General features: G+C 48.8%; 58 protein-coding genes, 1 tRNA gene and 1 riboswitch (2 of these 60 cut by a window edge). Of the genes, 50 read left to right on the plus strand and 9 right to left on the minus strand.

Going from position 1 to position 57,671, the window contains the following annotated elements:
- Positions 1-180: the end of a dephospho-CoA kinase gene (coaE, locus tag AC50Y3_RS00270; protein WP_494817762.1), read on the plus strand. 420 nt of this gene lie to the left of the window's left edge; only the last 180 of its 600 coding nucleotides appear in the window; its start codon lies beyond the left edge, outside the window; its stop codon occupies positions 178-180.
- Positions 177-755, plus strand: coding sequence for a lytic transglycosylase domain-containing protein (locus tag AC50Y3_RS00275; RefSeq protein WP_494816781.1), 579 nt, complete (start codon positions 177-179; stop codon positions 753-755). Before coaE ends, AC50Y3_RS00275 begins: the two co-directional genes overlap by 4 nt.
- A 61-nt stretch (positions 756-816) precedes the next feature.
- Here the strand turns inward: AC50Y3_RS00275 and AC50Y3_RS00280 are convergent, their stop codons facing one another.
- Complete coding sequence (locus tag AC50Y3_RS00280) at positions 817-1,026, minus strand: alpha/beta-type small acid-soluble spore protein (protein WP_090981608.1); 210 nt, start codon at positions 1,024-1,026, stop codon at positions 817-819.
- A gap of 135 nt (positions 1,027-1,161) precedes the next feature.
- On the opposite strand from AC50Y3_RS00280, the gene nrdR reads away from it, so the two are divergent.
- The 7 genes from nrdR to AC50Y3_RS00315 all read left to right on the plus strand — a co-directional run bounded on the left by nrdR (position 1,162) and on the right by AC50Y3_RS00315 (position 5,949).
- Complete coding sequence (nrdR, locus tag AC50Y3_RS00285; protein ID WP_494816782.1) at positions 1,162-1,626, plus strand: transcriptional regulator NrdR; 465 nt, start codon at positions 1,162-1,164, stop codon at positions 1,624-1,626.
- 208 nt (positions 1,627-1,834) lie between these two features.
- Positions 1,835-2,524, plus strand: a complete 690-nt coding sequence (locus AC50Y3_RS00290) for a GOLPH3/VPS74 family protein (RefSeq protein WP_494816783.1) — start codon at positions 1,835-1,837, stop codon at positions 2,522-2,524.
- Positions 2,525-2,534: 10 nt separating this feature from the next.
- Entirely contained in the window at positions 2,535-2,798 is a 264-nt protein-coding gene (locus tag AC50Y3_RS00295) for a MerR family transcriptional regulator (RefSeq protein ID WP_494816784.1), read from the plus strand.
- A 246-nt stretch (positions 2,799-3,044) separates the two neighbouring features.
- On the plus strand, positions 3,045-4,058 hold the full coding sequence (locus tag AC50Y3_RS00300) for a glycoside hydrolase family 130 protein (protein WP_494816785.1): 1,014 nt from the start codon (positions 3,045-3,047) through the stop codon (positions 4,056-4,058).
- Positions 4,059-4,260: 202 nt separating this feature from the next.
- Complete coding sequence (locus AC50Y3_RS00305) at positions 4,261-4,893, plus strand: hypothetical protein (protein WP_494816786.1); 633 nt, start codon at positions 4,261-4,263, stop codon at positions 4,891-4,893.
- A gap of 99 nt (positions 4,894-4,992) precedes the next feature.
- Positions 4,993-5,068, plus strand: a tRNA-Ala gene (locus AC50Y3_RS00310).
- 167 nt (positions 5,069-5,235) lie between these two features.
- Positions 5,236-5,949 (plus strand): hypothetical protein, encoded by a 714-nt coding sequence (locus AC50Y3_RS00315; RefSeq protein ID WP_494816787.1) that lies wholly within the window; start codon positions 5,236-5,238, stop codon positions 5,947-5,949.
- A 141-nt stretch (positions 5,950-6,090) separates the two neighbouring features.
- On the opposite strand, the gene AC50Y3_RS00320 is transcribed toward AC50Y3_RS00315, so the two are convergent.
- The 3 genes from AC50Y3_RS00320 to AC50Y3_RS00330 form a co-directional block, all read right to left on the minus strand.
- The gene (locus AC50Y3_RS00320; RefSeq protein ID WP_494816788.1) at positions 6,091-6,945 is read right to left on the minus strand and encodes a carbohydrate ABC transporter permease; all 855 of its coding nucleotides are present in this window, start codon (positions 6,943-6,945) and stop codon (positions 6,091-6,093) included.
- Complete coding sequence (locus AC50Y3_RS00325; RefSeq protein ID WP_494816789.1) at positions 6,945-7,826, minus strand: carbohydrate ABC transporter permease; 882 nt, start codon at positions 7,824-7,826, stop codon at positions 6,945-6,947. Before AC50Y3_RS00325 ends, AC50Y3_RS00320 begins: the two co-directional genes overlap by 1 nt.
- A gap of 97 nt (positions 7,827-7,923) precedes the next feature.
- Positions 7,924-9,240 (minus strand): extracellular solute-binding protein, encoded by a 1,317-nt coding sequence (locus AC50Y3_RS00330; protein ID WP_494816790.1) that lies wholly within the window; start codon positions 9,238-9,240, stop codon positions 7,924-7,926.
- Positions 9,241-9,629: 389 nt separating this feature from the next.
- Here AC50Y3_RS00330 and AC50Y3_RS00335 point away from each other — a divergent pair, with 389 nt between their 5' ends.
- The 11 genes from AC50Y3_RS00335 (at position 9,630) to AC50Y3_RS00385 (ending at position 19,572) form a co-directional block, all read left to right on the plus strand.
- Positions 9,630-10,025 carry a VOC family protein gene (locus AC50Y3_RS00335; RefSeq protein ID WP_494816791.1) on the plus strand — a complete coding sequence of 132 codons (396 nt, stop codon included), beginning with the start codon at positions 9,630-9,632 and terminating at the stop codon, positions 10,023-10,025.
- Between the two features lie 158 nt (positions 10,026-10,183).
- Entirely contained in the window at positions 10,184-11,056 is an 873-nt protein-coding gene (locus AC50Y3_RS00340) for a sigma-70 family RNA polymerase sigma factor (protein ID WP_494816792.1), read from the plus strand.
- A gap of 73 nt (positions 11,057-11,129) precedes the next feature.
- On the plus strand, positions 11,130-11,585 hold the full coding sequence (locus AC50Y3_RS00345; protein ID WP_494816793.1) for a VOC family protein: 456 nt from the start codon (positions 11,130-11,132) through the stop codon (positions 11,583-11,585).
- A gap of 168 nt (positions 11,586-11,753) precedes the next feature.
- Positions 11,754-12,122, plus strand: a complete 369-nt coding sequence (locus tag AC50Y3_RS00350) for a DoxX family protein (RefSeq protein ID WP_494816794.1) — start codon at positions 11,754-11,756, stop codon at positions 12,120-12,122.
- A gap of 151 nt (positions 12,123-12,273) precedes the next feature.
- Positions 12,274-13,083 (plus strand): NAD-dependent epimerase/dehydratase family protein, encoded by an 810-nt coding sequence (locus AC50Y3_RS00355; RefSeq protein ID WP_494816795.1) that lies wholly within the window; start codon positions 12,274-12,276, stop codon positions 13,081-13,083.
- Between the two features lie 38 nt (positions 13,084-13,121).
- Positions 13,122-14,027, plus strand: coding sequence for an aldo/keto reductase (locus AC50Y3_RS00360; RefSeq protein ID WP_494816796.1), 906 nt, complete (start codon positions 13,122-13,124; stop codon positions 14,025-14,027).
- A 372-nt stretch (positions 14,028-14,399) separates the two neighbouring features.
- A complete protein-coding gene (locus tag AC50Y3_RS00365) occupies positions 14,400-15,740 on the plus strand; it encodes an ABC transporter substrate-binding protein (RefSeq protein WP_494816797.1) in 1,341 nt (446 codons plus the stop codon).
- 112 nt (positions 15,741-15,852) lie between these two features.
- Positions 15,853-16,728 (plus strand): carbohydrate ABC transporter permease, encoded by an 876-nt coding sequence (locus AC50Y3_RS00370; protein WP_494816798.1) that lies wholly within the window; start codon positions 15,853-15,855, stop codon positions 16,726-16,728.
- Between the two features lie 20 nt (positions 16,729-16,748).
- Positions 16,749-17,588 carry a carbohydrate ABC transporter permease gene (locus tag AC50Y3_RS00375; RefSeq protein WP_494816799.1) on the plus strand — a complete coding sequence of 280 codons (840 nt, stop codon included), beginning with the start codon at positions 16,749-16,751 and terminating at the stop codon, positions 17,586-17,588.
- 50 nt (positions 17,589-17,638) lie between these two features.
- Positions 17,639-18,655 (plus strand): LacI family DNA-binding transcriptional regulator, encoded by a 1,017-nt coding sequence (locus AC50Y3_RS00380; RefSeq protein WP_494816800.1) that lies wholly within the window; start codon positions 17,639-17,641, stop codon positions 18,653-18,655.
- An 80-nt stretch (positions 18,656-18,735) separates the two neighbouring features.
- Complete coding sequence (locus tag AC50Y3_RS00385) at positions 18,736-19,572, plus strand: phytanoyl-CoA dioxygenase family protein (RefSeq protein ID WP_494816801.1); 837 nt, start codon at positions 18,736-18,738, stop codon at positions 19,570-19,572.
- 99 nt (positions 19,573-19,671) lie between these two features.
- Here the strand turns inward: AC50Y3_RS00385 and AC50Y3_RS00390 are convergent, their stop codons facing one another.
- Entirely contained in the window at positions 19,672-20,595 is a 924-nt protein-coding gene (locus AC50Y3_RS00390) for an aminoglycoside phosphotransferase family protein (RefSeq protein WP_494816802.1), read from the minus strand.
- Between the two features lie 226 nt (positions 20,596-20,821).
- Between AC50Y3_RS00390 and AC50Y3_RS00395 the strand changes: the two genes are divergently transcribed.
- The 13 genes from AC50Y3_RS00395 to AC50Y3_RS00455 all read left to right on the plus strand — a co-directional run bounded on the left by AC50Y3_RS00395 (position 20,822) and on the right by AC50Y3_RS00455 (position 31,643).
- The gene (locus AC50Y3_RS00395) at positions 20,822-22,048 is read left to right on the plus strand and encodes a multidrug effflux MFS transporter (protein ID WP_494816803.1); all 1,227 of its coding nucleotides are present in this window, start codon (positions 20,822-20,824) and stop codon (positions 22,046-22,048) included.
- A 56-nt stretch (positions 22,049-22,104) separates the two neighbouring features.
- A riboswitch (TPP riboswitch) is annotated at positions 22,105-22,215 on the plus strand.
- A 72-nt stretch (positions 22,216-22,287) separates the two neighbouring features.
- Complete coding sequence (locus AC50Y3_RS00400; protein WP_494816804.1) at positions 22,288-23,577, plus strand: acetylornithine deacetylase; 1,290 nt, start codon at positions 22,288-22,290, stop codon at positions 23,575-23,577.
- A 30-nt stretch (positions 23,578-23,607) separates the two neighbouring features.
- Positions 23,608-24,279, plus strand: a complete 672-nt coding sequence (gene tenA / locus AC50Y3_RS00405) for a thiaminase II (protein WP_494816805.1) — start codon at positions 23,608-23,610, stop codon at positions 24,277-24,279.
- Positions 24,276-25,091: an ABC transporter ATP-binding protein gene (locus tag AC50Y3_RS00410; RefSeq protein WP_494816806.1), complete on the plus strand. Its 816-nt coding sequence runs from the start codon at positions 24,276-24,278 to the stop codon at positions 25,089-25,091. Before tenA ends, AC50Y3_RS00410 begins: the two co-directional genes overlap by 4 nt.
- Positions 25,091-25,843 (plus strand): ABC transporter permease, encoded by a 753-nt coding sequence (locus tag AC50Y3_RS00415; RefSeq protein ID WP_494816807.1) that lies wholly within the window; start codon positions 25,091-25,093, stop codon positions 25,841-25,843. The genes AC50Y3_RS00410 and AC50Y3_RS00415 overlap by 1 nt, the downstream gene beginning before the upstream one ends.
- Before the next feature lie 13 nt (positions 25,844-25,856).
- Complete coding sequence (locus AC50Y3_RS00420; RefSeq protein WP_494816808.1) at positions 25,857-26,864, plus strand: ABC transporter substrate-binding protein; 1,008 nt, start codon at positions 25,857-25,859, stop codon at positions 26,862-26,864.
- A 19-nt stretch (positions 26,865-26,883) separates the two neighbouring features.
- Entirely contained in the window at positions 26,884-27,897 is a 1,014-nt protein-coding gene (locus AC50Y3_RS00425; RefSeq protein WP_494816809.1) for a ThiF family adenylyltransferase, read from the plus strand.
- A gap of 24 nt (positions 27,898-27,921) precedes the next feature.
- On the plus strand, positions 27,922-28,539 hold the full coding sequence (thiE, locus tag AC50Y3_RS00430) for a thiamine phosphate synthase (RefSeq protein ID WP_494816810.1): 618 nt from the start codon (positions 27,922-27,924) through the stop codon (positions 28,537-28,539).
- Positions 28,540-28,551: 12 nt separating this feature from the next.
- Positions 28,552-28,749: a sulfur carrier protein ThiS gene (gene thiS / locus AC50Y3_RS00435; protein ID WP_494816811.1), complete on the plus strand. Its 198-nt coding sequence runs from the start codon at positions 28,552-28,554 to the stop codon at positions 28,747-28,749.
- A gap of 8 nt (positions 28,750-28,757) precedes the next feature.
- On the plus strand, positions 28,758-29,537 hold the full coding sequence (locus tag AC50Y3_RS00440) for a thiazole synthase (RefSeq protein ID WP_494816812.1): 780 nt from the start codon (positions 28,758-28,760) through the stop codon (positions 29,535-29,537).
- A gap of 45 nt (positions 29,538-29,582) precedes the next feature.
- Positions 29,583-30,695, plus strand: coding sequence for a glycine oxidase ThiO (gene thiO, locus AC50Y3_RS00445; RefSeq protein WP_494816813.1), 1,113 nt, complete (start codon positions 29,583-29,585; stop codon positions 30,693-30,695).
- Between the two features lie 375 nt (positions 30,696-31,070).
- Complete coding sequence (locus AC50Y3_RS00450; protein WP_494816814.1) at positions 31,071-31,250, plus strand: uracil-DNA glycosylase; 180 nt, start codon at positions 31,071-31,073, stop codon at positions 31,248-31,250.
- 78 nt (positions 31,251-31,328) lie between these two features.
- Positions 31,329-31,643, plus strand: coding sequence for a hypothetical protein (locus tag AC50Y3_RS00455; protein WP_494816815.1), 315 nt, complete (start codon positions 31,329-31,331; stop codon positions 31,641-31,643).
- Between the two features lie 53 nt (positions 31,644-31,696).
- Here AC50Y3_RS00455 and AC50Y3_RS00460 read toward each other — a convergent pair whose 3' ends face one another.
- Positions 31,697-32,989, minus strand: a complete 1,293-nt coding sequence (locus AC50Y3_RS00460) for a homocysteine synthase (RefSeq protein ID WP_494816816.1) — start codon at positions 32,987-32,989, stop codon at positions 31,697-31,699.
- A 210-nt stretch (positions 32,990-33,199) separates the two neighbouring features.
- Here AC50Y3_RS00460 and AC50Y3_RS00465 point away from each other — a divergent pair, with 210 nt between their 5' ends.
- From AC50Y3_RS00465 to AC50Y3_RS00500, 8 genes are all read left to right on the plus strand, one after another.
- On the plus strand, positions 33,200-34,006 hold the full coding sequence (locus AC50Y3_RS00465) for a GNAT family N-acetyltransferase (protein ID WP_494816817.1): 807 nt from the start codon (positions 33,200-33,202) through the stop codon (positions 34,004-34,006).
- A gap of 79 nt (positions 34,007-34,085) precedes the next feature.
- Positions 34,086-35,078 (plus strand): helix-turn-helix domain-containing protein, encoded by a 993-nt coding sequence (locus tag AC50Y3_RS00470; RefSeq protein WP_494816818.1) that lies wholly within the window; start codon positions 34,086-34,088, stop codon positions 35,076-35,078.
- Positions 35,079-35,212: 134 nt separating this feature from the next.
- A complete protein-coding gene (locus tag AC50Y3_RS00475; protein WP_494816819.1) occupies positions 35,213-36,007 on the plus strand; it encodes a phytanoyl-CoA dioxygenase family protein in 795 nt (264 codons plus the stop codon).
- 22 nt (positions 36,008-36,029) lie between these two features.
- Complete coding sequence (locus AC50Y3_RS00480; protein ID WP_494816820.1) at positions 36,030-36,497, plus strand: P-loop nucleotide/nucleoside kinase family protein; 468 nt, start codon at positions 36,030-36,032, stop codon at positions 36,495-36,497.
- Between the two features lie 31 nt (positions 36,498-36,528).
- Entirely contained in the window at positions 36,529-37,368 is an 840-nt protein-coding gene (locus AC50Y3_RS00485; protein WP_494816821.1) for an MBL fold metallo-hydrolase, read from the plus strand.
- 56 nt (positions 37,369-37,424) lie between these two features.
- Positions 37,425-38,462, plus strand: coding sequence for a zinc-binding dehydrogenase (locus tag AC50Y3_RS00490; RefSeq protein ID WP_494816822.1), 1,038 nt, complete (start codon positions 37,425-37,427; stop codon positions 38,460-38,462).
- A 23-nt stretch (positions 38,463-38,485) separates the two neighbouring features.
- Positions 38,486-39,172: an orotidine 5'-phosphate decarboxylase / HUMPS family protein gene (locus tag AC50Y3_RS00495; RefSeq protein WP_494816823.1), complete on the plus strand. Its 687-nt coding sequence runs from the start codon at positions 38,486-38,488 to the stop codon at positions 39,170-39,172.
- Positions 39,173-39,176: 4 nt separating this feature from the next.
- Positions 39,177-41,195, plus strand: a complete 2,019-nt coding sequence (locus tag AC50Y3_RS00500) for a TIM barrel protein (protein WP_494816824.1) — start codon at positions 39,177-39,179, stop codon at positions 41,193-41,195.
- Positions 41,196-41,215: 20 nt separating this feature from the next.
- Here the strand turns inward: AC50Y3_RS00500 and AC50Y3_RS00505 are convergent, their stop codons facing one another.
- Positions 41,216-42,121 (minus strand): helix-turn-helix transcriptional regulator, encoded by a 906-nt coding sequence (locus tag AC50Y3_RS00505; RefSeq protein WP_494816825.1) that lies wholly within the window; start codon positions 42,119-42,121, stop codon positions 41,216-41,218.
- Positions 42,122-42,272: 151 nt separating this feature from the next.
- On the opposite strand from AC50Y3_RS00505, the gene AC50Y3_RS00510 reads away from it, so the two are divergent.
- The gene (locus AC50Y3_RS00510; RefSeq protein ID WP_494816826.1) at positions 42,273-43,415 is read left to right on the plus strand and encodes a Gfo/Idh/MocA family protein; all 1,143 of its coding nucleotides are present in this window, start codon (positions 42,273-42,275) and stop codon (positions 43,413-43,415) included.
- Positions 43,416-43,475: 60 nt separating this feature from the next.
- On the opposite strand, the gene AC50Y3_RS00515 is transcribed toward AC50Y3_RS00510, so the two are convergent.
- Entirely contained in the window at positions 43,476-45,731 is a 2,256-nt protein-coding gene (locus AC50Y3_RS00515; protein ID WP_494816827.1) for a helix-turn-helix domain-containing protein, read from the minus strand.
- 183 nt (positions 45,732-45,914) lie between these two features.
- Here AC50Y3_RS00515 and AC50Y3_RS00520 point away from each other — a divergent pair, with 183 nt between their 5' ends.
- From AC50Y3_RS00520 to AC50Y3_RS00550, 7 genes are all read left to right on the plus strand, one after another.
- On the plus strand, positions 45,915-46,883 hold the full coding sequence (locus AC50Y3_RS00520; protein WP_494816828.1) for an ABC transporter permease: 969 nt from the start codon (positions 45,915-45,917) through the stop codon (positions 46,881-46,883).
- A 15-nt stretch (positions 46,884-46,898) separates the two neighbouring features.
- Complete coding sequence (locus AC50Y3_RS00525) at positions 46,899-47,783, plus strand: carbohydrate ABC transporter permease (RefSeq protein WP_494816829.1); 885 nt, start codon at positions 46,899-46,901, stop codon at positions 47,781-47,783.
- 55 nt (positions 47,784-47,838) lie between these two features.
- The gene (locus tag AC50Y3_RS00530) at positions 47,839-49,455 is read left to right on the plus strand and encodes an extracellular solute-binding protein (RefSeq protein WP_494816830.1); all 1,617 of its coding nucleotides are present in this window, start codon (positions 47,839-47,841) and stop codon (positions 49,453-49,455) included.
- Between the two features lie 74 nt (positions 49,456-49,529).
- The gene (locus AC50Y3_RS00535; protein ID WP_494816831.1) at positions 49,530-51,278 is read left to right on the plus strand and encodes a glycoside hydrolase family 35 protein; all 1,749 of its coding nucleotides are present in this window, start codon (positions 49,530-49,532) and stop codon (positions 51,276-51,278) included.
- A 50-nt stretch (positions 51,279-51,328) separates the two neighbouring features.
- Positions 51,329-52,597, plus strand: a complete 1,269-nt coding sequence (locus AC50Y3_RS00540; protein ID WP_494816832.1) for a Gfo/Idh/MocA family oxidoreductase — start codon at positions 51,329-51,331, stop codon at positions 52,595-52,597.
- Between the two features lie 160 nt (positions 52,598-52,757).
- Positions 52,758-54,035 carry an L-cysteine desulfidase family protein gene (locus tag AC50Y3_RS00545; RefSeq protein ID WP_494816833.1) on the plus strand — a complete coding sequence of 426 codons (1,278 nt, stop codon included), beginning with the start codon at positions 52,758-52,760 and terminating at the stop codon, positions 54,033-54,035.
- Positions 54,036-54,385: 350 nt separating this feature from the next.
- Entirely contained in the window at positions 54,386-55,717 is a 1,332-nt protein-coding gene (locus tag AC50Y3_RS00550) for a GGDEF domain-containing protein (RefSeq protein ID WP_494816834.1), read from the plus strand.
- A gap of 61 nt (positions 55,718-55,778) precedes the next feature.
- Here the strand turns inward: AC50Y3_RS00550 and AC50Y3_RS00555 are convergent, their stop codons facing one another.
- Positions 55,779-56,528, minus strand: coding sequence for an SDR family oxidoreductase (locus AC50Y3_RS00555; RefSeq protein WP_494816835.1), 750 nt, complete (start codon positions 56,526-56,528; stop codon positions 55,779-55,781).
- Positions 56,529-56,786: 258 nt separating this feature from the next.
- Between AC50Y3_RS00555 and AC50Y3_RS00560 the strand changes: the two genes are divergently transcribed.
- A protein-coding gene (locus AC50Y3_RS00560) for an NAD-dependent epimerase/dehydratase family protein (RefSeq protein WP_494816836.1) crosses the window boundary here: on the plus strand, positions 56,787-57,671 show its 5' portion. It continues 132 nt past the right edge of the window; only the first 885 of its 1,017 coding nucleotides appear in the window; it begins with the start codon at positions 56,787-56,789; the stop codon falls past the right edge of the window.

Genomic DNA, 57,671 nt, shown 5'->3' on the forward strand with positions numbered 1-57,671 from the left:
GAGCGGCTGATGCAGCGGAATTCGCTGACGCGGGAGCAGGCTGAGGAACGTACAGCGCTGCAAATGGATATCGAAGAGAAACGGCGTCTGGCGGATTTCGTCATTGACAACAGGGGAACAATTGCCGAAACCGCACAGCAGGTGGAACAGTTTTGGCGTGGGCAGGGATTGCAGCTATGACGATGAAAAAACTTCGAAGAAGAGTCATTCTCATTATTACATTAGCTTTTGTCGTACTGCTATTCGTTCGGTCGGAGTGGATGAGCCACTGGATGTATCCGGTCCACTTCCGAGAGGATATCGTAATCAGTGCGGATAATTATAAGCTTGAACCACATCTCGTGGCCGCCATCATAAGAGTAGAAACCAATTATAAGACCGGTGTTGTATCGCGTAAAGGCGCTATTGGCGTGATGCAGCTGATGCCGGACACTGCAAACTGGATTATTCAGAAAGGCGGCTTTGGGAAGATTTCGACGGAAGCGATTTCGAATCGAGCAGATGTGAGCATTGAAATCGGGGCTTGGTACCTGAATGCATTAAATCAGCAGTTCGATGGCAATATGTATACTGTGATCGCTGCATACAATGCAGGGCCTGGCAATGTAAGCCGATGGCTTGCCGACGGTACTTGGGATGGCAGGCTGGAGACCGTGGATCAGGTGCCTTTCGGAGAAACAAGACACTATATACAGCGGGTCATTTATTATTATAATAAGTACAAGACCCTTTATCCGAATTTGTTGGAAAGCTAAAAATAACTTTGGCCGGCTGCCCACAGGCAACCAGCCAAAGCTTGGAGATTAGAATCTTCGATTATCGACCTGCAAGAGATTGTTCGGCGATTTGCACGAGTTTACGGGTAATGCTACCCCCGATAGAACCGGCATCCTTCGTTGTGATGTTACCGTAGTATCCATCGGATGGAAGGGAGATACCCAATTCCTGTGCGACCTCATATTTCATTTGGTCTAATGCAGCGCCTGCCTGTGGTACAACCAGTTGACTGCTACCGTTGTTGGCCATTGTCGTTCACCTCCTTGCGGTTGGTAACTGTATTATGTGCGTTAGATCTTTTTTCATTACAGGTAACGATTGGGAAACGATAAATAGCGTGCTATTTCGTATTCACTATGGATGTAGACGGAGGAGCTTTAGACGATGAAATGTCCGTATTGCGATTATGCTGGGACGAAAGTGCTCGATTCCAGACCCGCTAACGAAAATAAATCGATACGCCGTCGCCGTGAATGTGAGAAATGCACGCGGCGGTTCACGACCTTTGAGATGGTGGAAGAAACGCCATTGATCGTCATCAAGAAAGACGGTAGTCGGGAAGAGTTTAGCCGCGACAAAATATTGCGTGGTCTTATCCGTGCATGCGAGAAACGTCCCGTATCCGTGGATCAGCTGGAAATTATCGTATCCGAAGCGGAGAAAGAACTTCGTACGACGGCACAAGCTGAGGTGGAGAGTCGTGAAATTGGCGAGCTCGTCATGTCGCAGTTGTATCCGGTCGATGAAGTGGCTTATGTCCGATTTGCGTCGGTATATCGCCAGTTCAAGGATATCGACATGTTTATGAAGGAATTGAACAGCTTGTTGAACAAGCATCCTTTGAGTTAAGTTGTTATGGGACGAGCATTAGTAACCTGCAGCCGCGATCGTCGTGGTTTGCAGGTTTTTTTGTATTTTGTTATGTCCAACAGGGAGAGGGGGATATTCGGCGTTATGGTTCATGTGGTATATTTTATATAGTAAGTGGTAAGTGGTAAGTGGTAAGTGGTAAGTGGTAAGTAATAAGTAGTAAGTAAACTTTGAGGAGGCGATTCCCATGAATCATGACTATGGACTTGTTGAGCAATTTGCGATCGTTTCCTCAACCCTCCCGGCACATCGGCATTATTCATTTAAACGCAGCTATTTGGAGGTCTATGTGATAGGTGCAGCCCTTATTGAGCTGATGCTGGAAGAGCGGCTGCTCGTGGACGCTAAAGGGTATCTTCGCTTAGTGGATAGCGGCGGAGCACGTTTCAATCCTAACTTCATCCCGCTGGAGGATGGAATATCGAATGCCCGCAGGCCTAAGAAGATGAAGGGCTGGATTGGGTACTTCTACACGTGGTTCAAACCACGCCAAACGATGTTTGGGTCATTGACGAAATCGCTGTTTGACGAAGGGGCGCTTGCAATCGAGAAACGGAAGTTCCTTTACATTTTCCCTTATCATCAATATGTCACTACAGCTGAGCATAAGGATCGTGTGATTCAGCGCTTGCGAGCGGAATTACTGGAGCCTGGTCCCGTTACCAAAGAAACAGCGGTGCTGGCTTTGTTGCTGGAGACCTCGAAGCAGCTCAAGTATTATTTCTCAAGTTATGAGCAAGCTGAGCTAAAGAGAAAGCTCGCTGAGCTGCATGAAACGCAGCGCGAGGAATGGAAAAACATCAAGATGATCCGCAGAGCAATCGAAGAGATGGAAGCTTCTTCATCCACCGGCGCAATTGCCGCTGCCGTGACGTGAGGAGATTGCCATGTCCAGACGCAGAAGCTTAGAGAAAATTATGGCATCCGAACTCGTCACGATCAGCGAGCTTGTCCAGCTGTCCGGTATGCGTTACAGTACGCTGAAATATTATGCGGAAATCGGCTTGCTGCCGTTCGAGCAGTTGGATGTTGGCCTTGTTAGACGATACCCGAGGAAGCCGTCGCTGCAGCGGCTTGAGGAAATTGTCTTATGCAAGGAGCGGGACGGGATGACGATTCAGGAAATTATAGAACACTATCGCGTTCAGTGAGCGTGGCATTGCGGGTGAAAATCGCTGCAGTGTCTTTTTTATAGCTGATTTTGATTGTGAAAGTAGTCAGCTATGATCGTTCGGGCACGTGACAGGGGGAAAAATGTTTGAATAGGGTTTGTTTTGGTTTGAACTTGCCCGAAATCGGTTCACACGGTGGGTTCGGCGTGATATAGTGGGGTGACATTTGCGGTAGGTGGAAGAAGCTATCCGCATTCAGCTCATCATGAAAGAGGTTGATCGAGGATGAAGATTACGCGCTGCGCAGCAAACCCGATCGTCACGCCCGGTCTGTACGACTGGCGCAAAGCGACGGTATTTAACCCGGCTGTTATTATCGAAGGCGATAAATTCTATATGATTGAGCGGACGGCGGGCAGTCTGGACCCGTTTCAATGTTTCTTAGGTTTACTCGAAAGCGATGATGGCATCAACTTCCGACACGTGCAGGAAACGCCGGTTATTCACCCGGAGCAGTTCGGCTTCCCGTATGGCAGTATTCAAGATCCGCGCGTCGTGAAGTTTGACGACACGTACTATATGAATTATGCGCTTCGTCCATGCTCGATGAGCTATTATCCTACAGGTGTAGGTCTTCCAAACAACTCGAAGCCTGATTACCCGAACGGCTGGGGCAAGCCGGAGGATTGGCTGACTCGTTCGTCCATTGCAACCTCGAAGGACCTGATTAACTGGGAGTTCCTATGCGATACAACGCCGCTTGAAATCAATGATCGCGATAATATTTTGTTCCCTGAGAAAATCGGCGGTAAATACGCGCTCCTTCGTCGCCCTGAAGAGTACATCGGCGAAGAGTATGGCACAGAGAAACCCGCCATGTGGATTTCCTATTCCGAGGATATGATCCACTGGGAAGATCCGATCTTGATTGCGCAAGCGGAGCAGGAATGGGAGTTCAAGAAAATCGGAGGTTCCACACCGCCGATTAAAACCGATAAAGGCTGGCTGACGCTCTATCATGGCGTAGATCCGGACCATATTTACCGTGTCGGCGCTATGCTGCTTGATGTGGAGCATCCGGAGAAAGTGGTCGCTCGCGCACCGGGCTTTATTATGGAACCGGAAGAGTATTACGAGAAATTCGGTCTGTTTATCCCGAATGTCGTATTCCCAACTGCAAATGTAGTGAAGGATGGTCTGCTCTATATCTATTATGGCTGCACAGATACCGCGATTGGTCTAGCGACTGTTCCGCTGGATGAGCTGGTAGCGTATATCATTACGGAAAGTAATAAGTAGTTAAAAGAAGTTTCGGGTGACCGGAGCTTCTTATTTTCACTTATTCGATCGTTTTCGTCTATAATTCGTCTATCCAATTGAAAAGAATGTTACAAGCGCTTCACCCTCTGTGGGTGGGCGTTTTTTGTAATAGCGATTTACAAATAGTACGGCTAAATAGGATAATAATTACAGTTGAGTATGATTTGGGGGAAGACTATAAATGAAGAAACTTAAAATGAGTCAAATCATTGAGCTTATCGTGATATCTGCCGTATTGGTTAGCATTACTGTTTTTATAAGTTCTGCCGTGTACGGTGTTGATTACAGCAGGGTCGTTGATTACGGCAGAGTATTTAAGACAGGGAATAGCGCGGATACCGACCAACACACGTTTTACGGCGGACCATTTAACGCAAAGGGCGAGCAACCTATTGATACGCAAAGCGCGATACCCGCCGTTAAGCGAGCTCTTTACAAAACAACCGTAAACGACACGATAACGGAAGTACACGAGGTACTGTTTTCATTATTGGGGTATGGCAAGGATAAGGAGTTTGACTTCTCCGCTAACCGCGAAGACCTGCAGGCCTTGGTTGTAAAGCTCTCGCAGCTGCGCACGCTAAGGAACGACCCGATTAGCGACGATCTAAAAAGCGATTTGGGCAACGTGCAAAGCTTGATAAGCATCGGCATGCGGGACAAAGACATAGCTGCCCTGTTATATGCCCACCGTGTAAGCCACGACCTTAACATCGAGCACAATGGCGCTGCGGACGAGGCCTGGGGCTACGCAGAGGATACGGACGGTTCTAAAGCAGAAGCGATAGAAGTGTACATTAGAAGCCACAAGTAACGACTAAAAGGTATATTTAAACTAGTTAATCACTTGATTATCTCATAAATTCCATGCTATACTGCCTATTGTAGTAACGTTATCGAGCAACATTGACGAGGGGCCTTAGCTCAGCTGGGAGAGCGCATCGCTGGCAGCGATGAGGTCAGGGGTTCGATCCCCCTAGGCTCCACCAAATAATAAACTTCAACGCAACCTATTATAGGTTGCGTTTTTTATTTTGTGAAATGTTAAGCGACAAAAGAACAACCATTTCCGCACGATATCTCGACATACTATTTTTAAAAAGTTTAATAGAATAGGTTCTGTGGCTTAAATACCAACGTCAAAGGAGGAACGTGTTTGGAAAATGATTTAGATCTGAGAAAGATTGCTACACAGATAAGGATAGGTTCCAAGCAAACCTTTTGTGGGTTTACCGATGTCGGTGAGTTTTATCAGCGTAACGTGATACCGACCAAGGTGGAATTTATTAAAAAATGGGATTGGGCAGGGGAATTATTTGAAATTGATTCTCTGAAGATTGAAGTTGAATATCCGGGAAACACAGACGGAGTAGCTCTCAAGGCAACACTGCCGTTTAATCTCAAAGGCGCGCTACCCCGGAAGTACATACTAAGCAGACGTCAAAAAGGCGGATTCATGATTTTCAATGACTGGCATCCGGAAACGCCCATCACGACACTTACCTACCGTTTTTACGCAAACACGGCCAGGTTCAACAAAGGCATGCGTATAAAAGATTATTTAATTCACGTCAGTGCATTTAACCCCAAGTGTCTGGAGGTTGCCAAAAAAAGCATAGGAGTGGAGCCCATTGTATATTTCGTGGTGGACAGAGGATGGTTAGATATACAAAGGCACGAGGAAAGAATGCAGCACTACTACAACCGCAAACGCACACATCCCCTTTGGACGTATGAGCCACCTAATCCAGAACCGGTACCAGAGCCGTCGATCTACATATGCAAGCATGGATGCTCCTACCATTCGAAGCACCGTGGAGCAATGAATTTGCATGAACATAAGCATTGCAAAATGAAAAATAATATATAGTGATTATAAAAGGAGCGAGTCATTCGCTCTTTTTTTGTTGCCAAAAAACTATTGAATTCGATTTTTTCCCTATCAGACAAAAGAAAAGGCATCTGCGGACGTCCGCCCTTTAGGGGAGACGGTCCGCAGACGCCGGACTAATCAGCCTTTAACACCACCAGCGGTTAAACCTTCAATAATTTGTTTTTGCAGGACGGCATAAATAATCATGACCGGCACGATGCTGTATACGATTCCCGCTGACATTTGAGCATAATTCGTGTTATAGATATCGCGGAAACCGACCATCCCGACTGGGAGCGTGCGCAATTCATCTGTGGAGATGAAGAAATTCGCCATTAGAAACTCGTTCCAGTTTCCGATGAAGTTTATGATAAATACGGTTACCAATGCCGGGATTGTAATCGGTAAAATGATTTTAGCGAAAATTCCCTTGGCACTCAAACCATCCATGACGGAGGCTTCTTCGATTTCACTAGGAATAGAGCGCATAAACGCCGACAAAATGATAACCGTAAATGGGATTGCCCCGGCGGTGTAAGGAAGGATTAGTGCCATATGGGTTCCCAAGATGGGTTGACCAAATATCACTAACTTATTCAATAAGATGAAAATCGGCAGAAGTAAGGCGCCGCTCGGAATGAGTAGGCCGATGAGTACGAATTGGTACACCCCTTTGCTCATTTTCGAATATCGCATCCGCGTAATTGCAAATGCGCCCATGGCCGAGAAAATAATCGTCGCGATCGAACATAGCGTTGCGATATACAAACTATTGAAAAAGTAAACGCTGATTTTCGCATTCACCCAAGCTTCATAATAATTTTCAAAATGAAACGTTGAGGGGAAGCCGAATGGATTGCTTGCAATCGCCTGATTATCCGACTTAATGGACGAGAAGAGGACGAACAGAAACGGGTATAGAGTCACGACTAAATAACCTAATAGAATAATATGGGGGATGCTTCTTTTTACGGATCTTAGTGTCATCGTCATTAGTATTCGACCCTTTCGACTCTTCTGGCAATTACAAATTGGTACAATGCTGTAAGAATGAGAGAGAAAATGAAAATCAACACCCCAATGGAGTTGCCGTACCCATATTTCGCATTCGTAATCCCGTATTTAATTAAATAGGTTGCCATTACATCCGTTACGCCGCCCGGGCCGCCATCTGTCATAACGATGATAATATCGGCCGCTTTCATGGCACCGGAGATGGAAAGCATAATGACAACGGAAATGATCGGCATAATAAGCGGCACCGTAATGCGGGTTGCGCGTGTAAAAGCGCTAGCCCCATCGACGATCGCAGCTTCATCTATTTCTCTAGGGATGGACAATATGGCAGCAAGCACCATCACGACATAGAATCCCGTCCACTGCCACGCATTGGTTATCAAGATCGAAAACATGGCCCAGCTGGTGTCGGATAACCACATGACAGGTTGTAATCCCAATTTAGTCAAAACTTGATTGAACAAGCCGATGTCCGGTTCGTAGATGAAACTCCACAAGATGCCGATTACCGCAGTTGACATGACGGATGGGACGAATACAGCCGTTTTATATAAACCCTTTAGTTTCTTTACGTTGCTGATTAAGAGTGAGAAGAAGATAATGACCGGAACTTGCACGAATACCGAGAACAGAATGAATTTACCGTTATTTAAAACGGAGTCCCAAAATAAAACGTCCGCAAAAGCATGCTTAAAGTTTGTCAAACCGTTAAACTTGGCTTCGGTAAGACCGTTCCACTTCATAAAGCCTGTGGTGAAGGCGGAAATCATCGGATAGATGAAAAACATGAGATAGAGGATAAGGAGAGGCAGTAAAAACAGGACATACGTCCATGGATTTCTTAATGTTTTATTCATCGGTTCCTCCGCGATAATCAGACATTGGCTGTGTGAATCGTTCTTATAAAAAAGTACCACCCACTCTGAGGCGGGTGGTACTCTTCTCAATTATCAATTAGAAATCGTCGTTGTTTGCGGCATTCTGCGCTTTTTGAACTGCGTCCAGCATGGCCTTAGGCGTAATTTTCAAGCCAATTAGTTTTTGAATGCCTTCGCTAATCGCGGTATTTACATCCGGTTGTACCAGTGAATCGAATGCCGGGAAAGCGCCGCTTGCTTTGTTCCCCACTTCAATGATTTCTTTCACAAGATTAGAAGCTTTGGCGTTAGCCAATTTGGTGCTGTTTACTTTCATGGAAGGCAAGACGCCGTCTGCTTCCAGTCCGCGAATTTGCATTTCGTCATTGTACATGTTCTTAATGAACGATTTAACAAACGCATATTGTTTTTTGTCATTTTTCACTTTTGCCGAGAACCCGTAACCGTTGGAGAAACCGCCGTTTACTGCAGTTTGGCTGCCTTTGCCGCCAGCAACCGAAGGCACTGGGAAGTAACCGACTTTGTTCGTTAAATCCCCGGCTTGTTTAGGATCCGCGAATACGCTGGAAGCCCATGATCCGTCATACATCATGATCGCTTCACCGCGAACGAGTTGGTTGCGCTGTTCGGCATAATCCAAACCGAGCTCGCCTTGTTTAAAGTAGCCTTTTTTCACCCAATCTTGGTACTTTGTGAAAGCGGCTACCATTGGAGCGCTATTCCATTTGGTTTTACCGGTTGTGAAGCCATTCGTAATATCCGGACCTGCATAACGGGACCACAACGTATTAGCTGTCATTAACGGTACCCATGCGGCTTTGGAAGCTTGAGCAAAAGGCGTTTTCCCGTCTTTTTTGATCGTATCCGCTAATTTCTCAAGCTCGGCCAATGTTTTCGGAACTTTCAAACCATGGGCTTTAAAGTATTCCTTATTATAGAAGTAACCTTCTTGGTAGCCGCCGATAGGCAAGCCGTACACTTTTCCGTTCACTTTAAATTCGTCCAACGAAATGAACTTATTCGACAAGCCAAGCTCTTTCAGAATCGGCGTAAGATCAAGAAGTCTATTTGCTTCAACATACAACTGAGTATCGGCTCCACCGAATAGATCGAAGATCGCAGGAGCTTTGTTGACTACCATTTCAGAGCGTAATTTCTCCTTGCGGTTTACGTCCGAATCTACGCCGTCTAGTTTGTATTTGACGCCTGGCACTTCTTTTGAAACCCTACTCAAGACATCTTTTAGGATATTGAAACGTTGTTGTTTCGCCTCGCCTAATTGCGTATGTCTGATTACGATGGTGTCGGTTTTTGCTGCTGCACCAGCCGTACTTAAGACAGTTGTCGCCCCAAGGACCAAGCTAAGGGATGAGACTAGAAGACGTTTCTTCATGATCGTGGAACCTCCCAATATGATTTATGTACTACTCAAGCATAGGATTATTAGTAAATTCTGGGTAGGGCTACATTTCTATTATTTGAGGATAAATTTGTATAAAGTTGAAAGTCTATAAGGCAATAGGATTGTATGTGTGACTAAGATTCGGTGAAGTTCCGACTAAAGGGCCAAAAATTGTGAACAATCGGAGTCTTTGTATTAATAGAAGGGAATAGTTGCATAACGAAGAAAGGCCTAGTAACCTAGGCAGGCCAATTTCGGACGATGTGACTCCAAAAATCTAACGGCGCGGTAAAAGGTTAAGCTTGTCATTGACAATGGAACGGGCAATTCGTATGATCCAAATAGAATTGCAAAATAATTGCAAATGGGGTCGAATGCGAATGGGGACTGCGGATTGGTCGAAGAAAATTACCGAAATCACATTGTTTGTGGAAGATTTGCATCGGTCGAAGGCATTCTACCGGGAGACGTTTGATCTCGCGATCCTATATGAAGATGATAATTGCGTGGTGTTCGATTATGGCAATACATGCATCAATCTGCTAGAGCAATCGAGTGCCCATGAGTTGATCGAGCCGGCGCAGGTTGGGCATGGCGGAGACGGTGCGCGGTTTCAGTTTACAATCCAAGTATCGGATGTTGACGCGGTATGCGATGAACTGATGGCACGGGGCGTTAAGCTATTGAACGGACCGATAACGCGCCCTTGGGGACGGCGGACGGCATGTTTTGCAGATCCGGACGGGCATTTGTGGGAGATTGCGCAGGTGCTGTAACGGAGCGTAATGATGATTCGAAAACGGCAGAAATGCCGTTTTTTTGTTATTGTTAATAGAACTACGATCATGTCGGTGAGCCAGGAGGGATTTATATCGTAAACGATGAAGAACTTGTCGCGGCCACTATTGATGGGGATGTCCAGGCTTTTGCTATATTGGTTGAGAAATATTCCAATGCGCTTTGTTCCGTTGCTTATGGAGTCATCGGTGATTTTCATATGGCCCAAGATATTGTTCAAGAATCGTTTGTTAAGGCTTACTTCAATCTGCATACGTTAAAAGACGCCGCAAAGGTGGGGAGTTGGCTGTATGCCATTGCTTATCGGCAAAGCGTGGATGTGAAGAGAAAAGCGCAAAAAGCTCAACATGTAGTAGAAGGTACTGCAGGATTAGACCTTCCACCTTCATTCGAAGAGATTGTGGAGAAAAGGGAGATCCAAACGGAAGTGTGGAAAGCGTTAAATGGTCTGGATGAGCGTAATCGGATTATTATGGTTTTATTTCATATAAGCGGTTTCTCTATGGAGAGTATTGGCCAGTTTCTTAATATGTCGATCAGTGCAGTTGAAAGCTGCCATCGAAGAACGCGGAAGCTGTTGAAGCAGGAACTGATGGATGTTTATTTCGATGGAGTAAGAAATCAATATCCGGCTCAAGCCATGAAGTCGAAAGTAACCGCTCGTGTCATAAAAAGGGCGGGCCATTTTTACATACCTGTATCGGACAAAACTCGGGCATCGGCATGGTTTGTTGAACACTTTGGATTATCTTCGGATCGGAATGGGGAACTGATCCTGCCATCCGGACAAATTCTATATTTATTACAGGCTAAACCTTCAGGCGCTGATTCTAACGATGTCTTATCCATGCCTGTATTGTCTTTTGAAGTCGATCATATTAAGGAAGTGTATGAAAGACTTAAGAATAGCGGTATCCTTGTAGATGACCTGGAAACTGTGATGACGGGGCAGCACTTTTTCTTCCAAGACTTGGATCACAACCGCTTTGGTATTTATCAATCCAAATAGTTTTAATTGGAATGACGGAATTTCGAATCGTCGTTCGTCTATTTAATGAAAAATAAAATGGAGGATGATGAGCATGAATGAGGAATTGCTGACATTGCGGGAGAACGAAGAGCAAGAGGTTAAACCGCTTCTGAAACGAGTATCCCATAACTATTTACCTGTTTCTGATTTAAAGAAAGCATTAGCATGGTATATGAAATACCTTGGATTAAAGCATATTAGCGATAATCGTACACCTAGGAACGATGGCGGGATACTTATCCTTGGCAATGGTCAATGGTTGTTTCTGCTGGAGTCCAAAAGCAATAAAAATGCGAATTTTGTTACGGATGATTGGGAAGGCGACGATTATGAAATGTTCTCTCTCACCTTCGAGACAGATGATATTATTACGCTTCATGGGTCCCTTCGAAAGAGCGGAGCGCATGTAGAACCGATCGTTGATCTGGGCGGATGCGGCCTTCAATTTAAGTTTAAAGATCCGGACGGGAATAAATTCAATGTCTGGCAGGACCCTGATAAGGGTTAAGCGGAAAACAAAGGCTCGCCAATGATGGCGGGTTTTTTTTTTTTCGCTTTTTTCTAAACGGCCTTGATTCTAATTAATGCTTTACAGGACACCTAAAGGTGTTATATTATGAATTAGGACACTGATTGGTGTCCGATTAAAAATATGAATAGAGGAAGTGGATTCAACATGCATATACTAGCCATCATTCTTCAAAGCTGGCTGCTATTCTCCATGGCATTCTTTGGTGGAAGCAAGCTTGCAGGAGCCAAGCATCAAGTCGAACTGTTTGATTCTGTGAGACTTCCCCAGTGGTTCCGCGTCATAACGGGCATCGTGCAAATTGCAGCCTGCGTGGGGCTCATTATCGGTTACTGGTCAGCGGGGTATGCCGCATGTGCAGGCATATTGGTCGGCGTTATGATGATCATTGCACTGATCGCGCATTTCAGAGTGAAGCATCCGTTCGCAAAATTGTTCCCGGCGCTATTAAACTTATTGATCGCCGCTGGAGTAGTTATTTTATACGCAGATGATCTGTCCAATCTTTTTGGATAGGCTGTACTTCAAGTCCACGAATTACTTTCGTGGGCTTTTTTCTATAGTAGTACTAACCCAAAGGTAACCTAGTGAAATTAAAGTGCGTACTATTCATTTTTAGTATTGTTGTTTATATTCTTAGTAACGGGCCATAAAGGAGGCGAAATAGTTGAATGTATTGATCACAGGCGCGTCAGGAAGTGTAGGTTCTGGAGCAGCGGAGCAGCTTTCGCAGAAGCATAATGTAAGGTTATCCGATGTGCGAGACTTGGAAACTTCGTTACCCTATTATCAAGCAGATGTCCGGTTGCAGGGGTCCTTGGATTCGGCAATGGAGGGTGTAGATGTAGTCATTCATACTCCGGCCTATCACGGCATTCATATGGGAACGAATTCCGAGAAGGAATTTTATGATTTGAATGTCACCGGGACGTTCGAAATGTTCCAATCAGCTGTCCGAAACAACGTTCGCCGTGTGGTGTGGCTGTCGAGCATGTCGTTTTTCGGAAACGATTTCTACGCCTACACCAAGAAATTGGGAGAGCAATTGTGTCAGTTTTATCATGACCGGCATGGCCTTGAGATTATCATCCTGCGACCTACGGATTTCACACCTTATCGCGATCTGCGACATTATGGCGAACGATTGCTGCATGGCGGCGTCGACCGCCGCGACATCATCGATGCGGTTTGCCTCGCGGTTGAATGTAAGCAAACTTACGGTACGTATCATCTAGTCAGAGAAGATGCATATACGGAAGAGGATGTCCTGGCTTATCCTGATTCTCCGGTACAGGTGCTGGAGAAAGTGTATCCCGGCGCAAGGGCGATAATCGAGAAGTATCAGCTTCATCTGCCTGAGCAAATTATGACATCCGATTTGTCCATAGCTAAAGCCGAACTCGGCTATCATCCTAAATATAACTTCGGGACATTCGTTAAAGAAAATACCAATCAAGGCGTAATCCTGGGCTCATAAATCCGATTTGTACATGATTAGAATTGGAGTGAAAATGGATGCAAAAGAGACAATTGGGACGAACTGGACTGGAAGTTACTTCGCTAGGTTTTGGTGCAATGGAAATCAGGGGACCTCGGATTTGGGGCGGGCGTTCCGTTACGGATTCCGAGGCAGAGAACATCTTGAATGCCGTGCTGGATGCCGGGATCAATTTTATTGATACGGCTTACGATTACGGTTTAAGCGAAGAGTACATCGGCCGGTTTATCAGCCAGCGGCGCAGCGAGTATTTCTTAGCAACCAAATGCGGCTGCACGGTTGTTGATGCAGGCGATCATGATGAGACGCCGCATGTATGGACAAGAGATAATCTTCTGCGCAATCTAGATGTCAGCTTACGAAGAATGAAGACCGATTATATCGACCTCATGCAGCTTCATAATCCGACAATCGAACAAACCGATGAAGGACAATTGATTGATGTGCTGAAAGAAATTCAAGCCACGGGCAAAGTGCGGTGGATCGGAATTTCTTCGACGCTTCCCCACATCACGAAGTATATCGAAACCGGCGTATTCGACAGCTTCCAAATCCCTTACTCTGCACTAGAGCGTGATCACGAAAATGTGATTACGGCAGCAGCCCATTCAGGTGCAGGTACCATCATCCGCGGCGGCGTTGGACGCGGTGAGCCGGGAGTAGGCTTAGGTAGCGGCGATCGATGGGCTGCCTGGGAAACGGCCAAGCTCGATGAATTGTTGGAGGAAGGCGAAAGCCGCACAGCATTCCTGCTGCGGTTTACTTTAAGTCACCCTGACTTGACGACAACGATTGTCGGGACCAAGAGTCCGGAGCATTTGCTGGAAAACATAAAGATTGCCCAGAAAGGCGTACTTTCAGCTGATGTTTACGGGGAAGCCAAGCGGCGCCTCCTTGAAGCAGGTCAGTCTCCGAAAGCCTAGCTGAGCAAAGTAAACCGAAGGAGCGTCCACTTGTGGACGCTTTTTGTTATGATGTGCGCACATTGCCGAATATTGGCGGTCAGCAATGTCGATTTATATCGCTTGTTATCGAATGGTGGAAACTAGAAAATTTATCTCTTATTTTCCAAAATTCCATCTTGTAATCGCTTCCAACTGTAATTATAATGAAGGCGCAGTCTTCCTTAAACGTTTCGGATGAACTGCAAATCATTATTCATCAAGAAAGGAGTGTTCCGGTTTCACAGTTTGTGCAGCACAGTATAGTAACAATCCGAACTGATACCCACCGCATTTTCAGTCATACTTCACTCAAACGGAAGTAACGAGCGAAAAATTAGGGGAGGTTTATCTGTGAAGAAAATAAGTTTCTTACTAGTTGCATTTCTTCTTGTTCTATCGTTGGCGGCATGTGGCAGCAATAACAATACTAGCAATGAATCAGCAAATTCGAATAGCGGCACTAACAAAGCAGACAGCGGCAAAGAAGTAGTCATTAAGTTCCCAAGCTACAAAACGGGAAATAACGTCGGAGCGATCTTCTACCTTCCTCAAATTGAGCGCTTTAACAAGAAATATGCCGGGAAATACAAGATTGAAATCGAGGAAATCGTGCAGGACGAATACTCGAAGAAGATCAAACTCCTCTATCAGCAGAAGAAATTACCCCCGCTTATCGAAGTCGATAAAGAGCTTGCCGACATTATGATTAACAACGGCGATCTCCTCGATTTGAAACCTTACATCGACAACACTCCAGAGATCAAAAACATTTTGATTGATGATTCAGTTAAATATAACACGGACAAGAACGGCAAAATCGTTTCGCTTCCGCTTGCCTTTGAGCGTCCGATTGGTTTGTATTACAACAAGGAATTGCTTCAGAAAGCCGGCATTACGGAGCCATCGACGACATGGGACGGATTCTTCAGCGATCTGGACAAATTGAAAACGGCCGGGGTTACGCCGTTATCCCTCATGACCGGAGAGAATGGTTGGACGACGATGCTGCTTGCTTCGGCGATGATCGCATCTGAGCCGGAAGGTCAGGAGCTATTGACGAAAGGCGATATCGTAACGAACTTTAACTCGCCGCTGTGGATTAATACCTTTGCCAAGGTGCAGAAGCTGCTGACGGACTACACAACTAAGTCCGCACTGGGTGCGACTTACTCCATCGCAGCCAATGAATTCTTCAGCGATAATACGGCGATGATCGCGAACGGTCCGTGGATGGTTGGAGATTTCAGCAATCCTGACAAAGCCTCCGATGGTTTCGCGGGTAAAGTAGGCGCGACCATTTATCCGAACGGCGTTGCGCTCGGCTCTGCCGACGGATACTGGTATTCCATTCCGAAGGATACGCCACAGGAAACGGTGGATGGTTTGATTGAATATTTCAAATTCATCTATTCGCCGGATGAACTGAATGCATTCTTGGTCGCTGAAGGCGGCTTTGCTCCCAAAATGCCGATGCCGGATGATGCCAAGGCAAAGCTGGATCCGATCCTGAGACAGTTAAACGATGAAGTCGGCTCTAAAATGAAAACACTCAACAGATTGATCTATGATATCGTGCCTCAATCCGTCTCGGATTTGTTTGCTAAAAACTTGCCGCTTCTGGCAACAAACGATATGACTCCCGAACAGTTCTGTAAAGCGATGACAGACGCAGCCGAGAAGTTTAAGAAATAATGCAGGCAGGCTTGGTCTTGCAAGAAGCGTATGGCGATCGCTAATGCGCTTCTTGCCAAGACCATCTTGACTGTCATGCATCGATTACCGCTCTTCGGGGAGGATTTCTGCCATGTACAAGTACAATAAATTGTGGGTGTATCTCTTTATCATCCCTACGCTTATCGTCTTTTTGGTTTTTTATTTTGTCCCGATCCTGACCGTGTTTACAACAGGATTCATGGAGTGGAACGGCTTTAATACGGCGAAATTCATTGGATTCGATAATTATAAAATGATCTTCCTGGATGACAACTCCATTATCGTCTCCTTAATGAATCTATTGAAATGGTCGCTCATCGCCACTTTCATCCATGTCCCGTTCGGTGCTCTTGTCGCATTCATTATCTTTAAACGGCCGGTCGGCTGGCGATTTGTACGCGGGGTATTTATGATTCCCAACGTGATCGCGGTATCGGCGTGGGCGATCATTTATCGGTTTATTTTCAATGATCAGATGGGCCTGCTTAACAATTTCATCAGAAAGCTCGGCTTCTCGAACTTTCATACGAATTGGTTCTTCGATCAGCAATACGCGTTTTCTGCAATCAGCTTAACTTGGGTATTCTACGCGGTCATCGTAACGCTTCTTGTTCTGTCCGACTTGATGGCGATACCCAAGGAGCTGCATGAAGCGGCAAAAATTGACGGTGCAACAGAAGCGCAAATTCACTGGAGGATCAATTTGCCTCTCATTCGCGGTTCGCTGGGGACTTCGGTCATCTTATCGATTATTGCGAGAATTACGATGTTCGAAGCAATCTTCTTGACGACCAAAGGCGGACCGGGGAACTCCACCTATAATATCTCAGTCATGCTCTACGATGGCATCGTTAATTATCAATTCGGTTATGCCAATGCGGTGGCTACGATCATGATTATATTGGGGATCGGCGTTCTGGCCATTACGACCAAAGTGTTCAAGATGAACAAAAGTGTCTACAACTGACAGGGTGGTGATCCTGCTTTATGAAGGCTGAACCTTTGAAACGCGTCCTGGTAGGGGTTTTCAGTTATTTGGTGCTCTTATTCACAGTCTGCATATCGCTTGTCCCGCTGCTCTGGATTGTCGTTTCTTCGTTTAAATCGAACAAAGCGATACTAAATACGCCGTTTGCGCTTCCGGTAGACATTAATTTTCATGCCTACTATTCGGTGCTGCAAATGAATAACTTCTTAAGCAACACGACGAACTCTGTACTGATATCGGTCACTTCGACACTGATCGCGCTTCTGTTCTATGCACTGGCGGCGTATTCTTTTGCGAAATTCGACTTCAAGGGAAAACATATTTTGTTTGTTCTGTTCTCGATTACGCTGCTAATTCCCGGCCATGCTACGGCACAGCCCATTTTCTCCTTCATCAATTTAACGGGCTTGTATGATACGAGAATGGCGCTAATTGTCGTATATATATCAGCCGGATTGGCTGTATCGCTGTTCATCTTGCGGGCGACGTTTCTATCCATTCCAAGAGAGCTGGACGAAGCGGCGTATATGGAATCAGCTACCTTCTGGCAGGTGTTCTTCTATATCAATTTGCCGCTTGCCAAATCAGGCTTGGCCACTGCAGGCATTCTCATGTTCCTCGGCAACTGGAATGAATTTTTCTACGGCTTCATGCTGACCGCATCCGCAGAGAATCGGACACTGCCTGTCGCTTTGCAGTTTTTCACGGAACAATTCTCGTATAACTACACCCAACTGTTCGCAGCGCTGACGCTTGTAACGCTGCCTAGTATAATTTTATACATGTTGGCTCAGGAACAGGTTCAGCAAAGTGTTGTCAGCGGCGGCGTGAAAGGCTGATTAAAGCAAGTTGCAGCTGTACCTATTCTTACTTTGGCAGGTGAGTGCTATTGGCGACGATTAAAGATATTGCTAGGATGGCCGGCGTGTCGACGACTACCGTTTCCAGAGCGCTGAACGGATATGATGACGTTAGCCAGGATACAAAACGAAAAATCCATGAAATTGCCGAAGAGCTGGATTATTCGCCCAATGCGGTAGCGAGAAGCTTAGTATCGAGTAAGACGCGCACAATTGGCGTGATATTCTCGGGGTTAAAGTATTCAGGGGGAAAAGATAATCTCGCCTTTGAGATCTTATGCGGCATCAATGATCGAGCCAACGAGATGAATTACGACATCTTGCTGTTCAGTACGAGTCCGTCCAAGCAGCGAATCAAATCCTACTACAATTTATGCAAAGAGCGAAATGTAGATGGAGCGATCATATTCGGTTTAAAGGTCGACGATCCGTATCTGGAGGAAGTCATTAAGAAGTCCAATTTCCCGTGCGTCTTGATCGATATCCCGTTCTCCAATGAAATACTGGGGAATGTCACGACTGACAATATCGAAGGGGTTCGATTGGCGATTCATCATTTGATGGAGTGGGGCCATACGAATATAGCAATGATTAACGGCTATGCGGAAGCACATGTCAGTGAGCAGCGATTAAAGGGCTTTAAGAAGGCGCTCTTCGAACGCGAATTACCATTTGAGGCCTCGAAAATCTTCGATGGGCAGTTTTCCGAAGAGGGCGGGGAACAGGCGATGATGCGAATTTTGGATGAACATCCGGGGGTTACCGCCGTATTTTGCTCCAGCGATTTAATGGCGCTTGGTGCGATGCGAGCGCTTGAGAAGAGAGGGAGAAAGGTCCCCGACTCCGTATCTGTTGTCGGCTATGACGACATCATACTCTCCTCGTACTGTTCGCCGAAGCTGACTACCGTTCATCAAAACAAATACGAGATGGGCTGGGCATCGGCTAAGCTGCTCATCGAGATGCTTGAAGGAACGGATATCGACCACAATGTGGTGCTGAAGAATGAATTGATCGTGCGGGAGAGCACGAAGCGGCTGCTGTAGAGCCGGTTGTGTTCATCGTGCTCGCATATTCCAAAACGTTTAAGTAGCGGTTCAATATATCCAAGTGGAGGTTGGTATGCATGAGGCTTAGCGCCGAGGAGCTGGAAAGCGGCAAGTTATCTCCGGAAACCTTAGAGCTTGCTATTCAACTGATCAAAGTCAACGGGTACGTGCTATTCGAGGAAGTATTGCCAAGAGCCCAAGTCGATGAGCTGTTCAACAGCTATACAGCCATACTAGATCCTTACTTCGAGGCGCATCGCGAAGAGATCCTTAATCCGAAGAATGGTTTTAATGATGGTACGAATCATGTTCGTCTCTATTTACCGTTTGAGAAACCGTTCTGCGATGAAGCGATCATTGCGAACCCGTTCGTGACCGAAATCGTGGATCGGATCTTGGGCGAGGATTGCTTAATGACCTATTTTGCGACGAATACGTCCATGCCCGGCGGTAAGAAATCGCAGCCCGTGCATGCGGATACTTCCTCGCGCTACGGCGACAAATATGGAGCGAACTTGCCGATTGCGAACTTGATTGTCAATTATCCGCTTGTGGATGTCCATGAGAATAACGGACCTATGGAGATATGGCCGGGCGGGACGCATCTGCATCCGGACAACTGGTACGCGCCGAATGCATTCAGCAAGTCAAAGCTAGCTGAGCATATGCACGGCATCAAGATGTTGATGCCGGCTGGCTCTATCCTTATTCGCGATGATCGAGTATGGCACCGCGGTACGCCGAACAAATCCGATAAGCACAGACCGAATATTGCGCTTATCTACTCGGAGAACCGGCAGCGTGAAGGCACCATTCAAATTCCGCAGGAAACATACGATGGGCTGTCCGAGAAAGCGCAGCGTTTGCTGCGGAATGAGAAGATCGGCTTTCCTGTTGCGGAGCCGAAGCATTAGTGCTCTATATGGAGAAAACCGCATAGTCCCCCTTCAGATGAGGGCGCAATGCGGTTTTTGGTATGTGCTGCTGTAGCGTAAGTTCCGCGGTACGAGTTATTATTCATTCCTGTTCTTGAAATCAACAAGAACTTCTTCGATAATTCGTTTTGCGACTGAGGCAAATACAGGGTTGGTGTCCTTGTAGTAAGGCAATGCGAACAAGCCCATCGACAATGCATAGCCGCGGCCGCGAGCCCAAGTTGCATCATCCGGCTGCAGTGCTGCACGGAAGATGTTCCGCGTTTCGTCCGTAAGGATACTCCAAGCAAACAACATGTCACAAGCGGGATCGCCGAGTCCCATACAGCCAAAGTCGATAACGGCACTAATACGACCATTTTCGATGAGCAAATTACCTGCGTGAATATCACCGTGAATCCAGACGCCGGTCCCTTGCCAATCCGGTGCTCTTAGAGCTTCATTCCAAGCCAAGGCTGCCGCGCTTTGATCGATCAACCCTTCCAGTTCTGCGATGGCCTTGCGAACGCCGCTATCTCTCGGTGCCAACGACATGCCTCGGGAGGATGCAGGGGGGTTAATCTCACTGTTTAGATCGATACGCTGCATAGCGCCGACGAACTGAGCGATATCGGTTGCGGCTTGAGCCAAATCGTCGATGCTCCCGACTATCGCATCCTCTCCCTTGAACCATCGATAAACAGCCCATTGCCATGGATAACCTTCAGCGGGAACCCCGATAGCAAGCGGGGCAGGGATAGCCAGCGGCAGGAGCGGAGCAATGAGGGGCAGCCAATATTGTTCCATTTCGGCTTGTCCGGTTGCCCAATCGATGCGAGGCAAGCGTACCGCTAATTCTTCACCAAGCCGGAAAATCGCGTTGTCCGTTCCGCTAGACTTAATCCGAGTGAGCGGAAGCTCCGCCCATTGCGGAAATTGTCCGGCGAGTAACCGTTTCACCAGAGAGGCGTCAATTTCCACCTCGTGATCATGCATCTTGACGGTGTTTGAAATTGTGATCACACTCGCTCTCCATTAGGATAAATTCATTGTATGGGAATTGTTTACCGGCTGCAAGGCTGGAGAGCCGGTGTAAGTAAGCCAACCCGAAGTTACGGGTTGGCTTATTTTGTGTGCCCTCGTTTGTTGTCGGTATCCGTACAGTTGTGATAGGATGAGAAACAAAACTCTCAGCACGGATTGGAACAATTAAGAGTGTTGGATGGAAGAATAGGAGATTTGCTTTATTATGAAGAACAAGAACAGTCGGAACGTGTTTAGATTAGCGATGCTGCTTGGTTTATTTTCGACACTCGGGCCTTTTACTATCGATATGTATTTACCGGCGTTTCCGGAGATTGTGAAGCAATTCGATACGACAGCGTCACTGGTACAGCTCAGCCTTACCGCTTGTTTACTCGGACTCGGCATCGGCCAGCTCGTCATGGGTTCGCTCAGCGATGTCTATGGTAGACGGAATCCCCTGCTAATCTCTATGGCCGTTTATGTTGCCGCCTCGTTAGCTTGCGCTATCTCGCCCAATATTGGGCTGTTGATTGTTTTCCGGTTCATGCAAGGATTTGCGGCAGCGGCGGGCATTGTCATTTCCCGTGCGATCGCGCGCGACCTGTATAGCGGTCATGAACTTACGAAATTTTTCTCGCTGCTCTTGCTTGTCGGTAATTTAGGTCCGCTCGTGGCGCCGGTTACCGGCAGCGGAATTCTATCTTTCACGACTTGGATCGGCGTATTTGTAGCGCTGGCATTGCTAGGAATCTACCTGTTCTCGATGACAAAATGGGGACTGCAGGAGACGCTGCCATCTAATCTGCGCAGGCCAAGCAATTTCTTGGAGCAGCTGGGCAACTACGGATCGCTTCTAAGAGAGCGACAGTTTCTCGGCTACATGCTGGCACAAGGCATTATGATCGCAGGGGTTTTCGCTTATGTTTCGGGAACGCCTTTTATTTATCAAAATATTTACGGAGCTTCACCGACCGTATTTGCTTTACTGTTTGGATCGAACGGCATTAGCCTGATTCTCGGCTCCCAACTGGTCGGACGGATGGCGCATCGGGTATCCGAGCATACCTTTCTGTTGTTCGGCTTATGGCTTGCCTTTGCGTCCAGCGTCGTTGTCTTAGTAGTTGGTATCGCACATGGCCCATTGTTCGCACTGGTGATTCCGCTGTTTTTCTTCGTAGCATCGATTGGCATCACCTCTACAGCAGCATTCCCGCTTGCAATGGAGAGTCAGGGGCATATGGCGGGCAGCGCGGCTGCACTGCTTGGTGTTGTTCCCTTCTTACTGGGAGCGGTTGTCTCTCCGCTAGTCGGTATCGCGGGAGAAGACACTGCCGTTCCGCTTGGCGTCATTATTTTATTGACGAGCTTCGCCGCGATGCTGGCTTATTTCTTTCTGGTCAGAAGAAGCCCGCGTGCGGCAAAATCGGCTCACATCAATAGTATGGGCTAGTATTTCACCTTTTGTTGTCAATTGTGCGTTTATGAGCTATAGTGAGGATAATTTCATAATGAAAGTACGGGTGCTGGATGGAGTCTGGCTGAGATAGGGAACGTTATTTCCCTGACCGTTAATCTGAACCAGGTAATGCTGGCGTAGAGAACGTATCGAATCCAAACCATTCGTATATTCTCGAATGGTTTTTTTCTATTGTTCATGCCTGCTTTCCTACGGAAAGGAGAACATAGGTAATGAGAGATTCCTTTATTTCACAATTGCAGCAGCACGTAGAAGAGCGGCAGGATGAACTGTTTGCTCTGTTGGCCGAACTGGTCGCTTTTCCGACAGTCAGCCCGCCTGCTCGAAACACATTAAACGCACAGCAGTTCTTGGAGGAGTACCTCCGATCGAATGGTTTTGACACGGAATTGTGGGAAGTGTATCCCGGCGATCCGAACGTTACTGCGATCAAACCAGGTACGGAGCGGCATGCCTATCAAAGCTTGCTGCTGAACGGTCACATGGATGTAGCCGAGGTTGGAGACAGCAGCGAGTGGGAAAATGATCCATTCCAGCTGACCTTGCGAAATGGCAGAGCCTACGGCAGAGGAACATCGGATATGAAAGGCGGGCTTGCCGCCCTCCTCTTCGCGGTGAAACTGTTGACTGAAGCGGGTGTAGAGCTGCGAGGCGATCTGCTGTTTCATTCGGTTATTGGAGAAGAGGCCGGTGAAGCGGGGACGCGTGCTTGCATGGAACGCGGATATTCGGCGGATTTTGCCGTTGTGGCGGATACAAGCGGAATGGCCATTCAAGGACAAGGCGGGGTTATCACCGGCTGGGTGACGATTCAAAGCCCGGTTACCTACCATGACGGCATGCGGGCACGCATGATTCATGCCGGCGGCGGCGTTCAAGGGGCTAGCGCGATCGAGAAGATGGCCAAACTGATCACGGGACTTCAAGAGTTGGAACGTCACTGGGCTGTGACCAAATCCTACCCCGGTTTTCCGGCCGGCTCGAATACGATTAATCCCGCTGTTATTGAAGGAGGTCGTCACGCGGCCTTCATCGCAGATAAGTGTGCGTTGTGGATTACGGTCCATTTCTACCCGAATGAGGATTATGAAACGGTCGCCGCTGAGGTGGAGGCGCATTTGCTCGCAATCGCTCAGGCCGATCCTTGGCTTCGTAACAATCCGCCTGCTTTCCGGTGGGGAGGTCGGTCGATGATTGAGGAACGCGGTGAAATCTTCCCATCCCTGGAGCTCGACGCGGAGAGCGAGGGGCTGAAGGCATTGTTCGCCAACCATCAACAAGTGGTAGGGGCGGAACCTCAGCTGGGCATGAGTCCAACGGTAACGGATGCAGGCTGGCTGGGGCGTGCAGGCATACCAACGGTCATCTACGGTCCTGGAGAGCTTGCCCATGCGCATGCAGTTAATGAAAGCACTGATATGCAGGAGCTCGTGGATTACGCCAAAGTGATGATTGGCTTCATTGCGGACTGGTGTAACCGGAGAACGCCGGACGATAAATGAACGAACACGTAAGAGGACGGAGGAATACCCATGAGTCGATTTAGTGAAAGGCTGTACCGTTCAGCGCATGAGATATGGGCGGCAAGCCATCGGCATCCCTTTCTGACGGAACTGCGGGAAGGGACGCTCGATCCACAGCGTTTTATCTATTATTTGAAGCAAGATTATGTCTATCTGATCGATTATGCCAAGTTGTTCGCGATGGGCAGCATGAAGGCCAGAGATATGGAAACGATGGTAAAGTTCGCCGAGCTGCTTCACTCCACGCTGCATGTCGAGATGGAGCTGCACCGGGGTTACGCGGAGCGGTTCGGTGTTACGCGCGAGGAGCTGGAGCAGACACAACCAGCGCCAACGACGCTTGCTTATACCAAATACTTGCTGGATGTCGCTGCACAGGGCTCGCTCGCAGAGGTTGTAGCCGCGCTGCTGCCGTGCATGTGGAGCTACCAGGAGATCGGGGCAGCTTTCATGAAGGTCCCGGGCGCCTTGGATCATCCGCTTTATCGGGAGTGGATCTTGATGTACGGCTCCGAAGAATTCGAGGCCTTGACCAACTGGTGTATAGATTTGATGGATCGTTTGGCAGAAGGCCAGCCGGAACGCGAGCTTGCGCAGCTGGAGGAACGTTTCCTCGTCGCATCCAAGCTTGAATATATGTTCTGGGATATGGCCTATCGGCAAGAGGAGTGGCCGGTTTGAGCGCAACAGTAGAAGCAGGAAAACAGCAAGCCGCGTTATCGGTACGCGGGCTTAGCTTCTCATTTCCGCAGGAAGCACCTTTGTTCGAAGCCTTGAACTTCGATATTAAAGAGGGCGAGTTTGTTAGCATTCTGGCAGCAAGCGGAATAGGCAAAACAACGCTCTTCCGGCTATTATCCGGACTGCTGGCTCCTTCAGCGGGCACGATTGCGATCTGCGCAGCAGGAGATTCTGCATCGGAAGCCACGAAGCAGGGGAAGATCGGATACATGCCGCAAAAGGACTGCCTTCTCCCATGGAGATCGGTGCTGGATAATGCCGCAATTGGCTTGGAGCTGCGCGGAACTTCCAAGCGGGAGGCCCGTCGCCAAGTGTTAGAGCTGCTGCCTGGCTTAGGGCTGGAAGGAACGGAAAACAAATATCCGCATGAGCTTTCCGGCGGTATGCGTCAGCGCGTTTCGTTTCTGCGCTCCCTTCTGGGCGGAGGTGAGCTGTTCCTGCTGGATGAACCATTCAGCGCCTTGGATGCCATGACGCGGATCAATATGCAAGAATGGCTGCTGCAGGTGTGGGAGCAGCATCGCAAGACCATTCTGTTCATCACCCATGACGTTGATGAAGCGCTGCTCTTATCCGATCGGGTACTTGTTGCGGCGCATTCGCCCATTACGACACTTCGGGAGCTGAACGTGAATCTACCTCGCCCCCGCGGCTATGAAGTGGCGCTGGATGAGACCTTCATCAGCTTGAAACGACAGCTGCTGGATTGGATTGGTTTTGGTGCCGGCCGCTCGAAAGGCGGTGGGGGGTGATGAAACGACGATTCACCGCTAATGTGCCTGTCCTTGTATTCGTGCTGCTGCTCGCTTTGCTGTGGGAGGTCGGAACGAGGGTCATGAACATCCCGCATTACATCATTCCGAAGCTATCGGATGTGTTCGTCTCGATGTGGGAGAATAAACAGCTGCTTGGGAAACATTTTGGCGTTACGTTGGGGGAATCTCTGCTGGGGCTCGGCATTTCCGTTATATTCGGAACGCTGGCTGCGGCTTGGATTGAAAGCTCCGGCTTAGCGAAGAAGACGATATACCCGCTCATCGTCGGCTCTCAAACCATTCCGATTATCGCCTTGTCGCCCATTATGGTGATGTGGTTCGGCTATGAAATATGGAGCAAGATCGCCGTCGTGGTTTTGTTCACCTTCTTCCCGCTTGCTGTGAATACGGCAGACGGTCTTCGCTCGGCTGATCCTGATATCGGAGAGCTGATGCGGACGATGGGAGCTCGCAAACGCGATCTCTTACTGAAGTGGAAGATTCCATCCGCGCTTCCGGGCTTTTTCACGGGACTGAAGATGGCAGCCGCGATTAGTGTGGGAGGCGCAACGCTTGGAGAATGGCTCGGGGGCGAAAATGGCCTCGGGATGTACACGAAGCGGGCATCCAATATGTTGCGCGGGGAAGCGGTGTTCTCAGGCGTGCTTTTGCTATCGGCGATGGGGATTATCTTGTTCCTCGCGGTGCAATGGATAGAGCGTGCTTGCTTTGGCCATCGCAGAAGTTAAGTTAAAAGGAGAAATGACAGTGTATCTACGTAAATGGTCAATGAGTACATGGAAGGCGGCAGCCCTTGCCTTGGTGCTACTAGTGGTTGCAGGCTGTGGATCCAATAAGCAAGCAGCTGATGGAGAAATGGAAATCACGGTACTGCTCGACTGGTATCCGAATGCCGTGCATACGTTCCTGTATGCGGCGCAAGAGCAGGGATATTTTAAAGACGCTGGGTTGAAGGTGAACCTGCAAACGCCGGCGGATACGAATGATGCCTTAAAGCTGGTGGCGACCGGTAAAGCAGATTTAGCGCTGAGCTATCAGATGCAGGTGGCGATCTCGCGTTCCGAGGGGATTCCGATCGTGTCTGTCGGCGCAATCGTTCGTCATCCGCTTAATCAACTGCTTGTTCTTGATTCGCAGGAAATTCACAGTCCCAAGGATCTGATCGGAAAGAAGATCGGTTACCCTTCCATTCCACTCGATGAAGCGATTGTGAATACGATGGTGAAGTCAGACGGCGGCGACCCCTCGAAGTTGAATTATACGGATGTTGGCTGGGATCTGATTCCGGCGATGACCACGAAGAAGGTCGATGCCATCATCGGTGGTTATGTGAATCATGAGAAGCTGTTGTTGGAGAAAGAGGGCGAGAAGCTGACGGCCTTCGATCCATCTAAATACGGCGTGCCGGATTACTACGAGCTGGTGTTAACCGCCAGTGAGGATGGACTGAACAAGAAGAGCGGCGCCATTAAGAAGTTTATAGAAGCCGCGGCCAAAGGGCAGGCGTATACGGCGAGTCATCCGGATGAGGCGCTGCAGCTCTTATTGGATGAACAGAGTGAGGAGTTTCCGCTGGACGCAGATGTGGAGAAACAAAGCTTGGCAATCTTGCTGCCGCTGATGGATGCAGGGAAAGAAGCTTTTGCCAGTCAATCGGAGCAATCTTGGAATGAAGTCATCCAATGGCTGACAGAGCAAGGTCAGATTTCGAAGAGCGTTAAGGCTGCAGAAGCATTCCGCAATTTGTAAGGCGAGGAGAGTCGGACAGGTGAATGAACGATATTCAAGGCAGATGCTGTTTGCGCCTATCGGTGAAGCGGGTCAGCAGAAGCTGAAGGACAGCGCGGTATTAATTGTAGGGATGGGGGCGCTCGGTACTGTGCTGGCTAACCATATGGTAAGAGCCGGCGTAGGCTTGGTGCGGTTCGTAGACCGCGATTATGTGGAGCAGAGCAATTTGCAGCGGCAAATGTTATTTGATGAAGAAGATGTCCGGCAAGGCTATCCCAAGGTTATCGCTGCGGAGAAGAAGCTGCAAAAGATCAATTCCGATGTCCGGCTCGAAGCGATTGTAGCCGATGTCACCGTTCATAATATGGAATCTCTCCTAGACGGCATGGATTTGGTCCTGGATGGGACGGATAATTTTCAAACGCGATTTCTGCTCAATGATGCATGCTTCAAGAGGGGCATTCCCTTCACCTATGGCGGTGCGGTCAGCTCACGAGGGATGAGCGCGATTCTCGTTCCCGGAAGCACGCCTTGCCTGCGCTGCTTCATTCAATCCGCAGATGGCAATGGGCAAACCTGCGATACGATCGGCGTTATTGCGCCTGTCGTTGACATTGTCGCTTCCTATCAAGCCGTTGAGGCAATGAAGTATTTGGTCGGAGCGCACGACAAACGCAGAAACAGCTTAGTCACCTTTGATCTGTGGGCCAATCACTCCTATGAAATGAAGCTTGGCGAACCGAGGAACAACTGTCCATGCTGCCAGTTAAAGCAATATCCCGCCTTGGATCCGGCAGAGCAGGACTCGGCTATCTCCTTATGTGGGCGAGAAACGGTACAAATGGCCGGGAGCGGGCCGATCGATCTGGAGGTATGGCGAGCACGGCTGGAGCCTGCGGTTGTGAAGGTAACTGTGAATGCTTATTTGCTTCGAGCTGAATTGCCGGAAGGCGAGAGACTCGTATTATTCCCGGATGGCCGCGTATTCGTGCAGGGGACGGACGATTTGGTGCGCGCTAAGATTTTGTATGCCCGCTATATTGGATCTTAATTCTTACTAGGGAGGAATGGAAGGATGAAAGAGTTTCGTTTATATGCGATAACAGGGGAGCAGTTTCACCCGGGCCGGGACATGATCGACGTAATGGAGGAAGCCATTCTCGGCGGAGTAGATATTATTCAGTTGCGGGACAAAACGAGCGGAAAACCCGAGCTGCTGCAGAAAGCTAAAGCGCTGCGGGAGCTGACTCGCAAACATGGCGTCACGTTTATCGTGAACGACCACATTGATATTGCCATGGAGGTCGATGCGGATGGCATTCATCTGGGTCAAGATGATGTGCCGCTTCATGAGGCGAGACGGATCGTGGGCAGCAAAATCATCGGTATCTCCACGCATAAGCTTGAGGAAGCGCTGCGGGCTGAACGCGATGGCGCGGATTATATCGGCGTCGGTCCTGTTTATCAGACGCGGACGAAGGTCGATGTCGTGGATCCGGTAGGTGTATCGTATGTACGCGAGGTTGCCGCGAACATTCGCATTCCTTTTGTAGCCATCGGCGGCATTAAACTTGGCAACGTAGATGAAGTGCTGGCGGCAGGAGCGACTAGAATCTGCGTGGTTAGCGGAATTGTCGGGAGCAGCGATGTGCGCGGGACTTGCGAGGCGTTCCTCGAGAAGCTGAAGAAATAGGGGGAATTGCGGATGGTGCTTGTAATCAATGGACAGAAGCAAGAGCTGGAGGCCAAGACAATCCAGGATGTCATATTCCATTATGGATTGGCTGGCAAACCGATCGTGGTCGAGGCAGATGGGACTGTTCTTACAGCTGAACAATGGGAGTTCACGGCGGTTCGGCCGGATATGCAAATCGAGCTTGTACATTTTGTCGGGGGAGGTTGACAGATCGGATGAAGCAGGATGTTTTCAAGATAGGCGGCCGCGAATTATCTTCTCGTTTCTTTATCGGTACAGGACTTTTCCCTAATCCATACGTGCAAATGGAGGCCATCAAAGCTTCGGGTGCCCAGGTGCTGACCTTTGCCATTCGGCGTATCAACCTAGAAGCAACGGAGGATGATTCTATCCTGCAGCATTTGCAGGATGGTGAATATATCTATCTTCCTAATACGTCCGGTGCCAGGACGGCGGACGAAGCGGTTCGTATTGCCAGGTTAGCGCGTGCTTCCGGCCTAAGCGACTGGATCAAAGTCGAAATTAGCGCGAATGAGCGTACGCTGCTGCCGGAACCGATCGAAACCTTGAAAGCAACGGAGATCCTCGTCAAGGAAGGGTTTACGGTGCTTCCGTATATTACGGATGATCCAATCATGTGCAAACGACTTGAAGAAGCGGGAGCAGCGGCGGTGATGCCGGGAGCAGCTCCAATCGGCACCGGACTCGGTATTCTTAATCCCTATCATTTAAGTTTAATCGTTGAAGACGCCCAAGTACCGATCATCGTAGATGCCGGCCTTGGTTCAGTAAGTGATGTTACGCAAGCAATGGAGCTTGGCGTATCGGCTGTGCTGATGAACACCCCTGTTGCAAAAGCCAGGAATCCGGTTGGCATGGCGCAAGCGATGAGAATGGGCATTGAGGCAGGTCGCCTCTCCTATCTATCCGGCCGGATCGAGAAGAAACGTTATGCGTCGGCAAGCAGCGGATTGGATGCTTATAAGTTGAAATAACGAGTGCGAGCGATTGATTGAGTACTTGGGAGAGTTGGTCTGGAAATGAAAGAGAGCATTGTGGTCATGGGCGGCGGAGTCATCGGATTATCCTGCGCATTTGAGCTGCAGCAGCGGGGTCATCAGGTTACGGTTCTGGAGATCAAACGCTGCGGGGGGCAGGCGTCCGGTGCAGCTGCCGGTATGCTGGCGCCTTATTCCGAGAATGTAGAAGGATCCGATGCTTTTTTCCGCTTTTGTCTGGAAAGCCTACAGCTTTATCCCGATTGGCAAGCCGGCGTGAAGGAGATCTCCGGGCAGACCTTCGAATACACGAACGCTGGCAGTCTCTATATTGCCTATCATGATGCGGATTTGCTAGCGTTGGAAGGCAGACTCTTATGGCAGCGCCAGTTCGGTTCTTCCGGCAGCATCGTAGAAGGAGAGGCGTTGCTGCGCCTCGAACCTCAGCTGTCGACGAATGTAAGAGCCGCGCTGCATACACCGGAGGAGAGCCATCTCTATGCACCTCATTATGTCAAAGCGCTCGAGCAAGCATGCCGATTAATGGGGGTTAGCATCCATGAGAATCTTGAGCAGCTTAGCGTGGTTGAGTGGGAAAGCGAGATATGTATCCAAACGGCGGACGGACGCCTGTTCAGCGGGGATCGATTACTTGTATGCTCGGGGGTATGGGCGCAAGAGCTGTCCGATACATTCGGAATACAAATTCCCGTGTATCCGATTCGCGGGCAAATTTGTGCGTATGAGGTAGAGGCAAAGCCCGTTCAGCATATGGTCTTCGGCAATCAGGGTTATCTGGTGGGGAAAGATAATGGCACACTCGTATGCGGGGCTTCCGAGGATGTTGCCGGCTTCGATACTTCGGTAACGGCCAAGGGGATCGAGCGTCTTACGAGATGGAACAAGAAGGTGTTCCCGTTTCTCGGAGAGAGGGAGCCGTTTCATCGCTGGGCCGGCTTGCGTCCTTCCACACAGGATGGGCTTCCGCTGATTGGTGCGATCGACGCTACTGACCGTGTTGTATTTGCGGTCGGCCATTATCGCAATGGCATTCTGCTAAGTCCGGCAACGGCCAAGCTGGCGGCGGATTGGATCGAAGGAAAGCAGCCGGTAGCGGCGGATTATCATGCATTCTTGCCGGGGCGGTTTACTTAAACCGCCTATTTGGCGATTCGCCGATGATGAAGCAGGCGGAGGAGTTTCTTAGATAACACGTTCGTTAGACTCGAGCGGCAGTCGCAACAATGCCGAAAAAGCGCTAACGAACCGTACAGGTCTTATTTGATTGAAAATCATCGATTTGTAATTTTAACGAACCGTACGGGCCTTATTTGGCCCCAATTGCTCTTCAAACCACCTATTTTGACGGAATAAGGCCGCTGTGGTTCGTTAGAATTTTAGAAGCGCCAAATTTCGCTATATTAGGCCTGTACAGTTCGTCAGAAATAATCAGGTAAGATACAGATGTCGCTGACAACAAGCTTTGATGTAAAATGAATAGATAGGATCCATAGGTTAAGAGGTGCCGACATGACAACCGCGCCGCCGCGTATCAATTGTATGCAATGTCTCCATTACTATGTGACGTGGGATCCGAAGTTTCCCCGTGGCTGCAAAGCATTTAATTTCAAAACCTCCGCGATGCCAAGTGCTGCCGTGCTGCAGTCATCGGGCAAACCGTGCATGAACTTCGAAGCGAAGCACAAATAGCCGTCCGTATGAAGACGAATAGAGTCTTTATCGGGTCGAAGAACAATCGAACCGATCTGGGATTTACTCTTCTTCATTATGGACTCACGTACCGGGCTTGGGCGTTATCGCGATTTCCGTATAAGCAACTACCAGCTGATGGAGAAGTTGGTTGAGCTTTGTCTAGAGCAATCGCTTGAGGAAATTATGCAGGATGAAGATGTGAAACAACGGGTGGAAAGGTACTTCGGGCTGGATGAGCTGTTCCGGGAAATGCTCGTTGCCCATACGCGTGTAGAAGGAAATGTGATTATAACGAAGCCGCTGGCACTTGCCAAATACCATACGATGCTGCGGATGAAACGATCGAAGCCATCGTGCGACGTTTCAACTAATTTGCCTGTTAATAATTAAAGACCGGTAGGGGAGAATGGGAACTTCTCCTTACCGGTCTTTGTCATGTTTGATTATTGCTGGCTCGCCTTAATCGCTTGGTCTAGATCATGGAGAATATCCGAAATTCCTTCTGTACCGATGGATAAGCGAATCATCCCCGGAGAGACGCCGGTCGCAATTTGCTCATCTTCCTTGAGCTGCGCATGTGTCGTGCTGGCCGGGTGAATGATGAGCGACTTCGAATCGCCGACATTCGCCAAGTGGGAGAACAGCTTCACGTTTTCGATTACCTTTTTCCCCGCATTCAAGCCGCCCTTTATCCCGAACGTCAGAATTGCGCCTTGACCTTTAGGCAAATACTTCTGTGCTTTGTCATAAGACGAGTGGCTTTGCAAGCCGGGATAGCTAACCCATTCCACTGCCTCATGTTGCTCTAAGAACTGCGCCGTTGCCAGAGCATTGGAGGAATGACGCTCCATACGTAAATGCAGCGTTTCCAAGCCCTGCAGCAGCATAAAGGAATTGAACGGAGAAATGGCGGCCCCCATATCACGCAGCAATTGCACACGTGCTTTAATAATATAAGCGATTGGTCCTACAGCATCCGTATACACAACGCCATTATAGCTAGGATCCGGCTCTGTCAGACCTGGGAAACGACCGCTTCCTTTCCAGTCGAATTTACCGCTATCGACGATAATGCCACCGATCGAAGTGCCATGTCCGCCAATAAACTTCGTTGCAGAGTGGACGACAATGTCGGCTCCATGTTCGATTGGGCGAAGCAAGTAAGGGCTTGGGAAGGTATTATCTACAATAAGAGGAAGACCGTTCTCATGGGCAATGGAGGCTACAGCTTCGATATCAAGCACGTCTCCCTTAGGATTGCCGATGGTCTCTGCGAAGATGGCCTTCGTTCTTTCATTAATGGCGCTGCGGAAATTGTCCGGATTGCTGGGATCTACGAAATGAACTTTAATCCCAAGCTTCGGCAATGTAGTGGAAAATAAATTATAAGTGCCGCCGTACAGACTCGCTGCGGAGACGATTTCATCTCCGGCTTCCGCGATATTAAGAATGGAGTATGTAATGGCCGCCATTCCTGAGGCAGTAGCTAGTGCGGCAGGCGCGCCTTCGAGCGCTGCAATTCTTTTCTCAAATACGTCTGTTGTGGGATTCATAATGCGTGTGTAGATATTGCCGAATTCTTGAAGTGAGAATAAATTCGAAGCATGCTCGGAATCACGGAACCCATAAGAAGTCGTTTGGTACAGCGGTACTGCCCGTGACATTGTGGCTGGATCGATCTCTTGCCCTGCATGTACAGCTAAGGTTTCTATGGAATATTTGCGATCTTCTGACATTTCTACAATCATCCTCCTCAAATCTAGTTTCAATTCTAGTTTCTCATAGTCTGATAGAAATTTCCATCTCAGCAGACTCAAAAGGATAAGAAAATAGGAAGAGGAAATAAGCGAGTCATAGAGAAATTGTTTGCAAAGAGCTGAACGCAACGATCAGATGCTGACCCGACTGTGGTTGGGTTTAACTGGTTTAGGAAGGGGCTGCATGAGATGATCACGAGACAATGCCAAATGAGCGATATTCAAAATCTTGTAGATGACTATATCGATGGTCTATCTTCGCCTTTCGATTCTTTTCTTGAGGATCACATTTTGGCATCGACGTTCTACATAATCGAGGAAGGGGCTTTAGCCGTCGGCTACTATGCGATTCATAATAACGAAATGCTAACGCAGTTCCACATCAGCCGTGCGTATCAGAAGCATGCACAACTGCTATTTAATCAAGTACTCGAGGAAAACGCATTGACGTCGCTTTTCGTTCCGACCTGCGATGAACTGTATCTAAGTTTGGCTGTAGATAAAGACTTCAAGATCGATAAACAAGCGTATTTCTTTCAAGACAGCCAAGTGGAGCTGTCGGAAAGTAAAGGTACAGGGGAAGATTCATTCCGCCCAGCTAAACCGGATGATTTGCAACAAATCCAGCAGGTTTGCGGTGATTTTCTGGATGACTATGAGCGGCGAGCCGATAATGGGGAGCTATTTACCTACTATAGACGTGGATTGCTGCTTGGCATCGGAGTAATGGAGAAATCCAAGCTGCTGACCAGCGTGGCGAGCATCGGGATGATGACGAATGAGCTGTATCGAAAGCAAGGGATTGGGCGGAACATCATTTTGCATTTGAAGAAATGGTGCTATGAGCACAACTTAACGCCTATATGCGGCTGTTGGTATTATAACGAAGCTTCCAAATTAACGTTGGAAAGTGCGGGGATGGTTACGAAGACCAGACTGCTGAATATGAAAGTCAATCAACCGTCAGTTGAATTGACGTGTTCAACTGACTCTTGATAGAGTAGAGCCACCAAGCGTGCTATGCTGATTGCAGACAGTGCGCACTGTACAATCCAATAAGTGGAGGCGTTCTACAATGGAAATGCGTAAGATCGGTGCTTTCATCTCCAGTCTACGGAAAGAACAAGGGATGACGCAGGCGGAATTCGCCGTGCGTTTAGGAATAAGTCATCAGGCTGTATCAAAGTGGGAACGCGGGGAGTCGCTGCCTGATATCGGCATGTTGCCGGCAATCGGCCGTTTGCTCGAAACGTCCATTGATGAGCTGCTAGCCGGTGAAAGGCGGATTGTGCTTGCTGAGGAAACAGCATCCGCGCAGTCTGCTGCAGGTGAAGAGCTCTCCAGCATCGAGAAGCCTCAGGAAGAAGAAGTAATAGATGTAGAATTAGTAGAAGAAATAGAAGAAGAAATAGAAGAAGAAATAGAAGAAGAAATAGAAGAAGAAATAGAAGAAGAAATTGAACCCGCCGAAGCTCAGGACGAAGAGCAGGAGGATGATTCAAACGCATCTGATGAGGGATCACATCCGAGCTTACAAGCGATTTTGCAGCTTGCACCGTTTCTGGGGAGCGACACGATTGATGAGATGCTTGTTTATGTAGAGGAAGGCCGTCTGAGCGCTGATGCTATTCAGGGCTTGGCACCGTTTATTAGTAAAGGCTCCTTAGCCCGCTTGGTGGATAAGGCTATCGAAAAGCTCGACATGCGGAGGCTAGTAGGACTCGCGCCTTTCCTAGATACAGAACAAATCGACCGGCTTGTGCAGCAAGCCGAGGAAGGTACAGTCGATTGGCAAATTGTTCAAGCCTTGGCGCCGTTTATAAGCCGGGATACGCTGGACCGACTTGTTGACCGGATTGCCGCCAATGAAGGCATCGATGCCAGCCAAATTGTTGGACTTGCTCCTTTCTTATCAAGGGAAAGCATGGAGAAGCTGCTGGAGCACGTGAAGTCTGGTTTTCTTGGCGCCGATATTCTCTCCGCACTGGCACCATTCATTCATAAAGATGCGCTAGAGAGACTGGTCCGAGGCATGCTGGAGAAGACGCTGACTCGTTCAGCTGAATAAAGGTATGGTATCCGCCATCCTGCGAAACAAATAAAGCCAGGGCTCCTGATGATGGAGTCCTGGCTTTTTCGAGCGAGAAGGTTTAATCGTATCCGGTGTAGAAGATGAGTAGTACGAAGAAGGAGGTTATTGCAGTGACGACCTTAACGGAAGCGCAGATTGAACATTTCAGAGAAAATGGCTATCTCATTAGGAATCAATTGTTTACGCTAACTGAATGCGATGAAATTATTCAGAATGCGAACAACATGATTACCGGGAAAATCCCGCTTGGCCCGCATAATGGCATTTATATGGAACCGGAGGCAATTTTGAAAGGGCTTGCATCGAATGAGGCACCTGATCCGGCCTATCTGTTTAAACTGGGTCACCAGATGCATCGATCAGATGACATCTTTCGTTATTATGCCATGCATGACAAACTAGCAGAAGCGCTGACAGATCTACTCGGACCCGACATCAAGTGCATACAAAGCATGTATATCGATAAGCCTCAACAATTGGGAGTCGGCCAACCATACCATCAAGATTCCTATTATCTGAAAACCGAACCGGATACGTTGATCGGCGTTTGGATCGCACTTGATGATGCTGATGAACAGAATGGATGCCTGCATGTTATTCCCGGCAGCCATCGCGAACCCATTCACCCGCATGAGGTGCCGTCCGATGAACGCCAAAGGAAGTATTTTCAAGAAGTGCATGCTGCACAGAAGGATAAAGAAGTCCCATGCCGCCTGCCTAAGGGATCAGCCGTCTTCTTTCCGGGGACGATGCTGCATCGTTCGGGAGATAACGAAACCGCGGATCGCCGGCGGCGTGCATACGTCCTGCACTATGTGAGCGCGCGTTCGAAACAACCTAACCAAACCAACTCGCGCAATCCGCATCTGCTCGTGCGGGGACGTCAATACCCTGGATGTGTGTAAATTCGAGAGGGGAATAAGAACTATGGCGACACTGCACCTAATGGTTGGACTTCCTTGTAGCGGCAAAACGACTCTTGCAAGAAAGCTTGAATATGACTATTCGGCGCTTCGCCTCACTCCCGATGAATGGCATACTCGCCTGTTCGGACAGGATGTTGAGGAAGAGGAGCATGGCGCTAGAAAAGCAGTGGTGGAATCTCTGATTTGGGGAGTTGCCGCTCGGGTGTTAGTTCTTGGCGTAGATGTTATTCTGGACTTCGGATTTTGGGGGCGCAGCCAACGAGACGAAATGCGCTCGCGAGCTACGGAATTGGGGGCTGACTTTAAAGTCCACTTTCTGAACGTTTCTGAAGAAGTTCTTTTGGCTCGTCTTGTGGCGAGAAATGGTGAGCTTCCTCCAGGCACATTTTACATTCCGGAGACTCAGCTTAAACAGTGGGTATTTGAGCCTCCTGCTCGTGAGGAGCTCGTATATACTAGTGTTTATTAAGAATGCTGTACTTAAATAGGAGGAGTAGAACATGACTATCCCTAACATACGAACAGGCGAGGCGCTGATTCGGGAAATTGACGAAACCCGTGTACCATACGGCATGCTCGCCATATGGTTTCTCGGGCAGGTTAGTGTCATTGTCAAAGGGGGCGATACGGTCGTGTATATCGATCCCTATCTAGCCGATGCTCCATATCGGCGGTTTGCGCCGCCCCTTCGTCCGGAGGAGGCGGCGAATGCCGACTGCGTGCTGATTACGCATGATCATATCGATCACTTAGATCCGGATACGATTCCGGGGATGGCGAAGACTCGCAACGATACCGTGTTTGTGGCGCCGGGCTATAGCCAGGGCGCTCTGGCTGAATGCGGTGTTCCGCCGGAGCGGCGTATTCATGCGAAAACAGGCGAATGGCGGGAACTCCGAGGTTTGCGCTACATGCCGATCCCAGCGGCTCATGAAGAATTGGAGTACGATTCCGAGCTTGATCACCGGTTCGTCGGTTATGTGCTTAAGCTTAACGGCGTGACGTTTTATCATGCGGGCGATACGACGGTTTATCCCGGACTGATTGAGACCGTGAAAGCAGAAAACGTCGACTGCGCACTGTTGCCGATAAACGGACGCGATCCGTTCCGGCTTGCGCGTAATATTGTCGGCAACATGAATTTCCGCGAAGCTGCCGAGTTTGCGGTCGCGGCTGGGATCGATACGGTTATTCCAGCGCATTACGACATGTTCGAGGGCAACACGGAGCATCCCGGACATTTCATCGACTATTTGTACGAAAATTACCCTACGCAGAAGAGTCACGTACTGGCTCGATTCGAAAGGTATGTGTACGTATCCGGCCGCGCGCTGAACTAACAACAAGGCGAAATCATACGGAAATTGAATCGTTCCCCATTGGAGGCGGTTACAAAGTGAAAGCCATTGTCAATTACGAAGCAGGGTCCGGTAAAGTTGAAGTTCGTGAAGTACAGGTCCCCGAGTTGGGACCGAAAGATGTGTTGATTCGCGTGCAAGCCGCCGGCGTCTGCGGCAGCGACTTGCATATGTACCATGATTCCCAGGGGTTTCCGGTAAAACGACCGGTTACGCTAGGTCATGAATATGCCGGCATAGTTGAGCATGTAGGTTCATCTGTAATCGCCTTCAAGGCTGGTGATCGCGTAGTCAGCGAAACGCCGGCCTATATTTGCGAAACTTGCATTTATTGCCGTACCGGCCAATACAATCTTTGCCCGACACGCAGAGGCTTCGGTGTACTGGAAGACGGCGCCATGGCACAATTCGTGAAAACAAGAGAAGCGATCGTTCACCGTGTGCCAGACGGCATTCCCTTTGAAATGGCTGCGCTGACTGAACCGGCGTGCGTAGCCTACAACGCTGTCGCTCATCATTCTCATATTCGACCGGGCGACTATGTTGTCGTATTCGGACCTGGCCCAATTGGATTGATGTGCGTGCAGATTGCCAAGCTGTTTTCCCCGGGGCGTCTTACGATCGTCGGTACTGCCCGCGATAAGAAACGTCTGGAAGTGGCGTTGCAATTCGGCGCGGATGAAGTGATCGAGGCCGACGGAAGAGACGTAGTCAGCGAGCTGCTCCAATACGGCGACGGATTTGGACCCGATGTTATCTTAGATGCGGTAGGGGTCTCCGCGACATTGAAGCAGAGCATCGATGCCATCCGGCCGAACGGACAAATTACGAAGATCGGCTGGGGGCCCGATCCTATCGGATTTTCACTCGATCCGTTAATTCAGAAAGCTGCCCGCTTGCAAGGTTCGTTCAGCCACAACTATCCGATGTGGGAGAAGGTTCTCCTGATGATGGCAAAGGGAGAAATCAACCCTCTTCCAATGGCCAAATCGTATAGCATCGACGATTGGAAATCGGCTTTTGACGACATGGATGCATTGAAGCACGCCAAATCGATCATTTTACCTCAAGCCTAATTGAAGGGGAGAATACGACTATCATGGAACCGATCGTACAAATATCGCTGGATTTGACTACCATTACGGAAGCATTGGAAATGGCCGAAATTGCCGCAGAAGCAGGCGTGGATTGGATTGAAGCAGGGACGCCGCTGTTGCTTGGAGAGGGTCTTCATGCTGTTGCGGCACTACGCAAAGCTTTCCCGAATCACCCTATTGTAGCCGATCTTAAAACTATGGATGGTGGCTATCTTGAAGCCGAGATGATGGCAAAAGCCGGAGCGACTCACGTCGTAGTCATGGGCGTGGCTCACCAGGCTACGATTCGTGCTGTTGTCAAGGCAGCCCGCGATTATGGTATCCAGGTAATGGGCGATATTATGGCTTCGCCGGATCCTGTGGCTTGCGCCAAAATGCTGGAAGCAAATGGGGTCGACTTCATTATCGTCCATACCGGATTCGATGAGCGCGGCGAGGATAAGGAACGTACGCCGTACGATTATCTAGCTGCTGTAGTCGAAGCGGTGAATATTCCTGTACAGGCTGTAGGCGGACTTACGATCGACCAAGCCGCAGATATGCCTAAGAATGGCGCTCCGCTGGTCGTAATCGGCGCTCCCCTCGTAATCGATAAACAAGAGTTCAAACCGAGCAAGGACCGTGAGCAGTTGAAAGGCATTTTGCAGCAATTCGTGTCCCGCGTTAAAGCAAATAGGGTTGAGGGGTGACACGATGACAACGACAGCCCGCGTAGCGCTTTTTCCAAAAGGATTTATGAATGAGTTGTCGGAAGGCAAGATGAGCTTATGGGAGTGGATCGAGATCGCCGGTACGCTCGGTGCAGATGGTTTGGAAATGTATCCGCGTTTTCTGGAAAGCACGGAACCGTCTTACCTTCAGGCTGTTCGCGAGGCGTGCGACAAGGTGCATTTAGCCATACCGATGATGTGCTCGTCACCGGATTTCACCCAGCCGGATCCTGCAATGAGAAGAGAAGAAATCCAGAAGATCAAAACGATGATCGATGTCATGGCGATACTCGGACCGGAAGATTTCAGAAGCTGCAGAGTGCTGTCCGGACAAAGGCGGATCGGCGTATCCAGGGAGGACGGCATTCGCTGGACCGTGGCATGCATTCAAGAACTGCTCCGGTATGCCGCCGAGAAGAAGGTTGTCCTGGTGATGGAGAACCACTACAAGGACGGTTACTGGACAGCGCCTGAATTCGCTTTGCCATGCGATATTTATTTAGAGATCATTAGTCAGATCGAATCGCCTTGGTTCGGAGTGAATTATGATCCTTCCAATGCCATCGTTGCCGGCTATGATCCCATTCTATTGTTAGAGCAAGTCAGATCCAGAGTGATCACCATGCATGCCAGCGACCGATATTTAAAAGAAGGCTATACAATGGATGACATTCGAGAGTTTATGGATCAAGGCTACTCCCATGCGCTTGAGCATGGCGTCATTGGCAAGGGCATGAATGATTACGGCAAGATCTTTAGCATTCTTCAAGAAGAGAGGTTCACTGGCTGGATCTCCATCGAAGATGGCGTGAACGGGCTGGAAGAGCTGCAGGAATCCGTTCATTTCATTAAAAATCAAATTACGCAGTATTTAAGCTATTCTGAAGTGATGAAAGCGATTGTATTGAAAAATGCCAATTCCGAATCAGCGGCAGTCGCGCTAACGGTCAAACCTCGCCCTGCATTAAAGGCTGACCACGAGGTATTAATCAAAGTGATTAGCGTCGGACTCGATGGTACCGATAAAGAGATCATTATGCATCGTTACGGCGTGCCGCCGGAAAGAGAAGAAGATCTAATCATCGGCCACGAGCTGATCGGAGTAGTGGAACAAGCCGGAGCCGCTTCCGGATTTAATGTCGGAGACGCTGTCACCGTGTTGGTAAGGAGGCCATGCCCGGAACCGGATTGTCCGAATTGTCGTGCAGACCGATCTGACTATTGCCAGAGCGGGAACTATATTGAAAGAGGAATCAAGGGTTCTCACGGATTTATGTGCGAATACGTGGTTGAGGATGCCAACTATGTCGTAAAAGTTCCCGATGGGATGAAACATCTGGGCGTGTGGGTAGAGCCGCAAAGTATTTTCGAGAAGCTATGGTCGACCATCTCCCATTTCCAGCAAAGATTCGTTTGGGAGCCTGCGCGGGCATTGGTGCTGGGTTCCGGTCCGATGGGCTTGCTGTCCGCCTTGTCGCTTCGGACTATGGGGGTTGAAACGCATGTGTGGTCACTGCATGCCCAAGACAGTCTTCAAGCGAACGTCTTGTCCAAGATCGGTGCTCAATTCCAGAGTGCGTATAACGACGCTTCGGTTGGTGCCGCCGACCATGGACTTGCAAGGCACTATGGCAACAAACTGAATCTGAATTTCGATATCGTGCTGGAGTGCACCGGATTCTCTCCGCTGCTTATTGAAGCGACTCACTTGCTTAACCGAAACGGCATTATCGGATTGCTCGGTATTTCTCCGACGAACCGCCACTTTGAGGTGCCGATGGATCAGATTAACCAGAATTTCGTCATCGGCAATCAACGAATGGTAGGTTCGGTTAATGCTTCCAAAGAGGATTTCATTCATGCGATTGATCGGATTGGGCAAGTAGAGCGCTGCTATCCCGGTACGTTGAGCGGCCTTATCACAGATGAATTTACACCTGAACAAGTGGCTTCCGTTCAATTTGATCGAATTGGCATAAAAGGGGTCATACGAATGAGCTAATCCTCGAAGGATTTATTCCCCTATAAAATGCTGCATAGCTTCCGGTACTCCCGCGGCGAAACGCCTTGCCATCGCTTAAATACATGACTGAATTGATGCAGGCTGTCGTAGCCGATGCGCATGCCGATGGCCTCGATTTTCATATCGGATTCCCGCAAGCACCGTTTGGCCTCTTGATGGCGGAGATGCTGCACATATTGATTGGGGGTAACGCCGAACTGTTCTTTGAACAGACGGATAAAATGATCCTCGCTCACGTTCAAGCGCTCTGCCATCAACGAGTTCGGCCAAGTTAACTGCAAGCTGCCGCTTATCTCGTCGACCAGCTCCCGAAGGGAGGTCAAGTAGACTGCGGAAGTGGTTCGCTGCGGAACGGTCTGCAGTCTTAGGATCGACGCGAGCGTTTGCAGCATAGCTCCTCGGCAGACAAGCTCATAACCGGCCCTTGCGGTTGTAAACTCTTCGCAGATCAACTCCATTCCTTTCGCGATATCGACGGAAAGGGATGAATATTTTCGTGCAAATAACCGCTCACCTTCCGGATCTAATGGCTGCTTGCAGAACATCGCGTCTTGGACGACGCGGGTTTCGTCAACAACCATATGAATCTCGGGGGTCAGCTCGAATTCATCGTAGAAGTCGAAATGAATACCGAGCAATTGCGCTCCGGCTGCAGAAGGGATTTCAATGCGATGTCTCTCCTTGGCACTTAGAAACAAGAGGTCGCCGGGATAATAACGAATCGTCTCGGGTTCGTTGATGAAATGCACGGCCATTTCCCCGGAGATGACAACCATGACTTCGAAGTCGAAGAGTCGCCGCTCATTTCCTTGATAATAGGCGGAGTTCTGGTACTGAGCCCAGTGGATGCTCGGCATCCAGGCCATGGAATCAAGCTTGCGGCTGTCGGGCGAAGGTATAGCCATTTTGTCCACCCCCTTATTATGAATGGAAGTCGATAATTGACAACTTTATAGCGAAATAGAGTAAATACAACCTATAAAACCTATAGTATCATTCGAATTAGTTAGCGACAATAAACAACTAAGTCATTGATAAATGTGGGGGACGGACGATATGGTGAAGCGTATTGGAATCATCGGTTATGGGCTGAGAGTGAGCGGCTTGTTCGGCAAATTGGATGAACAGGAAACGGGCTGCCGAATCGTCGCCATTGCGGATCCGCGCGAACAAGAGCTTGCGGCGCAAATGGGAGAAGAAGCAAATCACATCGAATGGTACGCAGATGCAGATGATATGCTGAATAACGCCGGACTGGACGGCGTCGCCATTGGAACCCGCTGCAATTTGCATACGGAGATGGCGCTCAAAGTATTAAAGCGCAGCTTGCCGTTATTCCTGGAGAAACCGGTCGCCACGACCTATGAAGATTTATATCGACTGAAAAAAGGGTATGAAGCTTCAGATTCGCAGGTAGTCGTTTCATTTCCTCTGCGCAATACGCCACTCGTGAAGCTGGCCAAGGAAATCATAGATTCGGGCAAAATCGGAACCGTGGAGCATGTGCAGGCTGTGAACAACGTGCCTTACGGCGGCGTCTACTATCATAGCTGGTACCGCGATGAGAGCATTACGGGCGGATTGTTTCTGCAGAAGGCGACACACGATTTCGATTATATTAACTATTTGCTAGGTGCGAATCCGACTGCCGTATCCGCTATGAAATCGAAACAAATCTTCAAAGGCGACAAGCCTGCAGGTCTGATGTGCAAGGATTGCGACGAGAAGCATTCTTGTGAGGAAAGCACGCTTAAGCCGCATAACCGCGCCAGAGGAAGCTATTGCAGCTTTGCGACGGATACCGGCAACGAAGATTCGGGCAGCGCCTTGATTCGATACGAGTCGGGGATGCACGTAACCTACTCGCAAAATTTCTTCGCTAGAAGAGGCGCGCAGCGGCGCGGAGCGCGTTTGTTAGGCTATAAAGGGACGCTCGAATTCGATTGGTATACGGGCGAATTGAAGGTATTCATGCACCATGAGGCGCGAGTGGAAACGCATCAGTTTGACTTGAATGCCATGGATGGACATGGCGGGGGAGATGGCGTCCTGCTGCAAAATTTCTTCCAGATCGTGAACGGTGCACAGCGTTCATCCACCTCGCTCGATGATGGGCTGCTGAGTGCTTTGCTCTGCTTGAAGGCCAATGAGTCCGCGAATACGAATACATTCCAGCAAGTAGCTTGGACGACGAACTAATCCGATAGAAGTCCTATATGCGTGAAGAAGCCTGTCCACTAGGGACAGGCTTCTTGCATGTTAACGCTCCAGAGCAGCAGCATTGCGTCGATACTCCGTTGGCGTGACACCGGAAATTTTCTTGAAGGAGCGATTGAAGGAGCTGAGCGTCGTGTAGCCGACTTCAACCGCGATATCTTGTATTTTCATCTCCGATAGGAGCAGTAAGTCCTTCGCTTTCTTCACGCGCACCTCATTCACGAAATCCACGAAATTCGTACCCATCTTCTCTTTGAAATAGGTAGAGAGATACCCGCTGCTAATATTCAGCTTGCCGGCGATCAAGTCGAGAGACAGCTCCTCGCCGAAATGCGTCTCCGTATAACTGACGGTAAAGCTAATAATCGGATCGCGTTCTTCTTTCTTTAACCGAACTAGCCGACCTGCTTCACTTACAAGCTTCTCAAGATAGCAATCCAGCTCTTCAATGGTATGCTGCAGCTCAATAGGAGGCAGCTTGCCGGATAATTCTTCGCTATCAATTTGCATGCTGTGAAGCACGCGCAGTACTTTGTCTGTTGTCTCCTCGGCGAAGCGATGGAACTTGATCGCGGAAATGTTCCGTTTCTTCATCTTTGCCAGCATTCGGCGGAGCGATTGCAGGGCAAGCTGATCGTTGCCTTCTTGCAGGCTCACATTCAGCTCTTGCTCCAGAATGGTCGTAGGCAGCATCGGCTTCTCGCAATCTTCGCCGGCCTGAGACACGTAGGTCGTATCATCGAATGGCCTCCGTTTCACTAGCCGCAGCACTTCCGCGTAAGCACTCGTCATCTGAGAAGAATGCGGATAATAAGAGCTCACGGCGATGGTACAGAAACTATAGACGTTATCCGTCTCCAGCACCGTCTTAATGTCCGTTAGGACAGCTGTCAGACGGTTGTCATCCTCATCGTTTAAGTAGATGACGGATAAGATTTGATTCGTTTCGATTTGGAAGGTTTGCGCGCCATCCAGCTTGTTTCCGATAGCTTGGATGATATATTCGCGGATGAAGGCAATCGTCCGTTCCTCCTCTTCAGGCATCTCATCCCAGAAGCGTTGTTTGAAATTCATCTGGAAGAGGACAAATCGAAACGGCCTATAGTCCTGCTCCGCAGCCGGCTCCGAATCCTCGTATTCAATCCGAATTCGTTTCAGTACATTCATGAGCGAGTAGTTGCGCAGATGGTTCTTCCTGCTTTCGAGGCTGCGCTGTGCTTCCTGGTTCACCTTGATCATGTGGCCAATATTGGCATGAATCAGCTCAAAGTCATTCGCAGCCCCACGAACAAGCTCCTTATTCTCATTTAAATTTCGAATCGATTCCACGATTTTTCGAACCGGATTATTGAATCGTCTGCTGAAGATGACGGATAAGACCAAGCTGACTACAGAGGTGAGAATGAGCAGCACGATCAAAGTAACCGTGAGCTTCAAGATTTTGCTCGAAACGCTGCTGTCCGGAATGATATTCACATAAGTGAGCCCGGATACTGTGCCTTTCTGATAGAAATAGTAGTAGCCGTGCTGCTTCACCCAGTTTTTCCCTGGCTTTAATTCCGGTAAAGCTTCGTCAAATGCCGGATCGGACGTATAGATCGTATCCCCTTGCGGGCTCAGAATATAGAACGTGTTGTTTATCGATTGATGGTAATTGCGATACAACTGATCCGCATCAATGAAGGCGAGGAACTTAAAATCGGGATACAACTGACTTCGGAACAAGTAAGGAATGACGATACCGGGCTGTGAATCCTGATAAGTCGGCGGCGGACTCGTGAATACAGCGGCCGGATACAGCTTTGACGCGGAACCTGCCGTAGTCAGTTCCTTCTCCCAGAAGTCCGGCGTATAGACGCGGTTCACATAGTGATTGGAGAACATGACATCCAGCGTGCTGCCGCGATACTTGTCCAGTATGTAATGGTGCTTCACGTCGTACATAAATAAATTGTTCAAGTAAATTCTTGGATTCACCGTGATTTGCTCTAAATCATCGATGATATTCCCGGCAGCCAAATAATAAGGCTTCGATTTCTGCAAATCGTTCAGATGATCATTTAAATACATCCCCACGATCACGTTGTCCAACAGCTCGAAGTACTGCTCGAATCCGCTTGTTGTATGCGTCAGATTCGCATCGTTATACGTGATGATCTCGCCGTGAATGCTTTTTCTGAACAAGGTGAGCGAGATCAAATTAAAGGAAACAAATAACAAAATAATCGCCATAAAGCTGAGTAGCATCTTGGTTAAGATCGAACGGGTATTAATCTTCAATTGCAAAATCTGCCTCATGAATAAACCCCTTTTGCCCTGGTCTGATCCTATTTTCGAAAACTGTGCAATTTTACGGAATCCTTGAAATCCGCGCGAAATCGGACATAAATCCGATATTCATCAAGCGGTGACTCTTATAGTATAGCCCTAGGAATGAAAAATCAAGATTCATATATTCAGATGAATAGAGGGGGATCATCATTGAATAACTACACGAATACAGGTACAAACGCGCCTATTACAGTTGTCGCTCGCAAGGAAAGAAAACGTTCCTTCGTGGACAAGCTGTGGAATGAGCGCTACCTGTTCCTGCTGCTCCTCCCGGGACTTTTATACTTTATCATTTATCGGTACGTTCCGATGCTGGGAAACATTATCGCCTTTCAAGACTTCAGTCCGTTTCAAGGCTTCCTGCACAGCGACTGGGTCGGACTCAAGCATTTCAAGAAAATCTTCGAAGATAGCGAAGTAATAAGGGTCATCTGGAACACGTTATATCTTTCTTTCCTGCAAATTGCATTCGCTTTCCCGGTTTCGATTCTACTTGCGATCATGCTAAATGAAGTGCGGAACGAACGATATAAGCGAGTCATTCAATCGCTTGTCTATTTACCGCATTTCTTATCCTGGGTCGTTGTCATCGGGATTGTAACGACATTCCTGAAGTCAGAGGGCATTATCAATCAGCTCATTCAAATGGCTTTCGGCGTCGACCCGATTCCGTTTCTGACGTCGGCGCATTGGTTTATGCCGATCATTGTGCTGGAGGTCATCTGGAAAGAGTCCGGCTGGGGGACGATTATTTTTCTCGCAGCTTTGGCGGGAGTTAACCCGCATCTGTATGAAGCGGCTGTCGTCGACGGCGCAAGCCGAATGCGGCAAATCTGGCATATCACATTGCCTTCGATTCGAAGCACGATCATTATTTTGCTGATCCTAAGGCTCGGCAGCGTGCTTGATGTGGGCTTTGAACAAATTTTCCTCATGCTGAACCCGCTCAACAAGGAGATCGGCGATGTACTCGATACATTCGTGTATTACAAAGGGATCGAGAACTCGGATTTCAGCTTTGCAACGGCAGTTGGGCTGTTTAAGTCGCTCGTCGGGTTGATTCTCATTGTCGGAGCCAACAAATTATCCAAAAAATTCGGAGAAGAAGGTATCTACTAAGGAGGCGGTGGAGCAGTGGTTAGAACTCATTCCATTACGGAAAAATTAGCGAATGCCCTTAACGTGATCTTGCTTGCCGCAGTCGGGCTCGCGATGCTGTTCCCGTTCTATTACATGATTGCAACCTCGTTTACTTCGGTTTCGGAGAGCGCTGCCAAGCAGTTCATTCTGTTTCCGGAGAAATGGGTCGTCGATGCTTATCAATACATTTTCCACTCGAAGGTGTTCGTCCGCGCGCTCATCGTAACCATCTGCGTTACGGTAGTGGGAACATTGTTCAGCCTATGGCTCACCTCGATGATGGCTTATGCGCTCTCGCGGAAGATTACAGGTCAGAAATTTTTTCTCTTCCTCGTATTGTTTACTTTCGTCTTCGGAGCGGGTATTATTCCGTCCTATATGGTTGTTAAAGAAACGCATTTGCTCGACACCTACTGGGCGCTTATTATTCCCGGGGCCATCAATTCCTTTAATTTGATCGTGCTCAGACAGTTCTTCCTTGGCATTCCTCAGGATCTAACGGAGGCCTCGGTGCTCGACGGCGCCAATGATTTGCAAATTTTCTCGCGGATCATTCTTCCGCTGTCCAAACCCGCGCTGGCTGCATTCGGACTTTTCTATGCGGTTACCAGCTGGAACACCTATTTTACGGCACTTATTTATATCAGCGATCCAAGCAAGTGGACGATCCAGGTTATATTGCGGCAGATCGTGATTCTGAGCCAACGGCTCGATTCGCTCTCGGATGGACAGCAAGCCGCACTGGCGAATGCTTCTCCTCCGGCTGAAACGATTGGCATGGCGGCCATTCTCGTCGCAACCATCCCGATTCTTGCGCTTTACCCGTTCCTGCAAAAGCATTTTGCGAAAGGGGTGATGCTCGGTTCCGTGAAAGGCTAGCTTTCATGTAAGTGAGTATCATCGATGTGCCCAACATAAAGAGGAGGTCGAAAGTATGCGTAGCAAACTAGTTTCATCTGTTCTTGTAGTTGCATTATCAGGCTCCATTCTTGCAGCATGTTCATCCGGAAATGAGGATACCAACACAAATACATCCTCTAACGCGGGTACAACAAACAATGGGGCGAAGGCGGAAGCAGACCCGCATGCAGAGAAATTTACGATTGATTGGTTCGACGGCACTTGGGAAGATCCGGTTCCATCCGGGAACAGCGAAGCCGTACAGAAAATTAACGAGAAATTCAATGTGGATTTTAAACCGCAATATATTCCTTTCGATACTTACGAAGAGAAGCTTGCTGTGAAAATGGCCTCCGGTGACATCCCGGATGTGATTGGCATGGAAGAAGTAAACGCCAATTATACCAAATGGGCGAAGCAAGGCGCATTCTTGCCGCTCGACGAGTTCTTGCAGCAGTATGAATCGACCAAGGCCGTGCCCGATTATTCCTGGGACTCTTTGAAAGTAGGAGGAAAAGTGTATGGCATTCCAACCTACTTCTCCTCTAAAGGCGGCAAAAAGCCGATCATTCGCAAGGACTGGCTGGATAAGCTGGGTCTGAAAATGCCAACGAATTATGAAGAGCTGAAGAAGGTTGCAATCGCCTTTACCAAAGACGATCCGGACGGCAACGGCAAAGCCGATACGATCGGATTAGGTCTGGCTAAGGGTATCTATTACGATCCTTCGTTCGGAGCGTATTACGGCAATGCGGTTTGGTATCACAAAAACGCCGGCGGGCAGCTGATTCCGGGCATTATCGCAGACGGCAATAAAGAGAAAGTCACTTTCCTTGCCGATCTGCAAAAAGAGGGCATCCTGCAAGCGGACTGGGCAGTAACGGCTTACAAGGATATTTTCAAAGCGTTTAATGCGGGGAAAGTCGGCATTTGGTATGAACAGCCCGGAAACAGCGGAAACAACGGCGTATTGTTCGACGTGCTGAAACAAAACGCTCCGACTGCAGTAGTGGAGCCGATTCCGCCGTTCAAAGCGCCGGATGGTTCAGAAGGACTCACCATCAACGGCAGCTGGTACCGCATGTATATGATCTCGGCGAAATTGAAGGATCAGCCGGAGAAAGTGAAACGCATTCTTGAAATGATTGATTACTTCCACAAACCGGTAACGTTCGAAGAGCGTAACCCGAAAAACGAATACTTCGACTGGCTCTACGGCGGAGAAGGAAAAGGCTACCAAATGGTGGACGGCGTGGCGCAGCCAATCGCCGAGAATCGCTCGAACGTCGCTCCGGGTGCTTACATCACCGAAGGCGGATGGTTCATGAACGACGAAGATTTGTTCACGTTTGCCAAGATCGCCAAGACGCCTGAGGATCAGAAGTTCCAACAAACGTTAGCCGACAGGCTGCATATCATGAAGTTTTACGTAAATCCGACAAGCCGGATCATCTCGCCGCTGCTGATGGAGAAGAGCGGAGAGCTGCAGACGTATATTACGGATGAAACGACGAAGATGATCTTCGGTGAAAGACCGCTTAGCGACTGGGACAAAATGGTCGAGGAGTACATGGCCAAAGGCGGAAAAGAAATGATCGACGAGGTAAACAAAGAATTAGAAGCTAACCATGTCCAAGGCGAGTGGAAGTAAGAAATTCGATCATCGACAGCCCGTGCCTATATGGTTCGGGCTGTCACACCATTTTCGCATAAAGGGGTATATGTATGCCGGTATTAACGACAAGCAAACAGCAATTCTTGCTCGATGGCGAGCCACTGCGCATCCTGTCGGGGGCTATTCACTATTTTCGAGTGGTGCCGGAATATTGGAAGGACCGTCTCTTGAAACTGAAAGAAGGCGGCTTCAATACAGTAGAGACCTACGTGGCTTGGAATATTCATGAGCCCAAAGAAGGACAGTTCGTGTTCGAGGGCATTGCAGATCTCGTGCGATTCATTACGATTGCTGGTGAGCTGGGCTTGCATGTCATCGTACGCCCGAGTCCTTATATTTGTGCAGAGTGGGAGTTTGGCGGGCTGCCGGCTTGGCTGCTTGCTGATCCGGGCATGCGTCTGCGCTGCTATCATCAGCCATTTCTAGATAAAGTAGATGCGTATTACGACGTATTGCTGCCTAAGCTTGTACCGCTTCTCTCGACCAATGGCGGTCCGATTATTGCCATGCAAATTGAGAACGAATACGGCAGCTACGGGAATGACAAGAAGTACTTGAAGTATTTGGAGCAAGGGTTGAAGGATAGAGACATTGACGTGCTGCTGTTCACTTCCGATGGACCGGGCGATTTCTACCTGCAGGGCGGAATGGTCGATGGTGTTCTCGAAACGGTCAACTTCGGTTCACGCGCGCAAGAGGCTTTTGCTAAATTAAGCGAGTATCAGCAAGATCAGCCGCTTATGTGCATGGAATTCTGGAATGGCTGGTTCGACCATTGGGGCGAGCAGCATCATACGCGCGATTCGGATGATGCAGCACGCGTGCTCGATGAGATGCTGGCTGCCGGCGCTTCCGTGAATGCTTATATGTATCATGGCGGTACGAACTTTGGCTTCTATAACGGCGCGAACTTCGGTGAGGAGAAACATCAACCGACGATTACTAGCTATGATTATGACGTGGCGATCAGTGAGTCCGGCGATCTGACGGACAAATTCTATAAATTCCGCGAGGTTATTTCGAAATATATTGAGCTTGGTCCTCTAAACCTACCAGAGCCAATCAAGAAGAAAGCTTATGGCAGCGTAATCCTAACAGAGCAGGCTCCACTCTTCTCGTCATTAGACTCGCTTTCTGTTCCGGTAGAACGTACATGCCCCGAAACGATGGAGCAGCTTGGACAGGATTACGGCTTCATTCTGTATTCGACTCGCGTGATCGGGCCGATTACGGCTTCCCGTCTCAATTTGCAGGATGTGCATGACCGCGCACTTATTTTCTTGAACGGACAATACATGGGTACAATCGAACGTAATAACAAAAACCATGATGTGCTGCTCGATATCCCGGCAGAAGGCGCGACGCTTGATATTCTGGTCGAGAATATGGGCCGCATTAATTATGGTCCGTATATGAAAGATCCGAAGGGCATTACGGAAGGCGTTCGGCTTGGCCAGCAATTTCTGTACCATTGGACCATTCGTCCGCTGCCGCTCGATGACTTACAGAAGCTTGTTTATCAAGAGAGCAGCGTGAAGCAAGAGCAGCCGACGTTCTATAAAGGTTCTTTCCAAGTCGATGAACTGGCGGATACGTTCCTCGCACTTAGCGGCTGGACGAAAGGCGTTGTTTATGTGAATGGCTTTAATCTCGGCCGTTACTGGGAGATTGGACCGCAGCAGACGTTGTATATTCCGGCGCCGCTGCTTCGCGAAGGCGAGAATGAATTGGTTGTTTTCGAGCTGCATGGCTGCGAAGAGCCTGTCGTCAGACTGCAGGACAGCGCGGTGTTGGGGTAGCGAGTAGTGAATAGCAAAGACAATTCTATGAACCAAATGGGGGAGACAACATGGCTCAACTTACTGCCATACTAATTGGGGCAGGTGCAAGGGGAGCTGGCAGCTACGCTCCTTTTGCCCTTGATTATCCGCATGAATTGAAATTCGTTGCGGTAGCCGAGCCGGATTCGAATCGACGGGAGAAGTTTGCTCAGCAGCATCATATTCCGGACGCGATGTGTTTTGAATCCTGGGAGCAGCTGCTGGCGAATCCGAAGCTTGCTGATATCGCCGTCATTTGCACGATGGACCGGATGCATTTTCACCCAACCGTACAGGCCTTAACTAACAAATACCATGTTCTGCTGGAGAAGCCGATGTCCCCGGACCCGCTTGAGTGTCTGCAAATGGAACAGGCGGCTCGCGAGAATAACTGTTTGTTATCGATCTGCCATGTACTGCGGTATACACCGTTCTGGAGCAAGATTAAGCAAATTCTGAGCGAGGGACATATCGGCGATATCGTATCGATCCAGCTCAATGAGAATGTGGGCTATTGGCATATCGCGCATAGCTTCGTCAGAGGGAATTGGAACAATTCCGATACGTCCAGCCCGATGATATTAGCAAAATCATGCCATGACATGGATGTGCTGTCCTGGTTGATGGATCAGCCATGCGTGCGTGTGAATTCCTACGGATCGCTTATGCACTTCAATGATGCGAATGCACCGGAAGGGTCCGCCGATCGTTGTCTCGATTGTGCGGTTGAAACGACTTGTCCTTATTCCGCGCCTCGTTTCTATTTAAGCGAGCAATTTAAAGGCTGGGCCAGACATTTTACACCGGAGCTTACGAAAGAGAATATCGTCCAAGGCTTGCGCGAAACCAATTACGGCCGCTGCGTCTACAAGAGCGACAATAACGTGGTCGATCATCAAGTCGTTGGCATGGAGTTTGCGAACGGCGCAACTGCGATGTTTAGCATGTGCGGCTTTACGTTCGAGCAGGAACGCAGAATTCAAATTATGGGTACACGCGGCGAGCTGCGCGGGGATGATGATAAGATCACCTTATTTGATTTCCTGACGCATCAAAAAACCGAAATTACGATCCCATCGCAATCAAGCGGACATGGCGGCGGCGATGCCGGTATCGTCAGAAGTTTCCTGACCGATGTGCGGAACTATCACGGACAAGAGACTTTAACATCGGCAGTCGCATCTGTACGCAGCCATCTGATGGCATTCGCTGCCGAAGAGTCTCGCTTGAACGGCGGTAAATCGATTGAGTTAACCGCCTATGCGGAAGAATTGATGCAGCATCGTGCAACGATATAAACGGAGGGACTGCTTAGCGATAAGCGGTCTCTCTTTTTAATTCTGATAAAAGGTTAAAACTTACTTGGGAATATGATTGATTCAGAGGAGCAAACTATAGTATATTTTTAGAATTATGCGAAGGTGTACGGTGCCTTTAGGTGTTCTAGGAGGACATAAGTTGGAGAAGCACAATTTCATTCAAATCTTGCAAAATGAGCTCGTTGTCGCGCTTGGCTGTACGGAACCGGTGGCAATCGCCTTAGCTGCGGCAAAAGCTAAAACTTATCTGCGTGATCAGCTTGTGAAAATCGAAGTCAAAGCGAGTGCGGGTATCATCAAGAATGCATTGGCTGTCGGAATACCCGGTACGGAGCTGACTGGCATTGATTTTGTCGCTGCTTTAGGTGCATTGGCAGGTAACGCCGATAAGCAGCTGGAAGTTCTCGCCGATATTACTCCCGAAGATATCGCAATGGCTCAAGCCATGGTGGAGCAAGGTACTGCAGTGTTTCATCTCGCAGACACGCCTCACAAACTCTATATAGAGGTCGTCGCGGAAACAGCAGCCAGCTACGCGAAGGTTGTGATTACGGACAATCACACGAATATTACGCTTATTGAGGTGGATGGCAAGGTCGTCGAATCGGGCGGATGCGCAAATGTTAGCTTTAAGAGTTCCAAGGAGGAACGCGGCGAGCTGTCTATAGATGCGATCGTGGATTTCGTGAATGCGATTGATCCGCAAGAACTTCATCTCGTCAAGCAAAGCATTGAGTTGAACCGTAAGGCCGGGTTAGACGGGTTAGCCAATTCCTATGGTCTTGAAGTTGGGAAGACGATTAAAGAAAACGTGCAGAAAGGGATTCTGTCCGACGATTTAATCTCTCACGCGATGGCGCTTGCCGCAGCGGGATCGGATGCGCGTATGGCGGGATCGACGATGCCGGTTATGGCGAATTCCGGCAGCGGCAATCAAGGCATTGCAGCGACGAATCCGGTTATTGCAGCCGCAGAGAAGCTGGGCGTATCGGAGGAGAAGCTGATACGCGCAGTTGCGCTGAGCCATTTAGTTACGATCTATATCAAATCGAAATTTGGCCGTTTATCCGCGTTATGCGGCGTCACGGTATCCGGTACAGGCGCAAGCTGCGGCATTACCTACTTGCTTGGCGGAGGTAAATCGGAGATCAAAGGCGCGATCCAGAACATGCTCGGCAATGTAACCGGGATGATGTGCGACGGTGCTAAAGGCGGCTGCGCGATGAAAGTAGCCACTTGCACAAGCGCGGCCGTTCAATCGGCGCTTCTGGCGTCGAAAGGGATGACCATCTCCTCGACGAATGGCTTTATCGAGAATGATGCGGAGAGAACGATCGATAACTTCTGCCGGATCGGAAATGAAGCGACCTCGGATATCGATACGCTTATACTCGATATGATGCTGAATAAGGAATAAGGACGAAATCCGCCTGCTTGGCGGATTTTCGTATGTTTAGGTCAACCAGAATATATAATCCCATATTTCTAACGAACCGAACGGGTCTTATTGCATCAAAAAGCAGCGATATGAAATTCTAACGAACCGTACAGGCGCTATTAAGCTAAAAGCTTGTGCATTTCAGTCTATTTCAACTCAATAAAGCCTCTGTGGTTCGTTAGATTAATTGAGGAGCCCTTTTCGACCCAATAAGACCTCTACGGTTCGTTAGAGTAATGAGGTCTCCAAATGGCGAGGTCATCCGATTCATGCTATCATCATTTAAAGACAGCTTATCGTTAATGTCTTTTAAAGTTGGAGGTCAAACTATGCAGAGTACTGCAACGTCGGCGAAAGGGATATCGATCGGCATTATTGGACCGGCCGGATTAGTTGCCCGGATCGTAAAGGTTATGAAAGCCTTCCCGTCTTTTCGGCCAATCCCGCTGCCCTACGAGATCGAAGACGAGGCGCCTCGAATAGCAGAAGAGATCGAGGATGATGTTGAAGTGCTTCTTGTTTCCGGCCCTATACCGTACAACAGAATTCGCGAACAAACCAATTTGAAGGTGGCGCTTCATTACATACCGCTTACGGATACCGGATTTTATCGCGCGCTCTCGCGATTGAAGAATTCGCTTGGACCTGATAAAGAGCTCCGAGTGTCTATGGATACGTTAGGCAAACAGATGGTGACCAAATCCTTGAATGAGATCAATGAAACGAGAATCATTGCGCTCCACTACAACGGACATCTGGATTCATCCCGCGAAGCATTAGTTAATTTTCATAAAGAGTTATTTGAATCAGGTGATTGTGATGCCGCGATGACAGCCGATGAGTCTGTCGCATCGGGATTAACGGAGCTGGGCATCCCCAATGAGTGGGTCATTCCGACGGACCAGAATATTACAGTTGCGCTGGAGCGGGCGCTGCTGTCGACGGAAACGCGTCAAAGCAGGGAAGCTCAAATTGTAGTTGGTTTAGTAAATTTAGACCATTTTGAGAAAAGGATCCATACGCACACTTCTGAACACGAGGTGCAGAAGTTCAAGCTCGAGATCCACCGGATGCTGCTTGATTATGTAGAGTCCTTGGCCGGTTATCTGACTCATCTCGGCGGCGATGAATATTTGTTTATTACGACAAGGGGCATATTCGAGAGGGTCACCGGAGGCTACAAAACCATTCCGCTTGGCCGGAGCGTCTATAACAAATTCGGCATTTCCTTGAGCATTGGAATGGGTTTCGGGCGCTCCGCCAATGAAGCAGGCACGCATGCCAGAATCGCCTTGCGCAAGTCGAAAGAAGCCGGTGGCGACACCTGCTTTATTGTCGGCGAAGACAAAGCGTTAATCGGTCCGCTTGCGATGGCGGATCCGCTCGAAGTCGCATTGTCTTTGACAGATACAGAGCTGATTAAGAAAGCAGAGGATGCGGGCATGACCTCCGTTTACTTAAGTAAGCTGATGGCGCAGGTGGCCCGCACCGGAAAAACGGACTACATGGTACATGAGCTGGCTGCGATATTGGACATAACAGTCAGGAGCGCGCATCGGCTTCTATTGCAGTGGATTGATCATGATTTGGTCGTCATTGCAGGCGTGGAGAAGGTGCCAAGAGGAAGACCGCGTCAAATTTTTCGGCTTGTTTTTCTTTAAAAGAAATAGACCATCCTCTCCGTCTCTAAGACAGGAGGATGGTCCCTTTTCCTCACAACATTTAGTTCGCAGCGCCGTTTAGCCAATCCTCGAATCGCGTCGCTGTGATCCGTGCCTTGTCAACGGGTACAAGAGAATATGGTTTTAAAATGACACCATAGTAAGGTGCATTATCGTCCGTAACCACATGTCGCGTGTCTTTCGTGATGCTTAGGAATCGACGTACAAGTTCATCGAGGCCCATACGTTCCGGACCGGCCACATCGACGATTCCATTTACTGGGGCTTCGAGCGCATAGTCCGCAACTGCGGCAGCCACATCGTCTGAAACGATTGGTTGAATGAAGTGAGACGGCATACGGACGGTTTGTCCTTCAGTCGAGAATTGAGCAATACTTTCGATGAACTCGAAAAACTGCGTCGCGCGAACGATGGTATAAGGAATATTGGAAGCTTTAATCATTTCTTCTTGCGCCATCTTTGCGCGGAAATAACCACTGTCAAGAAGTCCATCCGTACCAACGACCGACAATGCAACGTGATGTTTCACGCCAGCCTCCGCTTCGGCTTTAAGCAAATTACGGGTTGATGTTTCAAAAAATTCTAAAACGGCTTGGTCCTCCCAAGAAGGAGCGTTCGAAACGTCAACGACAACTTGCGCACCGCTGATCGCTTCCGTCAGCCCTTCACCGGTAACGGAATTGATGCCTAAGGAAGGAGAGGCAGCCACTACATTATGACCAAGCGCCTTTAGGTTATTGATGAGTTTCTTCCCAATAAGTCCACTGCCACCGATAATAACGATTTTCATATGAATCCTCCTAGTAATTTCTTGTATTTTAAAAGCTTACTTCTAATTGCGAAGACCTGGACGCCAGCGTGTTGTTTTCAGAACACTTATAAAACGATAGTCGGCATAAATGTGTGACAACGATCATCGTTTTATCCTCTTGAGCATTCATGAAGGCATTTTCTCTCGTTATTAAAGGACGATTTAAAGATTTGTCTTTTAATAGAGGGGCCTTTAAGATGGACTTAAAGACGTATCATTCGAGAGGAGCTCAGAACGATGCAAACGGTCGATCAACTGGAGGCTAAGCTTGCTGAACCATCGGAAGCGTTAATTAACGACATTCGTAAGTTGGATGGCGATATTCTGCTGCTGGGCGTAGGCGGGAAAATGGGTCCAAGTCTCGCCAGATTGTTGCTCAATGCGATTCGTCAAGCTGGTGTAAGTAAGCGAGTCATCGGTGTATCCCGTTTCTCCGAGCGTGGATTGCAGGGACAGCTCGAGGCCGATGGGGTGGAGACGATTGCCTGCGACCTGTTAGACGATGAGCAGCTCCAAGCTTTGCCGGAAGTGAGAAATGTCATCTATATGGCCGGCAACAAGTTCGGTACAACGGGCAATGAATCGTTCACCTGGGCGATGAACGCGTATCTCCCCGGCAGAGTAGCGGAGAAGTATCGCAACTCACGCATCGTTGTGTTTTCCTCCGGCAATGTCTACCCGTTCACACCGGTTGGTTATGGAGGAGCAAGTGAATCCATTTCCCCCAATCCGGTAGGTGAATACGGTCAATCCTGCTTGGGACGAGAGCGGATCTTCGAGCATTTCTCGAAGAAGTACCAGATTCCGATGGTGATTTACCGACTGAACTATGCCATTGATATGCGCTACGGGGTGCTCCTTGAAATCGCCAAATCGGTTAAAGAAGGCCGGCCAATTGACCTGACGATGGGACATGCGAACGTCATCTGGCAGGGAGATGCCAATGAAATCGCGATCCGCTCTTTGCTGATTTGCGAAGCTCCAGCCAGTTTCCTTAATGTAACCGGATCGGAAACGATGTCGATCCGCTGGGCTGCAGAGGAGTTTGGCAAACGATTCGGGGTAGAGCCTGTCTTCCAAAGCATAGAAGCCGAGAATGCGCTGCTCAATAATGCGACCAAA

The organism is Paenibacillus sp. J22R98, from assembly GCF_059383835.1.

Bases quoted from the DNA above. Each gene is read 5' to 3' on its own strand.
- AC50Y3_RS00275 (WP_494816781.1), top strand. From the start codon at position 177: ATGACGATGAAAAAACTTCGAAGAAGAGTCATTCTCATTATTACATTA.
- AC50Y3_RS00280 (WP_090981608.1), bottom strand. From the start codon at position 1,026: ATGGCCAACAACGGTAGCAGTCAACTGGTTGTACCACAGGCAGGCGCT.
- nrdR (WP_494816782.1), top strand. From the start codon at position 1,162: ATGAAATGTCCGTATTGCGATTATGCTGGGACGAAAGTGCTCGATTCC.
- AC50Y3_RS00290 (WP_494816783.1), top strand. From the start codon at position 1,835: ATGAATCATGACTATGGACTTGTTGAGCAATTTGCGATCGTTTCCTCA.
- AC50Y3_RS00295 (WP_494816784.1), top strand. From the start codon at position 2,535: ATGTCCAGACGCAGAAGCTTAGAGAAAATTATGGCATCCGAACTCGTC.
- AC50Y3_RS00300 (WP_494816785.1), top strand. From the start codon at position 3,045: ATGAAGATTACGCGCTGCGCAGCAAACCCGATCGTCACGCCCGGTCTG.
- AC50Y3_RS00305 (WP_494816786.1), top strand. From the start codon at position 4,261: ATGAAGAAACTTAAAATGAGTCAAATCATTGAGCTTATCGTGATATCT.
- AC50Y3_RS00320 (WP_494816788.1), bottom strand. From the start codon at position 6,945: ATGACGATGACACTAAGATCCGTAAAAAGAAGCATCCCCCATATTATT.
- AC50Y3_RS00325 (WP_494816789.1), bottom strand. From the start codon at position 7,826: ATGAATAAAACATTAAGAAATCCATGGACGTATGTCCTGTTTTTACTG.
- AC50Y3_RS00330 (WP_494816790.1), bottom strand. From the start codon at position 9,240: ATGAAGAAACGTCTTCTAGTCTCATCCCTTAGCTTGGTCCTTGGGGCG.
- AC50Y3_RS00335 (WP_494816791.1), top strand. From the start codon at position 9,630: ATGGGGACTGCGGATTGGTCGAAGAAAATTACCGAAATCACATTGTTT.
- AC50Y3_RS00345 (WP_494816793.1), top strand. From the start codon at position 11,130: ATGAATGAGGAATTGCTGACATTGCGGGAGAACGAAGAGCAAGAGGTT.
- AC50Y3_RS00350 (WP_494816794.1), top strand. From the start codon at position 11,754: ATGCATATACTAGCCATCATTCTTCAAAGCTGGCTGCTATTCTCCATG.
- AC50Y3_RS00360 (WP_494816796.1), top strand. From the start codon at position 13,122: ATGCAAAAGAGACAATTGGGACGAACTGGACTGGAAGTTACTTCGCTA.
- AC50Y3_RS00370 (WP_494816798.1), top strand. From the start codon at position 15,853: ATGTACAAGTACAATAAATTGTGGGTGTATCTCTTTATCATCCCTACG.
- AC50Y3_RS00375 (WP_494816799.1), top strand. From the start codon at position 16,749: ATGAAGGCTGAACCTTTGAAACGCGTCCTGGTAGGGGTTTTCAGTTAT.
- AC50Y3_RS00385 (WP_494816801.1), top strand. From the start codon at position 18,736: ATGAGGCTTAGCGCCGAGGAGCTGGAAAGCGGCAAGTTATCTCCGGAA.
- AC50Y3_RS00395 (WP_494816803.1), top strand. From the start codon at position 20,822: ATGAAGAACAAGAACAGTCGGAACGTGTTTAGATTAGCGATGCTGCTT.
- AC50Y3_RS00400 (WP_494816804.1), top strand. From the start codon at position 22,288: ATGAGAGATTCCTTTATTTCACAATTGCAGCAGCACGTAGAAGAGCGG.
- tenA (WP_494816805.1), top strand. From the start codon at position 23,608: ATGAGTCGATTTAGTGAAAGGCTGTACCGTTCAGCGCATGAGATATGG.
- AC50Y3_RS00415 (WP_494816807.1), top strand. From the start codon at position 25,091: ATGAAACGACGATTCACCGCTAATGTGCCTGTCCTTGTATTCGTGCTG.
- AC50Y3_RS00420 (WP_494816808.1), top strand. From the start codon at position 25,857: ATGACAGTGTATCTACGTAAATGGTCAATGAGTACATGGAAGGCGGCA.
- thiE (WP_494816810.1), top strand. From the start codon at position 27,922: ATGAAAGAGTTTCGTTTATATGCGATAACAGGGGAGCAGTTTCACCCG.
- thiS (WP_494816811.1), top strand. From the start codon at position 28,552: ATGGTGCTTGTAATCAATGGACAGAAGCAAGAGCTGGAGGCCAAGACA.
- AC50Y3_RS00440 (WP_494816812.1), top strand. From the start codon at position 28,758: ATGAAGCAGGATGTTTTCAAGATAGGCGGCCGCGAATTATCTTCTCGT.
- thiO (WP_494816813.1), top strand. From the start codon at position 29,583: ATGAAAGAGAGCATTGTGGTCATGGGCGGCGGAGTCATCGGATTATCC.
- AC50Y3_RS00450 (WP_494816814.1), top strand. From the start codon at position 31,071: ATGACAACCGCGCCGCCGCGTATCAATTGTATGCAATGTCTCCATTAC.
- AC50Y3_RS00455 (WP_494816815.1), top strand. From the start codon at position 31,329: ATGGACTCACGTACCGGGCTTGGGCGTTATCGCGATTTCCGTATAAGC.
- AC50Y3_RS00460 (WP_494816816.1), bottom strand. From the start codon at position 32,989: ATGTCAGAAGATCGCAAATATTCCATAGAAACCTTAGCTGTACATGCA.
- AC50Y3_RS00465 (WP_494816817.1), top strand. From the start codon at position 33,200: ATGATCACGAGACAATGCCAAATGAGCGATATTCAAAATCTTGTAGAT.
- AC50Y3_RS00470 (WP_494816818.1), top strand. From the start codon at position 34,086: ATGGAAATGCGTAAGATCGGTGCTTTCATCTCCAGTCTACGGAAAGAA.
- AC50Y3_RS00480 (WP_494816820.1), top strand. From the start codon at position 36,030: ATGGCGACACTGCACCTAATGGTTGGACTTCCTTGTAGCGGCAAAACG.
- AC50Y3_RS00485 (WP_494816821.1), top strand. From the start codon at position 36,529: ATGACTATCCCTAACATACGAACAGGCGAGGCGCTGATTCGGGAAATT.
- AC50Y3_RS00495 (WP_494816823.1), top strand. From the start codon at position 38,486: ATGGAACCGATCGTACAAATATCGCTGGATTTGACTACCATTACGGAA.
- AC50Y3_RS00500 (WP_494816824.1), top strand. From the start codon at position 39,177: ATGACAACGACAGCCCGCGTAGCGCTTTTTCCAAAAGGATTTATGAAT.
- AC50Y3_RS00505 (WP_494816825.1), bottom strand. From the start codon at position 42,121: ATGGCTATACCTTCGCCCGACAGCCGCAAGCTTGATTCCATGGCCTGG.
- AC50Y3_RS00510 (WP_494816826.1), top strand. From the start codon at position 42,273: ATGGTGAAGCGTATTGGAATCATCGGTTATGGGCTGAGAGTGAGCGGC.
- AC50Y3_RS00515 (WP_494816827.1), bottom strand. From the start codon at position 45,731: ATGAGGCAGATTTTGCAATTGAAGATTAATACCCGTTCGATCTTAACC.
- AC50Y3_RS00530 (WP_494816830.1), top strand. From the start codon at position 47,839: ATGCGTAGCAAACTAGTTTCATCTGTTCTTGTAGTTGCATTATCAGGC.
- AC50Y3_RS00535 (WP_494816831.1), top strand. From the start codon at position 49,530: ATGCCGGTATTAACGACAAGCAAACAGCAATTCTTGCTCGATGGCGAG.
- AC50Y3_RS00540 (WP_494816832.1), top strand. From the start codon at position 51,329: ATGGCTCAACTTACTGCCATACTAATTGGGGCAGGTGCAAGGGGAGCT.
- AC50Y3_RS00550 (WP_494816834.1), top strand. From the start codon at position 54,386: ATGCAGAGTACTGCAACGTCGGCGAAAGGGATATCGATCGGCATTATT.
- AC50Y3_RS00555 (WP_494816835.1), bottom strand. From the start codon at position 56,528: ATGAAAATCGTTATTATCGGTGGCAGTGGACTTATTGGGAAGAAACTC.